The following is a 57,671-nucleotide window of genomic DNA, read 5'->3' on the forward strand; positions in this document are numbered from 1 at the left end:
AAGGGACGATTTGGAGAAAGTCGCTCAATTTACCATATTCCAAAAAAGAGCGGTTTTGTAAACTCAAATCGATGAGTCAGACCGTTTAAGAAGCGTTTTTCATTTGCCCCGAAAGGATTTGGAAAAATCATGAGCTTTTGCATTCTCCGCCATGCATCCGTTAAAACTGATTAAAAGAAACGTAAACCGAATCGCAAAGGCCTTCCTTTTGCTTTCGGTTGCCAGAACCCTTTGTTTGGGTTTTGCGGCGGCTATTTTGATCGGTTCGTTCGGAATTTACGTTTCCGAATCGGGTAAACTGACTTATACGAATTCTCTTTATCTCGCAACATCCTCGATTTGTGTTACGGGGCTTTCTCCGGTTCTTCTTTCCGAACTCCAAAGATCCACTCAGTTGATCATGATGTTTCTGATTCAGATCGGCGGTTTGGGAATCATCACGTTTACGGTGTTGATCGGAGTGTTGGTCGTACGCGGTTTATCTCGAAGCACTCGTCTTGCATCCTTCGTGTACGAAGCGACGGACGCTCATCTTGCAAAAAGATTGAGGGAGAAGAAGTCGCCTCCTCATTCCGGTGTCGTCGCACCGGGAAAAACGAAAAACGAGGCAGAAGCTTCGTACGTTCGAAGAATGTTGATTTCATTGTTTAACATTTCGCTTTCGATCGAAGCGGTGGGCGCGACTCTTCTGTATTTTTGTATGCCGGAGACGACGGATCGGCTTCCGGGAACTCCCAGCAAATTGTTTTTAAGTATTTTTACTTCGATCTCCGCGTTTAACAACGCCGGATTTTCCATCGTGGACGATTTGAGCTTTTTGGCGAAAGATCCTCTTTGTCTTTTGATCGTTCAGTTTTTGATCGTGATGGGCGGGATCGGATTTCCCGTGATCATCTTTATCGAGAAGTCGCTCCTCGAGATCGTTCAAAAGTTTATGGGAAAGGTGGAAGCCGTTACCGAAACGTTTATGATGCGGAGAACGGTTCTCCTCGGAGAAGATCCTCCGGGTTGGTATATCTTCGTCATCGCGACTTCGGTTCGATTGGAAGAACGTCTGGAAGTGTATCGTAAGGAATTGTTCGGCGACGCGAACCGGATGCAGATGGCGATCATCGTTTTAGGCTCTTTGATTTTGATTCATATCGGAGGAATTTCGATTCTTCTGATAGAGTATAACAACGTTGAGACGATCGGTAAGATGGGTTTTACGGAGAAGCTGTTCAACTCCTTCTTCCTGTCCGTTTCGTCTAGAACCGCCGGATTCAATACGTTCGACATCACCGAGATTCGAAGCGCGACATACGTGCTTCTTTGTTCCTTGATGTTTATCGGAGGCGGTCCTCAAGGAGCCGCGGGCGGGATCAAGATCACGACCTTCTTTATATTAATCTTATATTTGAAAAACGTAATCAGTCCGCAGGCGCGGGTTCAGGCCTGGGGAGAAGACGTTTCCAAAAACTCGGTCGCGATTTCCACTCGGATCTACTTTCTTGCTACGTTGTCTCTCGTAGTTTTCATGTTCATCATCACTCTCGCCAACGGAAACAAACACGGAATCGAAACGATCTTTTTCGAAGTCATGTCCGCGTTCGGAACCGTCGGTTTGAGTTTGGGAATGACTCCGTATACGAACGATCTCGAGAAGTTTCTTTATATCGCGTTGATGTTTATGGGAAGAGTGGGGACGTTCACTCTTTTGATCGCGTTCACCGGTCACTCCGGTCTCGGCGACTTGGGAAGCAAGGACGACGGTCTCAAGATTCAAGTGGGCTAAGCGTTCTCACTTGTTCGAGTTCGGTTGATGCCGAGTTTTTCCCGGTTCCTTTTCTTCTTTCCGTAACGTTGTCTCGTTTTTTCCTCCAAAAATTCTAGTTGCAGTTCCTTAAAAAAAACGGAATCTCTGGTCCGTGGAATACAGAACCAGGATTCAAAATCGTCATTATCAATTCGGAGATCTGAAGAATCTTCTCGCAAAGGCGAGTCCTCTGCGTTCGGGAGATATTCTCGCGGGGATCGCCGCCGCGAGTTACGAAGAGCGGGTCGCGGCACAGATGATTCTCGCCGATCTTCCTTTGTCCGTATTTTTGGAAGAACCTTTGATTCCATACGAAGAAGACGAAGTAACGCGTCTGATCCTGGATCGTCACGATCGGAATTCGTTTTCCAAGATCTCTTCGATGAGCGTGGGAGAATTCCGCGAATTTTTGTTAAGCGAAAAGACCGATTCCGAGGTTCTGAAAGGTTTAATCTTCGGTATCATTCCCGAAATGGCGGCGGCCGTTTCCAAACTTTGTTCGATTCAGGATCTCATTGCGATCTCAAAAAAGTGCAGGGTCGTTACGAAGTTTCGAAATACGATCGGTCTTCCGGGACGACTTTCCGCAAGACTCCAACCCAATCACCCCACGGACGATCTCAAAGGAATTTCCGCCGGAATTTTAGACGGACTTCTGTTAGGAAGCGGAGACGCGGTGATCGGAATCAATCCGGCGACGGACAATCTTCCATCGGTCCATTCTTTGCTGAATCTATTGGACGCACTCATTCAAAAATACGAAATCCCCACGCAGAGTTGCGTTCTCAGTCATGTGACGACTACTCTCGAATTGATTCGCAGAGGCGCACCGGTCGATCTCGTTTTTCAATCGGTGGGGGGAAGTCAAAAGCTCAATGAAAGTTTCGGAATCAATCTTCAATTGTTAAGCGAAGCGAGAGAAGCGGCGCTTTCCCTCAAACGCGGAACGGTCGGAGACAACGTGATGTATTTCGAAACCGGTCAAGGAGCCGGTCTTTCCGCGGATGCGCATTGGGGAGTCGATCAACAGACGTTGGAAACGCGCGCGTATGCGGTCGCGAGAGAATTCTCCCCTTTGCTCGTAAATACGGTCGTGGGTTTTATCGGACCGGAATACTTATACAACGGAAAACAAATTCTCAGAGCGGGAATGGAAGATCACTTCTGCGGAAAACTTTTGGGACTTCCTATGGGAGTCGACGTTTGTTACACGAACCACGCCGAAGCGGATGGGGACGACATGGACACGTTACTCACTCTTTTGGGAGTCGCGGGCTGCAATTACATCATGGGGGTTCCGGGAGCGGACGACGTTATGCTATCTTATCAGAGCACTTCCTTTCACGACGCGTTGTATCTTAGACAAGTCCTCGGTTTAAAACCCGCACCCGAGTTTGAAGAATGGCTTTTGAAAAAGGGAATCTTGGATTCCAATCTGATTCCTATGGACGAAAAATTACAAACCGGACTTTTATCCGATTTGGAAACGTTGGCGGGTTGAAGTATGAATTGGGAAGAATGGAAACGATGGACCTCCGCAAGAATCGGCTTGGGCCGTTCGGGAGTTTCGCTTCCTACAAAAGAAATTCTAAGATTTCGTTTGGATCACGCGCGCGCAAGAGACGCGGTCTGGGCCGAAGTGGACTTTGCCAATCTTTTCGATTTTTTATCGGCGTACGGTTTGCCGTATGTCGAGATCAAATCCAAAGCCGACTCGCGGGAAGAATATCTCGCTCGTCCCGACCTCGGAAAAAAAGTTTCTTCGCAAGGTTATAAAACTTTGGGAGCGCTAAAGGAAAGCGATTCCAAGTTCGAGGGAGAATTCGATCTGAGTTTGGTGATTTCGGACGGTCTTTCCGCGAGTGCGATTCGAGATTCTTTACTTCCTTTTTTGGAAACGTTTCTTCCCGCATTACAAACTCTGAAACTCAAGATAAGTCCGGTTACGATCGTAAAAAACGGAAGAGTGGCGATCGCGGACGAGATCGGAGAATTTTGGAACGCAAAGGCGGCCGTCATTCTGATCGGTGAACGTCCGGGATTATCGACAGAAAACAGTCTAGGTTTGTATCTAACGTATCAACCTTCGAGCGGTCTTACCGACGAACGAAGAAACTGCATCTCCAACATTCGTCCGGGGGGAATGTCCTTTGCGGACGCTTCTCGAAAGGCGGCGTATCTTCTTTCCTTGTCCCTGCAAAAACAAATCTCAGGCGTCCACCTCAAAGACGAAGAAGCGCTTCCGATTTCGGAAACGAAAAAGATCGATTCGTAAAAATCGCTCGAAACGATTTTGAAAGAAAGATTCTATCTTGATTTCGGATTCATTCGATCCGTTTTACCCTTTCCTTATCCGGTTTTTCCTTGCTGAATTGAGGGATTCTAAGGAATGTAACCGGGTATGCTCTTCCAGTATTTGAAATTGCTCCGAATCCATCAGTGGATCAAAAACGTAATCATTTTTGCGGGCATTATCTTTGCAAAGAAGCTGACCGATCCGGAATCCGTGCAGCGTGTGGTCGCGGCCTTTTTTCTTTTTTCCTTAGTCGCAAGTTGTCAGTATGTGGTGAACGATTATCTGGATCGTAAGGAAGACGCGCTCCATCCCGAAAAAAAACACAGACCTCTCGCTTCCGGAAAATTGGATCCATCGTTCGCACTTTTTATCACGGCGATCATTCTTCCTTTGTCCTTGATCCTTGCGTATTTATTGCATCCGGTCTTTTTCGGTCTCGTTGCGTTTTATCTCGTGTTCAACGTTCTTTACAGCAAGTTCTTAAAACACATGGTGATCTTGGACGTGATGAGCATCAGCATCGGTTTCGTGATTCGCGCGATCGCGGGTTCCGTGATCATCCACGTTTCGTTTTCATCCTGGCTTCTTTTGTGTACGTTCATGCTCGCTCTTTTCTGGGGATTTTCCAAACGCAGGGGAGAATTGATCATTCTCGAAGGAAACGCAAAAGGTCACCGCAAGATTCTGGACGAATATTCGACCGGGTTTCTGGACATGATGCTCGGGATCGTCGCTACGATGACTTTGATGAGTTACGTTTTATACGTCACGAGCCCCACTACCATCGCGAATCTCGGAACCGATCAGATGATTTACACAATTCCGATCGTAGTGTATGCGATCTTCCGTTCTTTATACATCATTTACATCAAGAACATGGGGCATAACCCGACCAAGGCGATTCTTTCCGATTGGGGCGTTTTACTCGCCGGTTTAATCTGGGTCGCTTTAGTAATCGCGATCATGTATTCCGGTTTTGGAAAGGGAATTCGTTTCGATCTTTAAATCGACTACGGATTCGTTTTCGGAATTTTTACGAACGAAACCTTTACCGGAAATCCGCGATCGAACGTAACAATCTCCGACGGTAAACGAATTCAAAACCGATGAAAGAATTTTTGAAAAAGAGCGGAACCGCCGCTCTTTGGATTTTGCTGTTCTTAACGATAACCGGTGCGTTATCGATTTTCAAAGCTTCCGATTTAAAACCCGGTGTTTCACTCAACGGGACCGATCTGTACGGGGGAGGCAAATACGACTCGGGACAAAAGGTGACGGTCGCGTATTTCTGGGCGACTTGGTGCGGAGTTTGTTCGACCAATCTTCCTTTAGTCCGATGGTATGCGGATCGACTCGAACAAAGTTCGAGATTCTCCTTTGTGAGTTTGGAAGAAGGGGAAAATCCGGCGGAACTGGAACGATATGTCCGAGAACGCGAAGTGAACTTCAAGGTCGTTCCCGCCAATCCTCTTCTATTAAAAGAATGGAAGGTGAACGCCTATCCTTCGTTCGTCGTTTTGGATCGTTCCGGCGTGATCCGTTTTGCCGATACGGGTATGATGAACCCGTTGAGTTTTTTCCTGAGAATCTGGATCGCATATTTCTTTTTTTGAACCGAAAATTTCCGTTTTCATTTTGGAAATATTTTTCCAAATTCGGGATTCAATTCTTCCGATAATGATTGTAAAATCGGTTTTTTTTACATCCATTGATACTGGGGACTTTCTTTCCGGAAACCGTCGAATTTAATGCGAACAAAAATGTCTTTTCGATTCTCACTTTTGTGCTTTATAACTTGCGCTTTTCTTCTTGCGAACTGCAAATCCAAACTCGAAGAAAACGTCTGCGATCCGAATTCCAAGGCCTATTTAGAATCGGCTTTCCTAAGTTCGGGTTCGGGCGGTTTGTATCCCTTCTGCGGTCCCGCTCCGACTTCTCTGAGTTATCCGACCGCCGCGTTTGCGAACGGAAGTCCGATCAGTCTGAGTCCGAATGCGGTTGGAAACGGATTGAGTTATTCCATTTCTCCGGCGTTGCCTACGGGCGTTTTTTTGGATCCGATCGGAGGAGGAATCTCGGGGTCTTACATCGGTTATGCGGGAATCGATTCCGTATATCAAATCAAAGCCGCGAATTCCGCGGGAAGCATTACGTATTCTTTGGAATTGATTTTGTACGGCCCTCCTCCGTTAAAAACCGGTCAGACCTCCTGTTGGGACGGTGCGGGAACCGCGATTTCCTGTAGCGGAACCGGACAAGACGGAGAACTGCAAAACGGATCGACTTCGAGTTTAACCGGACCGACGAACGTTACGGGAACGGATTACACGACCACGGACAATCTTTCGGGTTTAGTTTGGAAAAGCTGCGAAGAAGGGCAAACCGGGTCCACGTGTACGGGTGCGCCGAGCAGCTTAAGCTGGGCTGCGTCGCTGACCGCTTGCACCTCTTTGAATTCTCCGGGGTACGGAAATCGAACCGACTGGAGACTTGCGTCTTTGCGGGAATACGCGACCATGTTGAATTACAGCGGTTCCAGTCCTGCGACTTACACGTCTTTCTTTCCAAACGCGAACGGTGTGGGTCATTGGAGTTCCGATCGGGATCCGAACGCACCCGGAACACAAAGCGTATATGTTTCTTTCACCGATGGAATCGTAGGATTGACGATTCAGGGAAATACCAACGACGCGCGTTGCGTATCGGGAAGCGCCTTGCCTTCCTTGTCGTTTAAGAATAACGGAGATTCTACGATCACGGACATCAACACAGGGTTGATTTGGATGCAATGTACGGTGGGTCATTCGGGTTCCGCTTGCAACACGGGAGTCGCGACTTCATTGACTTGGTCGAACGCTTTGACCGCGTGCAATTCTTCTACGCAGGGAGGAAGACGTTGGAGACTTCCTTCCGTGAACGAGTTGAGAAGCATCTTGGATTTGAGCGTCGGAAATCCTTCGATCAGCGGAACCTATTTTCCGAACACGTTGGCTACGAACTATTGGACTTCTACGAGTTATACGAATCCGGCGGATGCGTGGGTGATTCATTTCGGAGCCTCCAACAACGTGATGAATCTTACGAAACCTTCGGTCGCGTATGTGCGTTGTGTTTCGACCGGACCTTGAGTTTTTCGAAAGGAACTCGATTCAGATTCGATTCTTCCCAAACCGATAAATAGATTATGGAGCCGTTCAAACCGAAACCCTTATTGAATAAGTCGGAATTACGGCAGATCAAAAAATCCAGAACGAGGGTTGAAGGGAAAAAAGTACTCACGGACGACGTTAAAAAGCTGAAGTCTCTCAGCGTAACGCCGGATCTTCCCAAAAAAGAACTCATCCATTATTACAAAGAACCGATTTGGATCGAATATTATATTCCGAGAGAATCCAGATTCGCATACGAAGTCAAATATCTATTCGTTAAACTGGTCGATCCGATTCCGAAACCGGCGCCCGCCGATGAAATACTGCGTGAGGCGATTTCCAAAGGAGAATTTGTAGACGTGATGGATGTGCTGTTTCGGTATCCCGAAAAGGAAACGCTGATTCGAAACAGTTATCTCAATACGTTTTCGTTTTTGGAATCGATTTCCGCCAATTACAAACATTATCTGCAAACGAAAGACGCATACGATTTGAGAATTCCCTTGTTTCACACGGAGGCGTTGATGAAACGAGAGCCAACGGTTGCAACCTTGGAATTTTTAGGACCGTATACGATCTACAATCTCAATTGGTTGATCCGCAAGTTAAACGAGGCCGGACAGGAATTCTCTCTGGAAGACGAAACGATTTCCGTTTTGATCAAACGAAGAAACGAATACTGGGAGGAAAACTCCTTGGCTACGGACGAAGACTTCGAGTTATTCGCGGCCCTTTTTTACGAACAGGCCTTTCCGCACCGCGGTTCGGATTTTGACGACTCGCTTTTGTTTAAGGAAACAGGCGAAAACAACTAAGGATTGTTAGCGGGAAGTCGGAAACGGACTCCGACTTTCCCGTTTTTGGAAAGTATGTATTTCTTTTAGCTGATCTTTTTTTGAATTCCGGTCAACTTATCTTTGAGCACTAAAAACGGATGTTCGATTACAAGAAAAAAGAACCAGGATATAAGAAACGTTACGAATACTAAATAAATACTCGTAAGTAGAAACATCCATACCGTCGGCGTTCCTAAAAGTAAGGGAAGAATTTTCTTTGCTGCAAGAGGAATCGCGAAGATGTGCCAAAGATAGGCTGTGTATCCAAGTCGAGCGAATGGTCTAAATAGAGCCATTCCGAAAAATCGATTTAATATCCCTGGATAAAAAGAAAAATACATGAGGACTCCAAATCCGAAAGAAAGGGCGAGCGGTCGGAGAACCAAGGGCCAGGACTCGCCCGGATCCACCTGATGCGCTCCGATGACCAAAAGCAAACCAAATATTAGGATTATCGAATTTAAGATTTTATTTTTTTTCGCCCTTTCGGGAGTCATCGGAAAATGATGAAAGACTTCATATACTATCATTCCGGCAAGTATAGAATCGAACCTTGCATAAAAGAGATAGACTGCATGTACGTCAGCCGGAAATGCTAATTTCATTCTCACGAGAAAAGCGGTTATGAAACCGAAAAGATAAAATACGAATCGTGTGCGTATGCTCACCTTAAAAAGAAAAAAGACGCAAATAAACGGAAGAATCATATAAAAATGTTCTTCGATTGATAGGGACCAGCCTCCGTTGTACAAAGAGGTTGGATAAAAATCGGAAAAATAGAATAAGTCGATCCATACGGTGGCCATTTTACTTTTTGTATCGGCTATCAGAGCGAGAACCTGAGGATTGGTAATTTGCAGTTTTTCTAATTTAGCCAACTGTTGATGTTTACTGTAATAAAGAACGGCCAATGCGACGTAGTAGGCAGGAAAAATTCGTAGAGACCGTTTGATAAAAAATTGTTTGATTTCTATTTTTCCGCTTTTTTCGTGTTCTCGGAACAAGCCGCCGTAGATCAAAAATCCGCTGAGTAAAAAGAAAAAATCCACTCCCGATGAAAGTGACCCTAAAAAAAGACGAAGAGGGTCAGGATCTCCGGGGATGATCGTTTTTGCCGTGACCCATCCGTGAAAGATTACGACGGAAAGGATCGATAAGGCTCGAATTCCATTTAAATTTTCATATTCGTTCGGTTTTTTATGAAAAATGGAAAGAAAATAACGTCGTATATTCATTTTTTTTAAAATACTCATTATTATTTTAAATTCTACAATATATCCTAACTTTAGGAGTGAAGTATTACAAAAACAGCCAAACCTTACCGCGCAGCTTTTGAAACGGAACCAAACCGTAGTTTCTGGAATCCGTAGAATTTTCCCGGTTGTCGCCTAAAACCAAAAAATAGCCAGGAGGAATTCTTCCCGCGTCTCCGATCGGAACGTTTCCTTTAACTGCACTCATCGGAATCATGGAAAGGGACGGCGCAATCGTTTTAAAGCCCGGCTTTAAAAAAGTTTCCTGCAACGGCCCGTCATTGATGAGAATTCGATCGTTTTCAAAACGGAAATAATCTCCCGGAAGTCCGACGACTCTTTTTAAACTCAACTCTTCTTCCAATCCGTCGAGAACGAGAACTTCGAAGCGATCGACTTTCCCTTCGATGAAGGAAATTTCCCATTTCCCGATTCTTGCGGGAAATCCCCATTTGGTGACTAAGATCAAATCGCCTTCCTTATAAGAAGGGGCCATGGAGTAGCCCGAAATGAAATAGATCTGAAATAAAAAAATCCTCATCAAAAGAATCGTGAACAAGGAAAGAAAAACGGGAAGAATACTCCGCATATACTTTCTTATCTTCGATTTTATTTCGAGGGCTTTCATCGGAGCGTAAGACAATGTCCTCGGGATGAGGGTGGGGAGAAAAGCCAAAAAATGCGTCGATAAATTCAAAAAAACGGAAGATTAAAAAAACGATTATCGTTTCAGGATTCCTGTCCAGATTTCATATTCCTTAATCTTTAAATTCTGAAAGTTCAAAAGTTCCGATCTTAATCGAGGAAGTAGCGACTGTTGATCCCACGATATCGGTTTGACAAACTCTATCCCGGCGGAATTCTTCTCAATCTTCTCTTTGGTCTTGAAATCGATCCTTTCAAGATTGTATTGAACGAATGCGATTTTTTTATCCGGCCAGGTGCGGGAAGCTTTCTGAATGATTTCGATAACCTTTTCCGAATTCTCAGCCTTTAAAACGATTCTATCTAAATAGTGTGTTCCGATGGTATAAAAAGATAAATAATCAGTGTAAACCCAGATGTCCGCGTTAACACTCGATAGAATCGATTCGAACCTTTTGACATGAAGACTTCTTTCTCTTTGAATAACTAGGCCGAGTATGCCGAGTAAAAATGAATAAACGAAACAAATAACGAAGATCCATTTAATTCTTGTTTTGCCTTTGCGAATCGAATAGAACCAATACTTACGGATTAGGATACAATAAGGTATAATCAAGGATGCGAAAAACCGCGGTCCCCAGTTGTTGAATCCGTCATTCGGTGTTGTCAATAATACTAATATCAAAAAAAGCAGGGATGAGCCGAGAAGCGTGAAATTCGTTTTCGAGAGTTTTTTAAAACGAAATAGCAAAATTCCAAATAACAAAATCGCCAACGGTAAATATCCGAAATATCCGATCTTCAGCGGGCCGAAAAAGAGAAGATTCTTAATCCAGTCGATTCTGACGTTCCAACTTACGGAAAAACCTTTGAGATTTGCTATATATCTTGTTCCGAGAATCTGACCATAATCAATCCAATTGAAGATCAGAAAGATTGCGACGGTTGATAGAAAAGCTAAAAAAGTAAAAGTCGGCTTTGTTAGAATTTTTAAATCCTTCGTTTGAAGGTATTTTTTCAAAAATCCTATGGAATAGAATAGAAGGAACGATCCTGCAAAAATCAATCCTTCCAATCGGAACCAAACATAAAGCCCTAAAAATAGTCCTGCGAAACAATACTTCGCAAACGTAGGTCTTCCTTTAAAAAGAAGAATCAAAGGAATCAAGGAAAGCAGGATGATCAACGTATTTTCGGAAAAATCCAAGGAAAGAGGCCAAGCGAAGGTGGCAAAGAAAGATAGAAATAAAAACAGAAAGTCGAAGCGCCAATATCTTCTCAGAAGTATCAAAGTTATAAACGATATGATAACGGAAAAGTAGGGAAGGTTCTTAATGCCGACGATCCAGTAAAAAGGACTTACCAAAATTGCAAAGGAAATCGGGAATGCGCTGATCAATCGATCTTTGTTGATAACATAAAGGTTGGAGGGCAGATAATAATATTCTAAGTTTGTATCGATTCTTTTTCCGGGATAAAACAATTCTTCCGATTGAAATTTGTTTTGAATCAGAGATTCGATTTGTATCGCTTTATCGTGACTATCTTGAAAAAGAGAATACTCCGGGAATGTAAGTCGCAACGAACCGAAGATTCCGATGAACAAGAGCGACCAGAGTAAGACTTCTTTAGAGCGGGAATGGGAAAGGATCTTTTTCATATAACTTCTAATTGTTGATCCAAAGAAAAAAATTTGTCTAATGAGAAGACACGCTTCTACAGAACTTTGTTAAAGTGTCGCAGAGGAGGAAAAGAGCAACTATAAATTTCGAATAAAACCAAAAGCCGAAGCTGGAAAAGGGAGAAATAATTCAGCCGTTGACTTCCGGTCCCTTTCAAGGCTGTGCAAATTGATTTACAGACTTCCTCGTATGTTTTTTTATGAAATATCTCCTGAAATAGGTATTTTCCGCGTTATGAAAGCTGCTTTCTTATCTCTTTTTGAAAAACGAACTTGGGAAAAGGATTCTCTCAATGGACTGAGGGCCATTTCAATGATGGCTATTTTTATCTTTCACCTATCAGATCCGATTCGTGATCAGCTTCCGCAAGATACCGCCATCCTCAATACGTTCATAAGCAATCTCACTTCCTCGGTTGATTTATTTTTTATTTTAAGCGGCTTTTTGATTTACGGAGTTCTTTATCGGACTTGGGAAAAAACGGGAACGCTCAGTTTTAAAGAATTTTATATCAATCGAAGTTTAAGAATTTTTCCGGCGTATTATTCGTTCATCTTTATAACGCTTCTCGTAAATAAGTTGCAATTGAAAATGATGGCCGCCTCGTCCGATCCGAAAATTCAAGCCTTATTACCTTCCTATTCCGAATCCGTGAGTCGATGGATCTATGATGCGCTTTACGTATCGAATTACGTAACCTCTTCTCACTTTCATACATGGTCTCTTTCTCTGGAAGAGCAATTTTATTTGATCTTTCCGTTCATTTGCTATTTTATACTTTTTAAGTTATCGACTAAACCTCGGATTGTGTTTCTTGTTCTTTTGTATTTCTCTGCGGCGCTCATCCGATCTTTAGTTCATCAAGCGAACAGCGGAGATCAACCTTATCAAGTCTTCGATTTATTATTTCATCGTCCGGCGCACACACGATTTGATTCGATCGTAGCCGGAATTATGGCTTTCGAACTTTATAAGAATTGGAATATCATTCCAAAAGAACATGATCGAATCAGGGAGTGGTATTTTCTTCTACCCGGTTTATTGTTTTTATCGATAGCAAGTTTCGTTCCTTATAAATTCTCCGTTTATTACAATGTATTTCGCTTTAATTTTTCTAATCTGGGTTATGCAATGGTGATGCTCGCCAGCATCCATAATGTATCTTTTATCGGTAAGTTTTTAGGTCTCCGGATTTTTACTCCTTTGGCAAGAATCAGTTATGGAACTTATTTGTGGCACATCGTCGCAATATTCATTGCCGGCACGCAGTTAAGAATAAACGTTCACAGTATTTCCTGGCTTGAGTTTTGCAAAGCTCTTGTGATCGGTTTTTCATACGCGCTCATTTTTGCCTTCGTATCGTACATGTTGATCGAATATCCGTTTCTCAGTTTGAAAAACAGACTTAAAAAAGATTAAACACAGTTCTGCAAAAGGTAGAACTGTGCGGATTCCGAAGTTACCTGTTGCGAAGATTTATTTTTTAAGTTTACGTAGATACTGAGTAGCAATCGCGCCTTTGTAAGTCAGAGGTCCTTATGCTCGAAAGTCGGAGTTCAGTTTAGTTTTTAAATCGCCCGTTGCTTCGGTAGAAAAGATGGGTGCCGCGTTCGATATTTTTTGGGAAAGCAAGTTTTCTGCCTTATCATTTTTCGAATTAATCGTATTCTATGAATATGATTGTAAGTATTCGCAAATTATCTTATATCGGCAAAATCTTAAGCATAAAATATTTACTTCGTTGATTAGAAGTAGTTATGGGACGTATTTCTGATATATCTTGACAATCTTTAGAGCGAATACTCAGTTAAAAATAAGTGCAGGAGATATGAGATATGGCGTCCTGGATAAAATCGTGTAGTAGCTTCTTGAAATCGATTTTCTTATGCTCTTCTTATTCGTTTTTGTTTCGAATATGATTATCGAATATCCGTTTTAAATCTGAAAAATCAGCTTAATAAGAATGAGATAGCATAGTAAAAAACCTTGAGTTCAATCTCTCGTTCTTTGAAACCTGGTCATTTTAACCCCTTTGAAATCTGATTGAGCTACTTCATGACCAAATTGTTTTAAAAAATCGAATTTCAATTTGATTCGTTCTTTTTGTAAAAGTGCCGTAGTTTCTGTACCTAAAAAATTTAATTCGGAATTCATTTCGAAAACAGCTACTGATTCGATGGATTTATCTTTTTTTACGTTTGAAATAATACGCTCCACATTCGTCTCGCGGTTAATACATAGTATCTTTCTAGACAAATGATCTATACCGGCCTGTCCGCAGAGCAGCGGATCTGTAAAAATCCAGAGCGAACTATCATCTTGGGAATAATAGTTGCGATATATTCTCTCCTGTTTGACCGAATGTTGCAAAATTTTTAAAATTACTCCAGATATTAAAAACGAAAGAACGATCAAAGAAATTGAAATAATTTTCCAAGTTTTTTGCGGCATCCAAAGTTCCCAAAGGGCTAATAATGGAATAATCGTAAGCACAACATATCGTCCAGTAATAGTGATTCCGTCATTAGGGGCAAGGGTTCCTACTAAAATGATGTTAAGCCCGATAACAAAAAGTAAAAAAGTAATTTTTTCATCCTTTGGATATTTACTGAAAATATAATATATTATTGGAACTAATAAAAAGGGAGAACAGAAGAAAAGGCCAAATTTCGGAATTCCACTTACGTAATTGAAGAAAGTGATGGAAAAAAAACGAGAAACCTTGCCTAAAAGATCTGAAGAATCATGTCCATAGTTGAACATAAATCGTACGCCTAATATATGACCGTAATCGTAAAAATTCCATATAAAGAACAGAATAAGAGGCGATATACCAAGCAAGATTCCGATTAAATTCAATTTTCTAAATATAGTTTGTCGATCCTTAAAGGAAAATAACCCCTCTGCGATAATCAGACTCGCTAAGAATATAATAGATTCCAAACGAAGCCAAACTGGAATTGAACAGAAAAACAATGCAAAATAAAGTTCTTTGATTTCTTTATTACTACGATAGTTAAGCCAATAAGAAAAACCAATCGAATTGAAAAGAAAGTAAATCGAGTATTCACTGAAATCTAAGCTAAGAGCGAAAAGTATGGTAGCCCAGAATCCTAATATTACAGTTCTTTGGCCGATTATTTTTTTCCGGGATAGAAAAAAAAGAGCAAAGACCATACATAAAGATGAACATAAGGGCATCCATTTCCAGGAAACACCCGTTAGGCGAAGAATAGATGATAAAAAAGTAAATCCTATAGGATACTGGCCTATAAATCGTCCTCGAATTTCTTTTGCAAACCCAGGAAGGAAGAATGCTTCTCGCATTGGATCAAGACTTTCGGCAGGGTATCTGATGACCTCGGATTGAAAACCGTTTTGAATTAAAGAATCGGTTTGCATGGCCTTTAGGGCCGAATCCGCAATATAAGAATTTTCTGTCCCAAAACTGATGTGAATTATTGGTATGATGCACACCAATACGAAAATAGCCCATTGTTCTTTTATTTTTTGTAACATTATATCTTTTGAATCCTTATTTGGACAATGATTATCTTTTATATATTCCATAAAGGATCTCGATGCTTCCGATCTTTTTCCTATCCAGAATTCGAATGGATTCTATCTTGGAAACCTCGTTTGAATCGAAAAGGCTCAGATAACCGATCATCCCTTCTTTCGTATTCGCGTCGTATTCCAAATTTTTCATTCCTTCCGTATATTCTTTTGAATAAGCGAAGTATTCGAACGGAACCGTTTTCTTGTTGTGGAACGCGGAAAACTTTTTCAAAAGATCGATGAGTTCCGGAACCCCTACTGCTTGATAGACCCGGCCTTGAAAATACAGACCTTCGCTCGCCATTCCGCCGATCAGCCCGTTTTGAAAGACGAGAAGATTCTCCTGCGGTTCTTTTAAAATAAATTCCTGAACGACCTTGGTATTCTTCGCAAAACCCTTCGTGGTTTTATAATAGATCCAAGTCGGAAATACGGAAACCGCAAGAAGCGCGTAAAATAAAATTCTCCATAAAATCTTTTGAGTTTTGAGAAATGTAAAGGTTCTGGAAGCAAGCAAAAACAATCCGGGAAGTCCGGGCGCGAGATAACGAGATCCGAATTCCGCGCCGCCGTCGTTCGGTGCGGCGGTTGCGGCGGCGAGTATCCCCAGAATCGAACTGAGAATCAAAGCGGTTTCTTTTTCGGAGAATTCGATTTTTCTTTTTATGAATAAAAACGCGGAAGTGAAAAGCCCGATGAATAAAAACGGAGAATATCCGAAAAGACCTAACTTTAGGTTTCCGTAAAATAAGAGATTTATGAAATTCTTAAATAGATTGGAGCCGCCGGCGGAGTCGTAATTCGCGTTGTATCTCGGTCCTAAGGGAGAATGAAAGAACGTCTGGTTGAATCCGCAATACGCCAAAAACAAAAGAACCAGAATCGCCGAAGTTAAAAAGAATCGCGTTTGATTTCCGTTTTTTTCTCGGAACGGAAAACGGAAAAACGCCTCGCAGGCCCAATAGATTCCGATAAAAATCAGATATTCCAAACGGAACCAATAACAAAGAGATAAGACGATTCCGGAGGACGCAGCAAATAAGATCGATTGTTTCTCTTTGGATCTTTGGTAAAGAACCGTTCCGCATACGAAAAGAAACAATCCGACACCTACGTCCATAAACAGATAACCGTTCATCACGACGGGTGTAAGAAAGGAAAACAAAAGAATCTGCCAGGAAGGAACGTCGTATTCTTTGCCGATCCAATACAACGCAAAACCGATCAACAACGCGGACAAAAAATAAATTCCGTATGCGCCTCCGAGCGGATACGCAAACGCATAAAGAATTCCTAATGAAACAGGAAACGCGATGATCGTATGCCCGTTTACGATCGACATCTTGAGAAGGCTGAACTTGAGTTCCGGATCGAACTTTAATCCGGGATAAAAAACGTCCAAGGATTGAAACCCGCTGAGAAAGATCGATTTTCCGAGGATGAACTTTTCGTAGTGATCCGCGGAAAGAAGATATTTCGGAGGAACGGTTAGGTATAAAAAAAAGGCAAAGAAAAAAGCGGCCGGTAGGAGCGAAGCCTTATGGGTAAAAACTCGGGTGATAAAATCTTTCGTTCGAGCGATCATGAATTTGTAAAAATCGTTATTTCAGGAGGAATCCCGTAAGGAGTCAACGTATCGATTTCCGTTCCGAGGTCAATCCGTTTCGTTTTTTCATTGATCCAATCAGAGAATCGTGTAAAACTTGAGGATTATGCAGCAGGAAACTTCTACAGGTCAAAATTTACTTGGTCAATTTCTTTCAACGTCGCCGGTAAAAACTCTGATTTCCCGTTATCATACGGAACGCGGGAAAATCCGAAGTTTTATGGAAAAGCTGCCTCTGTATTCGAGCGCTCTCAAGGATCATGAATTTCAGAACGCCGATTCTTTATTGAGAAAAGAGTTGGCTTCCAAGATTTCCCGTTTGAAAGAGCCCGTTCGAAGAATGGAAGAGGCTTTCGTTTCCGCAAGAAAGATGGATCTCATCGGTAGCAGCGAAATCGCGGTTTTGCTGATCGATAAACTCGTGAATACAATTCAATCGGCGGGTTATGGGGCGACCGGGTTGGGAACCGGTTTTAAAGCGACTTCGGAAGAATTGGAAAAACTCGCGGAATTCGATTTTTCCTTGTTTAAAGAAGTGGAAGGAATCGAATCCAAAATTCAATCTCTCAAAGTTACGGCCGATTCCTCCGTTCAGGAAATTAAGAATACGATCGGAGACATTCGTTTCGCTTTGGACGGATTGGAAAACGCGTTTCGATCCAGAAAGACGTTGTTCTCGAAACTCTCTTGATAGGAAAGCGGGTCTTATCTTTCGTATCTTTGAAAGAATGTCGAAAGAATCGGCGTCTATACGCTCGTGCAATCTTAAATAACGATAAAGGAAATAAACCATGGCATTGATTGATGTAATAAAATACGAGGGACAACCCGGAGAAATCGTTTGGAAATTTCCGAGAAACGATATCAGTCACTTCGGTCAACTCGTCGTAAACGAAAGTCAGGAAGCGGTCTTTTTCAAGGAAGGAAAGGCTCTCGACGTTTTCGGACCGGGAACGCACACGTTAAAAACCGGAAACATTCCGATTCTCGAAAAACTCGTAAACTTGCCGTTCGGCGGACAAACCCCTTTCACGGCGGAAATCGTCTATGTGAACAAATCCGTGATCAACATGACCTGGGGAACTCCGGCTCCGATTCAGATCGAAGATCCGAAATATCATATCACTCTCGGATTAAGAGCATTCGGAAATTATAATATTAAGGTCATCGATTCCAAATCCTTCGTAAACACCGTTGTAGGAACGCAGCAGAGATTCAACCACGACGGAGTGGACAAACTTCTCAAGCCGATGGTGGTCACGAGACTCAGCGATTTTATCTCCGAAGTCGTATTAAAAAACGGGGTTCCGATCACTCAGATCGCGCAACATCTCGAAGAGGCTTCCGCCGCCGGGAAAACGAAAACCCAGCCGGACTTCCAAAAATACGGACTCGAGGTCGTAGACTTCTTCATTCAATCGATCAACTTCGATCAGAACGATCCGAACTTCCAAAAGATTCAGAAAATTCTCACCGATAAATTCGAGATCGATACGATGGGCAACATGTATCAGCAAAAGAGAATGTTGGACATCGGCGAAGCGGCCGCGAGCAATCCGGGCGGTTCCGCAGGAGAGGGAATGAGCGCCGGGATGGGTCTTGGAATGGGAATGAACATGGCCGGGATGATGGCCAACATGATGGGTCAAAACCAAGGCGGAGCAAAACCGGCAGCGGAAGACGCGACGGCAAGGCTCGCCAAATTGAAAACCCTTCTGGATGGGGGACTCATCACTCAGGAAGAATTTGATACCAAAAAAAAGGACATTTTGAATTCTATCTAAAATATGGTCTCCACTCTTACCCGATACAAAGCAGAATTTGAATGTATTAACGACTCTTGCAAAACTCGATACGATCTGAACGAAATCGTTTACGAGTGTAAAAAATGCGGAAGTCTTCTCCAGGTCTCGCACGACTTGGACGCGCTCAAAACCGTATCGGGTCAGGAGTGGAAAAATCAATTCGACTCCAGATTCCGCTCCGTAAAGTTTCCGAATTCTTCCGGAATTTGGAACAAGAGAGAATGGGTTCTTCCTCATATCGAGGACAAGAACATCGTAACCTCCGGAGAAGGTCTTACCCATCTTTTCACTTCCGATCGATTGACCGAAAGTCTCGGGCTCGGAAGTTTTTATGTGAAACAGTGCGGAATTTCGCACACGGGTTCCTTCAAGGATCTCGGAATGACGGTCTTATTATCCCAAGTAAAACACATGATCGCATCGGGTGTTCCGATTCATGCGGTGGCTTGCGCGAGTTCGGGTGATACTTCCGCGGCGCTTGCGTCTTACGCCGCTAAGGCGGGAATTCCCGCGATCATCTTCTTACCAGCGGGGAAGGTTTCTCAAGCGCAGTTGATCCAACCGGTTTCCAACGGAGCCAAGGTGATCGCACTGGATACGGACTTTGACGGTTGTATGCAGATCGTCAAAGAAGTGACTCGCGAAGCGGGAATCTATCTCGCAAACTCGATGAATTCTTTGCGGATCGAAGGTCAAAAAACGATCTCCGTGGAAATCACGCAACAGCTTGAATGGAACGTTCCGGATTGGATCGTGATACCGGGAGGAAATCTCGGAAACGTTTCCGCTCTCGGAGCCGGATTCGAAATGATGCTTTCCCTCGGGTTGATTTCCAAATTACCGAGAATCGTTTTGGCGCAAGCGGAACACGCAAATCCGTTGTATCTTTCCTACTTAAAGAATTTTGAAAGTTTCGAACCGGTCGCGGCAAAAACGACGCTCGCTTCCGCGATCCAGATCGGAAATCCGGTTTCGATCCAAAAGGCGATCAAAACCCTCAAAAAATTCAACGGAGTCGTCGAACAAGCCAGCGAATCCGAGTTAGCCGATGCGGCCGCAAAAGCCGATCTCTTCGGTTTATACAACGATCCGCATACGGGAGTTGCGTTGGCGGCTTTGAACAAACTCGTCAAAAAAGGAACGATTGCAAAAGGGGAGAATGTGGTCGTAATTTCGACGGCGCACGGATTGAAATTCACCGAATTCAAACTTCAATTCCACGACGGTAAAATTCCGGGAACCGATTCTAAGATTGTGAACTCCATTCATCGGATCGAGCCTAATGCGACAAAGGTCGTCGGCCTGATTCGGCAATTGTTACATCTCGGATAAACTTTTTTCGTCCGAAATTTTGGAATTTTTTTAAGACTTTTTTTCCTAATTATTTTTTTTTCGTCGAAACTGGGAAGTTTTTCGTCATATCTCTAATCCATGAGGGATTTTGACGACGTATCAGCCGACTTTCAAATGGAAGTCGATTCTGCGATTTCGAAAGAAATTCCCATTTCCCTCATCACGTACGTCCTCACACCGAAGGGCGAGAAAAAACTCAAATACATCATTCAAGGAATTCTCACCCGATACGATCGTCTCGATCTTACCGAACTTTTATACACGTCTTCGAAGGAATTGATCGTAAATGCGACAAAGGCCGCGATCAAACGGATCTTATTCAAAGAATCGAAACTGAATATCGAATCGACCGAAGACTACGCTCGAGGGATGGAATCGTTTCACAGCAGTTTAAGCGACAAAAAGTTCCCATTTTATAGAGAGAAAATGAAAGAACATGATCTGACGATCAAAGTAACCTTTTATTTTAACGAACATAGAATCATTTTGAAGATATTAAACAACTTTCAGCTTACCGATCAGGAAGAAAAGAGGGTTCGGGAGAAGTTTCGCATTTCACGAGACTTCGACAATCTCTTCGAGTTCTTTATGAAGTTCGGCGATTCCACGGAAGGTGCGGGACTCGGAATTACGATGGTGGAAATTCTAGTTGCACAGAGCGGATTTGACAGGCACCTGTTTACGATTTACAGTAGAAAAGGGATTTCCCAGACTGTTGCCAGAGTCGAAATCCCGCTCAGAGAGGATTACATTCCGAGAAGATTGAAGTTCGCCCGAGGGCAGAATTTCGCTTCGAGTGTGTAGAATGAGGACGAATGGAACCGAGCAATCAAGTAAATAAATTACAGGAACAAGCGAATCTTATGAATCTTGCGCTTGAGTCCGTGTTAACGGAAGATCAAGCCGTTGAATTGATCCAAGGAAAGATCCGGGATGCTTTCTTATTAAAAATCAGAATCGATATCGAAAACAGAAGCGGCGCGGTAATCGCGATCGTCAGTAAATATAAAAACGACGTCATTGAAATCTTCTCCTTATTTTCGAACTCATCGTTGATCCGTAAAATCCGAAGCTTTGAAGACTCCGCTGCGTTCGCTCTCGACATGATCGAAGCGGCAAAGTCAGAACCTTTCGATCCCGGTCTTTCAGACAGCATCGGAAGAATCGTCTATTCCAAACTTACGAAAGCAGTATTAGAATCTTCTTATGCGAATTGGGAAAAGAACGACGCTTCCAGCTTTGTAAACATTCTTGAGAATCAGATCAAAACTTCTTTGAAGGTGAATCAGGTTCGGATTCAGGCGGACGTCGAATTCTTATCCAGTCCTAAGTTCAGAGCGAAGAACGTTTTTGCCGGAATTATTCCCGCAGTAAACAGACCTTCGGAAGAACCCGCCATCGGACAAGTTCCCGAAAGCCAGGAAAAAACTCCGGTTCAAAGACAGATCGAACAATTCCGGAAACCGTTCGGGAGAGTGATTCTTTCCAAAACCGTTCTTGCCCCCGTAGGAGGAGTGGACTTCGACGAATTAACCGAAGGTGATAAGTTGTATTTTCAATTGCCGACCGGATCCATGGATGAAAAAGCGATGGCGAAGACTCTCGGAGGTTTTGACGAAGCGGGAAATCCGAAAAACGTCATCGGAGAATTTATCGGAATCGCCGCAGGCAAAGGTGAATATCATATCTTCGCGAAAGGACCTTCCGGCGTTTTACTGCAAGCGTTTGAAGAGCGTCCCGTGCGACTTGCGAAAGTGAAAACCAAATCCGCTTCTTCCTCGCCGGCGCCCTCTAAGGTTGAATCCGGAGGCGGTGGTTCCTTGGGTATGATCATCGTGGCCGGTGTGGTGATCGTTGTGGGTCTGCTCGTTTTTTTAATTATGAAGTAGATTTATATGTCGTTGGTTCCTTAAAATGTAGGATCTACTACATTTTAAGGATCGTTGGTTCGGGCGAGGTTTGCAGCTCGCTTGTCGGCGCAAATTTGTAGGAACTACTACGAAATAATTTTCCGAAAAGTTTGCGGTTTGTTCCATTCTTCGTTTGTCGGAGAAAGTTTTGTAGGAACTACTACGCGACGATTTTTCGGAAAACGTATGAGTTCCTACATTCTCAAAAAAAATCAACTGATTACGATATTGACGAGTTTGCCGGGAACGTAGATTTCCTTTCGAATCGTTTTTCCTTCCAAGATCCCTTTGATCTTATCCAGATTTTTAGCCAATCCGATCGCGTCCGCTTGAGAAACGTCCTTCGGCGCTTTGAACTCGTCTCTGAGTTTTCCGTTCACTTGAACCACGATTAGAATCTCGGATTCAACGAGATATTGAGGATTAGCCTCGGGAAATTTTTCGTAGGTTAGCGATTCTTTTTTGCCTGCGCGTTTCCAGAGTTCTTCCGCTAAGTGAGGGGCGAACGGAGCCAAAAGAAGAATAAACGGTTCCAACGCTTCTTTCGGTCTGCGGTCGGTCGGAGTGAATTCGTTCACAAAGATCATCAGCTGCGAAATCGCGGTGTTAAACGAAAAGTTCGGAATGTCTTCGCTGACTTTTTGAATCGTCTTATGGAGTATTTTCAATTCTTCCGGTGTTGCGGGTGTTTCGTCCAAACGAAAGGATTCTCCCTCGCCTGTGTGAAAGAGTCTCCAGATCCGATTTAGGAAACGGAACACGCCTTCCACGCCTCTCGTGCTCCAAGGTTTGACCATTTCCAACGGTCCCATAAACATTTCGAAAAGTCGTAAGCTGTCTGCGCCGTATTCTTGAATGACGTCGTCCGGGTTGACTACGTTTCCAAGGGATTTGGACATCTTGCGTTTGTCTTCTCCGAGGATCAAACCTTGGTGAATCAATTTCGCAAACGGTTCCTGTGTGGAAACGACTCCGATATCGTATAAGAATTTATGCCAGAACCTAGAGTAAAGAAGGTGAAGCACCGCGTGTTCGGAACCGCCGACATACAAATCCACGGGCATCCATTTCTTTTCCAATTCCGGATCGCAGAAAAGTTTTCCGTTTTTCGGATCGATATAACGCAGATAATACCAGCAGGAACCCGCCCATTGAGGCATCGTGTTCGTTTCTCTGGTTCCGATTTCTCCCGTCGACGGATCCTTATATTTCAGCCAATCTTTCGCGAGCGCAAGAGGGGATTCTCCGGTTCCGGAAGGTTTAAATTCTTCTAAATTAGGAAGTTCTAATGGAAGTTCCGATTCCGGAATCGGTTTCGTCACTCCCGAAGGATAATGAACGAGTGGAATCGGTTCTCCCCAATATCTCTGTCTTGCAAAAAGCCAGTCCCTCAGTTTGAACTGGATCTTTTTCTTTCCGATCTTCTTGTTTTCCGCCCACGCGATGATTTTGGAAGAAGCGGACGGATAATCGAGTCCGTCGATGGAGATTTCGGAGGAGGATGAATGGATGCACTTGGAAGTTTTGGAATCGAAAGCCGCGTCTACGATTTCACCTTCGATGACGGGAAGAATTTTTAATCCGAACGTCTTTGCGAACTCATAGTCTCTTTGATCGTGTGCGGGAACGGCCATGATCGCTCCGGTCCCGTATCCGTATAACACGTAGTCGCTGATCCAAACCGGAATTTTCCGAGTCGGATCGGCCGGGTTGAGAACGTAAGAACCAGTGAACACACCGGACTTTTCCTTGGTGAGTTCCATACGATCCAAATCGCTCTTCAAGGAAGAAGCTTTTTGATATTCTTCCACCTTTTGTTTTTGTTCGGGTGTCGTGATCTCCGCAACGATCGGATGTTCGGGCGCTACGACCATATAAGTCACGCCGAAGATCGTATCGGGTCTTGTGGTAAAAATTCGAATTCCGTCCAATCCGCTCGCAAGAGGAGTAGGAAACGGAAACGTGATTTCGAGACCTTCGCTTTTACCGATCCAATTCTTCTGCATTTCCAAAGTGGAAGGAGGCCATTGAACCAGTTTGAGATCTTCGAGAAGACGATCCGCGTATGCGGTGATTCTCATCATATATTGGCGCATCGGTTTACGAATGACTTCGTAACCCTTGCCGACCCATTCTTCGACTTCTTCGTTTGCAAGGACCGTTCCCAGGGCTTCACACCAGTTTACGGGGATTTCTGCCTGATATACCAGTCTAAAGTCGGACAGGATCTTTTCCTGGTCCGCTACGGAGGATTGTTTCCATTCTTCGGCTGAGAATTCTCTATAATCCAGTCCTGCGGAGCCTTTTACGGAGAATCGTTGTATGAGTGCGTCTATGGATTCCGCCTTGTTTGACTCGGGATTGAACCAGGATTGATAGAGTCGAACGAAGATCCACTGCGTAAATTTGTAATAATCCGGATCGGTCGTGGACAATTCACGGGACCAATCGTAAGAAAGCCCGATCATCTGGATCTGGCGGCGAAAATTATCGATATTATTCTTTGTCGTGATCGCGGGATGGACGCCGGTCTGCATCGCATAACGTTCCGCGGGAAGTCCGAAGGCGTCCCAGCCCATCGGATGCAGAACTTCAAAACCCTTCATTCTTTTGAAGCGGGAAAGAATGTCCGTCGCCGTGTAACCTTCCGGGTGACCTACGTGAAGTCCGGCTCCGGAAGGATAAGGAAACATATCCAAGCAGTAGAATTTCGGTTTAGCAGACCGGATGTTTGTCTGAAAGCTTTTGTTATCTTCCCAGTATTTTTGCCAAAAGGATTCTACTTCCTGAAACGGATATTGCATTTGGATCCTTACTTTCTTACGGAGTCGATTACCTTGATCAATCTTTGAAACGTCTTACTCAAACAAGTTTTGCAAAGATCGTATTGGTAAAGTTGTGCGACTTTTGATCTGCATCCGGTGCAAGTCAAGAGATGGTTTTCCTTTGTATCGGTTTGTTTTTCTTCGAGTAATTGCATTTTGCTCCCAGACTTATCCATGCTGATTTGTTTATTTACAGAGTGTCAATAAATCCGGAAAGAAACGTGATCCAACAACATCCCTTCCCGGCAGATCGGAGATTACGTTATAAAAACCGGGTAGTTTAGAGTCAAAAAAAATTAGCCGACGGTGATCAGAAATAGATGGAATTTTTTTTAAAAAAAATAAGATCTTTTGTTTTATGTGGAATGCTTTTTAAAAAACGAGTTTCCAATGGTTGATAGCCGATCGATTGGAAATTTATTTCTTTTTTAAATCGTATAAGGAAAGGTGTTTCGTTTGCTACAAGTAAAAAATCTCAACAAGTCCTATTTAGTTTCCGGAAAGAAACTCGAAGTATTAAAAGACGTTTCTTTTCAGATAGAAGAGGGAGAATTCATCGCGATCATCGGTCCTTCCGGTTCGGGAAAGTCCACATTGCTCGCAATTTCAGCAGGTTTGGATCGTCCGGACGATGGAGAAGTCGTTCTAGACGGAATTCCGCTTCTACAAAAGGAAGAAGACGAGCTTGCAAAGTTGCGAGGAGAGAAAATCGGATTCATCTTTCAGAACTTTCAGCTCATAAAGTCTCTCAACGCGTTGGAAAATGTCTCTTTACCTCTCGTATTAAACTCGAAACTCTCTTCCGCTCAAATTAGGGATCAAGCGATGTTCTGGTTGGACAAGGTTTCCATGAAGGAAAGAGCTTCTAACTTTCCCGGTCAGCTTTCGGGAGGAGAAGAACAACGCATCGCGATCGCAAGATCGTTCATTCACAATCCGAAAATTCTTTTTGCGGACGAGCCTACCGCAAATTTGGATAAGAAGAACGGCGAGATGGTAATGAATCTTCTCGCGGAACTCAATCAAAGAACTTCCTCTACGTTGATCGTAGTAACGCACGATCGTTCCGTCGCCGATCTGGCCGATCGTGTATTAGGAATGAGTGATGGACGGATCATAAAAGAAGTTCGTAAGACAACGAAGACTTCTAAAACGAAATCGGCGGCAAAGAATCGGACTTCCAAAAGTCCGCAGCGTTCTTCCTCAAAGAAAAAGTCCGTTTCTAAAAAAAGATGAAATTCAATCTACTCATTCAATCCATTCTCCGCGACTTCCGATCCAGAAAAAGTTCCGCCTTGCAGATCGTTCTGGCGATCGCGATCGGAACCGGCTCCGTTACCGCGATTCACGCCTACAGGGAAGAATTGAGCCGTTCCATTTTAAAGGAAGCGCGCAACCTTATGGGCTCCGATCTTCTCGTTCAGACCTCTTCTCCGCTTACCAAAGAACAGAAAGAATTTATGTCCTCTCGTCTTCCAAAAGGCTCGGAAACGTCGGAACTCGTGCAGTTTGCTTCTATGCTGCGAAACAAGGAAAACGACGAAACGACGCTTTCCCTTATCAAAACGATGTCGGGCAGTTTTCCGTATTACGGTGAAATCGTCACCGAGCCTCCGGGCGCTTACCGCAAACTCAAAGAAGGGGAAATCCTTCTCGAAGAAAGCCTGATTAAGAATTTAAAACTGAAACTCGGATCTTCGGTTTCTCTGGGAGAACGGGACTTTATCTTAAAAGGTAAGGTTTTGAAGGAGCCGGGAATCGCAGGAAGTTTTCTTTCGATGGCGCCTACTTCGATCATCTCCGGTTCTTCTCTCGCTTCCACGGGTTTGGAACAAAGGGGTTCGAGGATCAGTTATCTCGTTCCGATAAAACTGAAAGATCCTTCGATCGCGGGAAAATACAAGGAAGCGAACTTCAAAGAGTATATTCAAAAAGACTTAACTCTTTACGATTCAACGGAAACGAATTCCGGTTCGCGCAAATTTTTGACGAACACCTTGGATTTTTTCAGTCTTCTCGGTTTGTCCGCGTTCTTTTTAGGAGGAATTTCGATTCTTCTTGCGAGTCGAGCCGGAATCCGCGAAAAGTCGGGTGCGCTTGCCGTGTTGAAGTGTTTGGGTGCGAGTCCTAGAACGGTGAGTTTGATCGTTTTGGGAGAATTGTTTTTCTTTTCTTTGATCGGTTCCGCTTTTGGACTTTTACTCGGAAACGTTCTGTTGAATTGGATTCCCGATCTCGCGGGAGAGGACATTCTTAGTTTTCATCCCGTGATCGGATGGTCTTCGTTGTTGTGGGGATTGCTGATCGGAATTCTGATTCCGTTTTTCTCTTCCGCGGAATCTCTGATTACGATCCGATCTCTCAAGCCGATTCTCGCGCTCAAACAGGAATTTCAGGAAGAAGCCAATCGGATTCCCAAGTTTAGAATCACGCAGATCGCGGGTTATCTGATTCTTTTTCTGATCTTCTTCGCGCTTGCGTGGTGGGAAACCGAAAGTCCGTGGAAGGGATTGATCCTTTGTTCGGTGCTTTTGATTCTTCCGTTGATCGTGTTTCTTGTATATTCCGGAATTCGAATATTTATTTCCCGTTTTCGGGACAAACGGGAGTTTACACCGTTTGCGAGATTTATCATCGGAAAATTCGACAGACCCGGAACGACATTGTCCCTTTCCGTCATCGGACTTACGAGTTCTTTGTTCATTCTTCTTTTGTCTTTGATCGTAAGCGAAAGTCTTTTGGAATACAGCGGAGCCAAGGATAAGGAAAGAAGACCGAATCTTTTCGTAATGGATATTCGCTCCGAACAAAAAGAACACTTCGAAGAAGTAGTCAAGGAATTCGGGGCCGAGAAGGTCATCGTCGCTCCGGTCATCGGAGCAAGGTTGTCCAAGATCAACGGCGAAACGATCAAAAAGGACGAAACCGAATCTTCCGCGTTAAAACGCGATTGGAGATCCACGGCAAGAACCAGAGAATACTTTCTCTCGTATCGAAACGAACCGTATCCCACCGAAAAAATCGTAAGCGGAGATTTTTGGAGAAAGGGAGAAGAGGATCAAATCTCCGTGGAAAAGGAATTCTCCACGCATTTGAAAGTGAACTTAGGAGACAGTTTGTCGTTCTTAGTCGGCGGTGTGGAAGTGACGGGCGTGATTCGAAACTTCAGAACGGTGAATTGGGCGGACATGAGACCGAACTTCGTCGTATTGTTTTCGAAGGGTATTTTGGAAAAGGCGCCGAGTTATTATCTGAGTTCGTTGCGTCTCGAATCCGAAGAGAAACGATACGATCTGCAGAAGAATCTCGTTTCGAAATATCCGAATCTTACGATCATCGATACGGATAAGGCAGTTCGCGCATTCCTGGGAATTTTGGAAAAAATTTCTTTCACGATTCGATTGATGACCTGGCTGATTTTAGGAGCTTCTTTACTTTTAGTTTTGACGGCTTTGAATTCGAGCCGCAAGGAAAGGATCGAAGAAACGACTTTGTTGCGGATCATCGGAGGAACTTCCTCCTTTTTGAAAAAGGTCTTTTTGTGGGAAGGAATTCTGCTCGGAACGTTTTCGTTTTTACTGGCTTTGCTGTTGGCTTGGATCGCGAACGAGATCATCAGCCAGAAAGTTCTCGAGATAGAACCTTCTCATCCTTGGGTCGAATATCTGCTCGCGTACTTGTTTACGATTTTTGCAACTACGGTCGTGTATTATCTGAACTTACGGGGAGAATGGAAAAAACCCCCCGTAAGTTTTATGAAATCGATTTGAAAATTTCTTATCGGCCGAACGCGAAAAGTTCGGAAGCGGTAAGGTTGTTCTTAGCGGAACAAACCTTGTAATTGGAAGCGGAAGGACAAGAAGCGGTGCCTCCGACCTTGCATCCCTTGTCCTGACATTTCTTTCTGTTGTCGAACGTATCCGAGCCGGTAAATCTGCAATAGTCTCTGCAGACATCGGCGGAACCGGAAGTGCAGATATAACATCCGTCCGCCGAAAGTTCTTGGATGAAGAATAAAGAAAGAAGAACGGTGAGAACAAAGAACGAAGTTTGGAATTTTTTCATCATATACCTCTCGGTTTTTTGATCCTAAAAATTCGAACTTCTTTGTAAAGGCGAAAAATCGGAATCGATTTGCAAGACGGCGTTCTTACGAACGCCATTTCTGTAATCAGTTCAACATCGGATCTTTCGTGTGTTCGACGAAGTATTTATAGATTCCGCCCTTGCTTTTAAGGGCTTCTTGCCAGGTCGTTTCCGGATCTTGATTTAAAACGAAATCCTTTGTCGCTTCGTGAACGACCCAAGACTTGCGGCTCATCTCCGTTTCCAACTGCCCCGCACCCCAACCGGAATAACCTTGATAGACGTGGAACTTGGACTTGGAATCCAATAACTCCAGCAACGTATCGAAACTTCTCGCGAGATACAAACCGGGAATCACTTCGATGCCCGGTTGAGAAATCGTGTTGTCTTCGTGCAGCACGGAGATGAACGTCGGGTCGACCGGACCGCCGGAATAAATCGGAAGGATACGGCTTACGTGATCGGGGATTCCCTGAATTACGTCTCCGATGGACGCTTCCTGTTTTTTATTCAGAACCAAACCGAAGGCGCCTTGACTGTCGTGTTCCACCATCAGGATTACCGTCTGGTTGAAATAATCCATGACAATCGAAGAATTGGAGATTAGAATTTTACCGTTGTAAGTTTCTTCCATACTTGAACCAATCTTAGACCGGGTTACTTTTTAGACGTTCCGTGGATTTCGGAAAGAATCTGATATGCGATTTCCAGAGTGGAAACGTCCGAACCGCGGGTTACGATCGGATCGGTTTCCTTTCTGATACAACGGATAAAATGTTCGTGTTCCTGTTTGAGCGGATTGTCTTTGTGAACGAAGATTTTTTCCACGATGGATTCTTGGCGGTATTTGATTTCTTCGGATAAAAGAAGAATGTCGGACGTAGCCTGTCTATGAAGTTCGATTTCCTGATCCGTAAAATCGAGCATGATATAAACGTCTTTTTGCGTGATGTTTAGCGTCCGTATTTTGGCCTGAGTCGCTCTCGAAGCGATGATGCTTGCGAGACATCCGTTTTCGAATTCGATCACCACGTTCGCGATGTCTTCGTGATTGGAAAGAACCTTGGTTCCGGATGCGGAAAGTTTTTTAACGGGAGAATTGACGAGATTCAACACGATGTCGATATCGTGGATCATCATGTCGAGAACGACGCCGACGTCTTTGATTCTCGGATTAAACGGAGCGAGTCTTCTGGATTCGATGAGCAAAGGATCTTTTACGATCTTGCCCAATTCCAAAACGGCGCCGTTGAATCGTTCCACGTGACCGACGAGAAGAACGAGATTCTTATCCGCGGCGAGTTTTACGAGTTCCTTGGCTTGTTCGGTGGTTTCCGCGATCGGCTTTTCCACTAACACGTGTTTGCCGGCGAGAAGCGCTTTTTTCGCGATTTCATGATGTAAAAACGTGGGAACGGCGATCACTAACGCGTCCACTTTAGAGATCAACTCGTCGATCGTAGGGAACGCGGAGGTTTTGTGTTTTTCCGCGATTTGTTTCGCTCTTTCCAGATCCGCGTCGTAGATTCCCACCAATGCGGCGTCGTTCAGAGTTTTTGCGACGTTCACATGATATTGGCCCATGTGTCCGGTTCCGATCACACCGAGTTTTACTCTTTCAGTCATTGTACTTCCTTTTTATTTTGCGCTTTGATGCGCCTTCGGTTTTCCCGATTTTCATAAAATGAAAAAACCGGTCTTCCTTTTCCTCTTACGAAGAATGGAAGACCGGATCTTTTTTTTATTTAGTAAAGATTTTTCCCTTCGAACCGGGAATGTTTTCTCCCGATTCTCTCGCGAACTCTTCGATCAATTCTTTCTGTCTTCTCGTGATCTTTTTCGGAATTTCGATCTTCACGACTACGTGCTGATCTCCTTTTCCATACGCTCCGAGATACGGCATTCCGTGACCTTTCAATCGGAATACTTGGCCCGACTCGGTTCCTTCCGGAATTTTCATCTTCGCCTTTTTACCGTCGATGGTCGGTACTTCTATCTCCGCTCCGAGGATCGCTTGCGCTAAGCTGATTTTGCGAACGAGAATGAGATCGTTTCCTTCGCGGCTGAACAATTCGTGTTTTTTAATATGTGTTACCACATACAAGTCGCCGTGAGGTCCGCCGTTCGGTCCCGCTTCACCTTCTCCCGAAACTTTCAATCGGGAACCGGTTTCGATTCCGGGCGGAATTTTGATATTGATCGTTCTGCGTTTTTCCTGCAGACCTTGTCCGCCGCAGGACTTGCATGGATTGGAAATCGTGGTTCCCTTTCCTCTACAAGTAGGGCAGGTGGTTGCTACGGAAAAGAAGCCTTGCGTTCTTCTGATTTGTCCCGAGCCTCCGCAATCCGCGCAGGTTACGGGAGTGCTTCCTTTGGCGGCGCCGGAGCCGTTGCATTCGGTGCAGGATTCCAATCTTGGAATTTCGATTTTGTATTCTCTTCCAAGAGCCGCGTCTTCCAAAGAAACTTCTAAGTTATAGCGTAAGTCGGAGCCGCGTTGCGGACCGGATCTTCTTCCGCCGCTGAAACCCCCTCGGCCGCCTCCGCCGAAGAAATCACCAAAGATATCGCCGAAGTCTCCGAAGATATCGGAGAAGTCCGTATATGCGCCTTGACCATATCCGGCCCCTCCGGCGCCAACGCCGGCCTTACCGAATTGATCGTAAGCCTGACGTTTTTTTGCGTCTCGGAGAACCTCGTAGGCTTCCGTGGCTTCTTTGAATTTTTCTTCGGATTCCTTATCACCCTTGTTCTTATCCGGATGATATTTGATCGCTAACTTACGATAGGCGGATTTAATTTCCTCGTCGCTCGCGGTCTTGGAAACTCCAAGAATATCATAGTAACTTCTTTCACTCATTGTTTCTTTCCAAGGTTGCATTGAAGCGGACTTTTAGATTCCGATCGATCTTCAACGCAATCGATGATTCCGATAATTGCCGCGCGCGAAACTTTCATTGGAAACTCCGCGCGCGACTAAAACTCAATGGTTCTTACAGCGTATTGAAAGCCTTGTTTTCCTTACGGAACAAGATCCGCTGCAAGGTTCCCTCCAATGCAAGAGCATCGGAAGGGTTCTTATTTTTTCTCATCATCCACTACGGTATAATCCGCGTCGACGACCTTTTCCCCGCTGTTCGCGGAATTGCCTTGATCGTTCGGTCCTTGACCTGCCGATCCCGGGCCTTGTTCTGCACCCGGAGCGCCGCCTTGCGAATAGATCTTCGTAGCGATGTCGGAAGCGATTTTAGAAATCGAAGCTTTTGCGGATTCGATTCTCGCTTTATCGTTGCTCTCGATCGCTTCGCGAGCGCGTTTGATTTCGTCGGTTGCGAGTTGTTTTTCGCTTTCTCCGATTTTATCTCCCGCTTCGTTTACGGTTTTTTCAAGAGAATACGCAAGCGTGTCTAACTCGTTCTTCGCTTCGATGACTTCTCTCTGAGCCTTGTCCGCAGCCGCGTGCGCTTCCGCATCTTTTACCATCTTCTGGATTTCGTCTTCGGACAATCCGGAAGAAGATTCGATACGGATCTTTTGTTCCTTACCGGTTCCAAGATCCTTCGCGGATACGTGAGCGATTCCGTTCGCATCGATATCGAAGGTTACTTCGATTTGAGGAACTCCTCTCGGTGCGGGCGGAATTCCGATCAGATCAAAACGGCCAAGCGTTCTGTTTGCGGAAGCCATTTCTCTTTCTCCCTGGAGAACGTGGATCGATACAGCGGATTGATTGTCAGCCGCAGTGGAGAACACTTGCGATTTCTTGGTAGGAATCGTAGTGTTTCTTTCGATCAACTTGGTCATCACTCCGCCGAGAGTTTCGATTCCGAGTGAAAGCGGAGTTACATCCAACAGAAGAACGTCGGATACTTCTCCCGCTAAAACCCCGCCTTGAATCGCAGCGCCGACCGCCACAACTTCGTCCGGGTTTACGGATTTGTTCGGCTCTTTTCCGAAGATCTGTTTTACCAGTTCTTGAACCGCAGGAATTCGGATCGAACCTCCGACCAAAATCACTTCATTGATATCGGAAGCTTTCAGTCCCGCGTCGCGAAGCGCATTCTCACAAGGAATACGCGTGCGATCTACGAGAGATTTCGTAAGTTGATCGAACTTCGCTCTTGTAAGAGTCATGTCCAAGTGTTTCGGACCGGATGCATCCGCGGTGATAAACGGAAGATTGATCTGAGTGGACATCGTTCCGGAAAGTTCGATCTTCGCTTTTTCAGCGGCTTCTTTCAATCTCTGAACGGTATTCTTATCAGCGGAGATGTCGATTCCGGTTTGATTTTTAAACTCGGAAATCATCCATTCCATGATCGCCATGTCGAAGTCGTCCCCTCCGAGGTGTGTGTCCCCGTTGGTTGACTTCACTTCGAATACTCCGTCCGCGAGTTCGAGGATGGAAATATCGAACGTTCCACCGCCTAAGTCGTAGACCGCGATTTTAGAATTGATATTCTTCTTATCAAAACCGTATGCAAGCGCCGCAGCGGTCGGCTCGTTGATGATCCGTTCCACTTCGAGACCCGCGATTCTTCCCGCGTCCTTGGTCGCCTGACGTTGTTCGTCGTTGAAGTAAGCGGGAACGGTGATCACCGCTTTGGTTACTTTTTGACCGAGGTAATCTTCCGCGGTTTGTTTCATCTTCATGAGAACGCGCGCCGAAATTTCCTGAGGAGTGAATTCTCCCGCGGAAGTTTCAAACTTAACGCCTTCGTTCCCCGAACGTACGACTTTGTAGGAAACGTGTTTCAGTTCGGATTCCACTTCGCCGTGTCTGCGTCCGATGAATCGTTTCGCGGAACGGATCGTGTTGGCCGCATTGGTGATCGCTTGGTTCTTCGCGAACTGGCCCACCAGGGTTTCTCCTTTTGCCGTAAATGCTACGATGGAAGGAGTTGTTCTCGCTCCTTCGGAGTTTTGAATAACGACTGGGTCCCCACCTTCCATAACGGAAACGACCGAGTTGGTTGTTCCTAAGTCGATTCCTATAATCTTTTCTTTGGACATTGTTTTCTCCTTTATACTTTCCCTGAGATTCTAATTATGACTTGGGTTTTCCGATCCGGACCCTTGCAGGACGGAGCGTAAACTTGTCTTCGTTTTCCTTGTAGTAATAGCCGGGTTGATACACGTCTATCACCGTCTCTTCCGAATACTGATCGCCTTCTTCCGAGGAAAGGGCTTCCATCGACATAGGGTCGAAGGATTCTCCCTTCGGATCGAAACGAACCACATTCGATTTTTCTAATACGGAATAGAATTCCTTGAGAATCATCGTGACTCCGTCCACGAAAGGTTTTAATTCTTCCGATGGATTTTGGGTCGCTCCGACTCTTTCAAGGTTGTCGATCGGGTTCAAGAAACCGCTCACGAGGGATTTTACCGCTTCTTTACGGATCGAGGTAAATTCCTGTGCGGAACGGCGTTTGAAGTTTTGAAATTCCGCTCTTTCTCTCGCCCAAGAATCCTTCAGCGATTCGACTTCTTTTTTTGCGGCTTCGAGTTCGGCTTGAAGCGCGTTGGCCGGATCCGGCGTCGAAGATTGTTCGGTTGTCTGTGTTGATTCTTCAGAATTCATGTTCTCTACTTTAGTTTCCTCTAATGTTACTGCTTGAGAATTTTTCTCGTTGGCCTTTTCTTCCTGCGAAGTTTTGTTTTCCGAATTCGAATTGTCGGCCATACATTCTTCTCCCTTATTTACTAATGCGGGTCACCATTTCGGAGACGAGCTTGGACGTGAAGTCCACCAGAGGCAACGCTCTGTTGTAATCCATTCTCTGCGGTCCGATGATTCCGAGCGCTCCGATCTTTTTCTCTCCCATCTTATAGTTGGAAGTGATGATGGAAACCCCGGACATCGATTGATCTCCGTCCTTTCCGATGATCGTATAAACTCCGTCCTGATCGATGTAATCGGAAAAGAATCCTCTCAAAAATCCCTGATCGTCCAGAAGCGAAAGAACCTGTGAAAGTTGTTCCTCTTCGTCCCGGAAGTTCGCGTAGAGATTTTTAAATCCGTCGATATACAGCGTGACTTCGGAATTGTCCGGAGTCATCGCGGAAGAAATCAGACCTGCGATTCCGCCGAAATCTTCGGGTCCGTCCCTGCGGACCATCAGCTTAGGAATGATAATATTCTGAATTTCGTATATATCATATCCTCTCAGGTTATCGTTCAGATACTTAGAAACCTGATAGAGCGCTTCCTGAGAATAATTCCGATCCACGAAAATATTTCTATGTTGAACGGTTCCCGATCTCATCACGAGGATCATCAGGATCTCGTCCCCGTGAACGTGGATGAGTTCGAGATGTTTCAGCGTGTCCAAATTCTTGGCCGGACCGATTACGATTCCCGCCGCGTTCGAAAGCGAAGAAAGCACCGAAGCGGTCGCTTTCAAAATCTGATCCAGCTTGAACTGCATCTTCAGATATTCTTCCTGAATGCGTTGTTTCTCTTTGAGGGTTAACTCGTAGAGAATCACAAGTGAATCCACGTAGAAACGATAGCCTCTCTCCGTTGGAATTCTTCCTCCCGAAGTGTGTCGGGATGCGAGATAGCCGTAATCTTCCAGATCCTTCAATACGGTCCGGATCGAAGCCGGTGAAAGTCCGATATCATGTTTGTCGTACAGAGTCTTGGAGCCTACGGGTCGGTTCTCCTGAATAAACTCGTCTACAAGGGCTTTCAGAATTCGTTTATGACGTTCTGTGAGATCCATACTATTTCTGGCACTCTGAATGTTAGAGTGCTAATCTATACAATTAGTTTCCGAATTCCGAATAAAAATGTCAAGGAAGAAAGTAATTCAGAGTGGAATCGGCTTTAAATTCCGATTTTTTTTGGCATCGAAGTGAGGAGAGTGCCGGAATGTTGCTTTAATAAGGGACAGAATTCAATCCAAAGCCGGATGGGGCGTGCGTGATTTGAGAAAGTTTCGGGTTGTTGAGGGAACTCCTCCGGAATCTGAGAGAGATTTTGCGTGGTTGAATTCTGTGGGAGATCCTACATTTTTCGGAAGGCCGTAGTTCCGACCTTCACCCAAAAGTTACGGGAGAAGTCTGGAATAAATCCGAAACCCTTCTTCCCAATCTCCCAAATTCGATTGGCTGTTGATATGACCTTTTTCCCCGATGTTCACGGCTTCGAGTCCCCAGAGCGCTGCGAGTTTTTGAGAGAATTCCGCGCTCGAATACGGATCATTTTCACTGTAGACCAGAATTCCTGGGATTCCCAAATTCGTTTGTGGGAACTCCTCAAATCCGTCCAGACCTTTGGGAAATACGGTCGATTTAGGATCGGGCGGGGCAACGAGCAAAAGAGCTCCAACTCGATCTTGAATCTTCGAATGGGAATTTGCAATCAGCAAACAGCCAAGGCTATGTCCTACAAGAATCGGATTCTTCCCGTTATCGGAAGCGTCGAGCTGTTCGAGAAGATTCTTTTCCCAGTCCGAATGAACCGGTTTTTCCCAATCTTTTTGCTGGACCCGAATAAAGCCGTGTTTCTGTTCCCAATGCGTTTGCCAGTGGTCCGGCCCTGAATTGGAGATTCCTGGAATTAGGTAGGTTTTCATTTAGATTTCGCCTTCGTGAGAATTGTGGGAACTCTTACGTTTTCCGAGAATCACGCCGTAGTTCCGACCTTCGCCGAAAGAATCTGCCTTTTACAGTCTTCCTTGTCAATGTAAATTCGTTAAAACGGAATAAAATCTTTTATAACAGACTTAATTTCTGATCCTAATTCCGTCCTTTCTCCAGAATCCTTCTTTAAAACCGCGAACGGTTTTGGATCGAAAACAAGACTTTCCGAATTTCAGCCATCCGACGATCTTATAAATACAGGATGAATTCTCGCAAAACCAGACTCACGATTCTATTTTCTTTTCTCTGTATTCTTTTCTGCATTCTCATCGGACGGGTTGTATTTCTCACCTTTTTCAACGAAAGAGAAGTCATTCTGAAAACGGGAGATCGCATCATGCGCGGCGCGATTTATGATCGAAGAGGAATCGAACTCGCGATGACCGTCGACGCGGCGACGATCGGAATTTATCCGGCAAACATATACGATCCGAATTTTACCGCGGTTCAACTCGCGCCGTATCTGGAGATGTCGCCTGACAAGATCGAGGCGATGATCCGTGAAAAGAGCCGTTACTTTCTGTTAAAACGCGAGATCGACGAAACCCTCGGAAATAAGATCATGGATCTTTCCTTGCCCGGCGTACGAAGGGAAAAAGAATACAAACGCGTTTATCCGCACGGAAATCTCGCCTCCAGTCTCGTGGGTTTTACGGGAATGGACGACGATCGCGCACTTTCCGGATTGGAAGTTCAATACAATCAGGATCTGATGACTCCGACCGAAGCCGATTCTTCCCGCGGAAGCAATCTTCATCTAACGATCGACGGATTGATTCAATACAAATTGGAAAAGGCGCTTGCCAAACGATTTGAAGAAACGGGATCGAAGAAGGCGATCGGAATTCTGATGGAGATCAACACGGGAAAAATTTTGGCCTCGGCTTCTTTTCCCGCGTTTGATCCGAATCAATACAACGAATCGGGGGAGGATTCCCACACGAACTGGGCGATCCGTCACGTCTACGAACCCGGTTCAACGATGAAGATCTTTCTCGCATCCGTATTGTATAATGAAAATCTAATACGTCCCGATGAGAAGTTTCATTGCCCCGGTTACGTCGAACTCGGAAAAACGAAGATCAAATGTACGGACGCGCACGGACATTTGAACTTGGAGGAGATTCTTCAGTATTCCTGCAACGTGGGAATCATCAAAGCCTCTCAAAGAATTCCGGAAACATTATTGTACGATTATATGAAAAAGTTTCAATTCGGAGAAAAGACCGGATTCCTTCCGAACGAATCCGTGGGATATTTTCCTCCGTTGAAAAAATGGACTCCCGCGACTTCCATGTTTATGGCGATCGGACAAGGGATTTCCGTGACTCCGATCCAACTCGTCGCTTCGGCCGCTTCGGTCGTGAACGGAGGGAGAATGCTCACGCCCCGTGTGGTTTCTCATTTCAGCGATTCCTACGGAGAAATTCTTCACGAGTTTAAAACGCAGGAAACTCCGATCGGAATCCGCGAATACACGACGGAACGAATTCTCAGAGCGATGACGAGAGTCGTTCAATCGGGAACGGGAAAGAACGCATACATCCAGGAATATTCGATCGCCGGGAAAACGGGAACGGGACAAAAGGCCGTATCGGGAAAAGGATATGTGGAAGGTTTGTGGTCCGCTTCGTTTCTCGGGTTCTTTCCGGCGGAGCGACCGAAGATCGTGGGTTTGATTCTTTTCGACGAACCCAAAGGCGGAACACATTCGGGAGGAGGACTTGCCGCTCCCGTTTTTAGGGAAGTTGTAGAGAACATCATTCCGATCATAGAACAAGGGGAACGAACTCTCAACGTTTCTCTCAAACGCTTTCAACGAAAGAATGTAAAACCCGCAGACGTCGGAACGATCCCCGATTTGATCGGCAAAAGCAAACGGGAATCCTTGGAAATCGTAAGACCTCTCGGAATTCCGGTGAAGTTTCACGGAAGCGGATTCTGTTACGATCAGGAACCGGCTCCGGGAAAAAAGATCGGCGACGGAAGATTGAATCTGTATTTTAAGTAAATCGTATATTCTAAAAATAAAATGTATTCTCCCGTGGACGAATCGGTTCTTCAAAAAAATTTAAGCGCATTGTCCGCGATTTCTCCTTCGATTGCGGAAAAGGTTGCGCGGATCGGCGCGTCTTCGATGGAAATCAAAACTTCCAAAACGGGACTTCCGGTATTGATCGCGGACGGAATCGCGCTGCACAGTTTGATGGATCCGATCACCGAATCCAAACGGCTTCTGGACGGACTTAAAAAAGAGGACGAAGAAAGGGTGTTTCTTTTTTTCGGCGCCGGAATCGGTTACGTCGTTCGGGAAAGTCTTCAATGGAAGAATGTAACTTCCGTTTGGATGGAAGCCGAGCCGGACGTTCTGCGTTATGCGCTTTCTTGTTTTGATTATTCTCCGTTTTTGGAATCGGGAAAACTTAGAATCCTTTTGACTCCGATTTTAGAACAGGATTTGTATGCGGCCTTTCGGGGAATTTCCGGTTTTCCGATCAGTTTTATTCCGCATCGCGGAAGCAATCAGTGGAAAAAAGATTCGTACGAAGAACTTCGTTTTATCTCGGAAGGTTTTTTTCACAAGAAGGACGTGAATATTTCCACGCTGACCCGGTTCGAAAGAATCTGGACTCGGAATTTTATTTCCAATCTTCCCGAGCTTTCGCGAATGCAGCCCGTTCGTTCTTTGTTCGGAATCTGCAAGGGAAAAACGGATATACTCGTTTGCGGAGCGGGGCCTTCCCTTATTCTTTCGTTGAACGAAATACGAACGTACAGAAATAATTTCCTATTGATCGCCGTGGATACGGCGCTGATGGTTCTTTGGAACGCGGGCATCGATCCCGATCTCGTTTTTTCGGTCGATCCTCAGGCGCTCAACGCGAAATATCTGGAAGGTTACGAAGGAAACGCAAAGATCGTTTTCGATCCGACTTCTTCGTATCATACTTTGCGTCTTCCCGGAACATTCAAAAAAGGTTATTTTACTTCTTCTCCCTTTCCTTTGATTAAAATTCTTTCCTCCAAGCCGGAAGATGAAATCGGCGCGATCGATTTCGGAGGTTCCGTCTCTACGAACGCGGTCAGTCTTGCGGAAAAGATGGAAGCGAGAAACATTCTGTTGATCGGTCAAGATCTTTCGTTTCCCGATCGGCTTGCGCATTGCAAAGGCGCGGTCTTGGAGGAACGGCTCAATCACATCGAATCCAGAAAGCTAAGAAGGGAATTTCACAATCACAAACAGATGACCGCTCTTCCCGTAAAACGCGCCAAGTCGATTCGAGGCGGAGAAATTCGAACCAACGAAAAACTTCTTATCTTCAAAAAATGGTTCGAAGAACATCCGAAACGAAATCCCTGGTTCAACTTCGGAAAGGACGGAGTCGTGTTGGAAGGGATTCCGAACGAGGATCTTTCCAAATACATGCAAGAAACGGAATGTGATTTATCGTTCGTTCGAGCGGTTCGCGGTTCGATAGGTCGAATCGCGGAAGGGAACGATGAAACGAATACGACCGCGGCCGGTGCCGATTCGACCGTAACCCGCATCGATCTGCAAAAGAGAATTCTTACCGAGCTAAAAGTATTGTTCGGCCAGCTCCAAGGTTTTTCCGAAAAAGTCACCCGCGGAAGAATTCTCTCCGACCGTTTGTATTCTCAGATCCGCGCCGAAGACAAGTTTAAGGATCAGATTCTCAAAAACCTCAAAGAAATGGATCAGATCGACGAAGAGGTTTCTTCCCGAAAGGGTCTGACCGAAATTTTGGGAATGAGCATTCAGAGAACGGTTCTGATGATCACCGAAGGTTATGAAGGCGGTCTGACTTTGGAAGAAAAGAAAAACGAAAGACTCGGCGTAGCGAAGAAAAGTCTTTTGTTGTATCAGGGTTTGGAAGAAGCATGTAAACTGCATTCAAAGCAGATCGGAAAGTCGATCGCCCGGATTTCGAGTTGATCGCCTTTCCAATCGTAATATTGTAATAGTTTCTGTTTATGTATAAACCGGTTTTCTGTAACGTTAGTCTATTATTTCTTACAATTTAAAGACTCGGGTCAGCTTGACATATCGTATTCCATTGCGCTTCGATACAAACATACGTTTGTTTTTTGTTGCAGCCCTTGACTTCAAAAGCCCCGCCACCTAATTTCCGAACCGTTACATTTTCTTCCGCACATTGTGTTTCGTTTACGAATCGATCCCGTGCAACTCCGGCCGAACATTGGATGACCGTTACAAAAAGAACAACTGCGATGAACGTTTTAAAGAATACTAAAGTATGGTTTTTTGAAAGTTTCATTCAAATCCTTCACAAATAATTTGAATCCGATGACGGATATCATTTGAATATATATGAACGATTTCCTTTTTTCCTTGCAGGTTATATACTGATCAAATTTTGGATGACGATTGTAAGAAAAGGAATGCGCGAGATCTTAGAAGCGCTTCTTTGTGAGAAAGCAATTTTCTGATCCCGCGTTTGAAACGTTACGAATTAATCGACTTTATACACGTATTCAAGAACGAATCCATCTCCTCCGTATAGAAGATAGTTGTTCCTTCTCCAAGCGGCTCTTTCCTGCGGATTATTACCCATCGTGTTGCTTCCGACCGGATAATAAAGGATGTTGGATTCATGCGAGTTTCCGTTTACGAATAATCCGATCTTCTGTTCCGTTACGTAAAAGTTTACTGTATTGATATCGGCCGCCGTAAACGGAACGACCAAACCCAATCCGTCGATCTCGGTGTTGTTGATTCCATCGATAAAAAATTCAAGATAGGCCATGTATCGTTTACCGCTGACTGTGATAAATCTAGGGACTTCGTTTTCGATGACGACCGGAACGACTGTGTTGGTGACCGTATTGTTCGCATCCATTTCTCTTACATAAACGAGTAATCCCCCACCCGCCATTTGTGCGTCGCCTTTCAGAATAATCGCCGTATGCCCGTTGGACGTCTCCGTTTCGTTCGTTGTAGATTTCGGATTCCCGGTTGCGTCGCATTCACGAAACGTAGTTCCATGAGTTTTTAAGATATTTACTACCTGTGTGGTACCCGTAAGCGCGAGAAGTGATTGATTGTTATCCGATTCCTTATGATTACACTGAAGCAAGCTGAAAAGCGCAATCAGTAGCAGCGAAAGAAAACCGGTCAGCGTACGGAGTTGATCATCCTTTTTTCGTATTAAGCGTATCATTCTTATCCACCTTTTCACTTATCTTAAACTCCGAAGGGTTTAAGTTTTTCGGTTTTTATTTGAAAAACATTCTGAATTTATAATAGTGTGCTCCTGTTTTCGCGTTTGGAAAAAGCGAGAATTCTTTTCAAAGACTTCTCCATTGAAATTTCGATACAAACGTCAGTCTGTTTGTCCCGACAATCTTCCGCTTCAGACAAGCTGTCGTAGAATTTAGGAAATAAAATGACCGCTTCTCAAAAAACGCCGGAACATCGGCGTTTAGCCGATTTTGCAAGTGCGGCAGAAAAAATATTTTTTCGCGTAATTTTTTCTTTTTTAGGTTGACTGAAATTGTGCAGTGCAATACAAAAGGATTGTGCATTGCACAAAGAATCTCAAGGAGAAAAATCGAATGGAAAAGCAAATTCTAGATGTTCTGAATGCGGGTCTGGGACTCATCAAAGCTGGTCAAGAAGGTCTGGGTAAAGCGAAAGCTGATCTCGAAAAAACCTATTTGGAGCTTGTTACAAAAGGCGCTGCCGACAATTCCGAAGCGACTGTAAAAATCCGCGAAACCGTTGATAAAGTTATCAACGACATCAAAGAAGTTACTTCCGTTGCTGGAAAGAACTACGAAGAGACCAGAGCTAAGATCATCGAGAACTACAACAAAATCACCGAAGAGATCAAAAACAAAATCCCTGAAGGCCAAATCGAAGCTGTAAAAGCAAAAATTAACGAAGTGGCTGAAGCGATCAAAACAACCACTTCCGGTAAAGCTCCGGCTTCTAAATAATTAGAATCCTATCTTTCCCTCTCGGGCGGGGAACAACCCGCCTGAACCCTTTCTTTTTCCTTTCTCTTGACAACCGACTTCCTTCCGATACACTTTTTGTCCTATGCAAAGAGCCGATTACCGATTTCACGTTCTCATTTTTGCGCTATTACTAATATTCGCTTCGGACGTATTTTCGCAAAACATCGTTCCGGTTCCGCAAAACGATCCGCACGAACAAGACCAAGGGAAGAATTCCGATTTACGCTCCAATCCGAATGCGTCCGAACAACCGCAAGGTCTTACGCAAAAAGAAATCCGAATGAAACGAAAATTCTTCTTAGGAGGAATTTATTTTCCGGGATACGCATCGACGATTCTCGGTTGGAACGCTTGGAAGAACGTTACGATCGGAGTTCAATACTATCAGAACTTGCACAAAACGAACGGGGATTACGATTCCAGATATTCATATATCGTAAACTACGGAATTGCGAGACAATCCGATCGAGAATGGAAATCGGCGGGCGGCGGAATTTTCGTGAACTACTTCATCGCGGATTCTTCCGTTTATATTCCGATCGCGATCGGAGGAGAATACTTTAGAAATACTCGATACGATCAGTTTATCGATACGACCGGAGTTCAATCCTATCGTTCGGAAAGGATCAATCTGGACTACGGTCCCCGTTATTACGCGGGAACCGGTTTGGGAATCCGTCATCAACTTGAATCGGGTTTCTTTTTCGGATTCGAAGTTCTTATGAGAGCGTTCGGACCGTATCATAAAAACGTAACGATCGAAACTCTGGATATTATCAATCGGCCGGTTTCCATTACGGATTATTGGATTCGAAAAGAAGAAATAAAACGAGATCACGCGGGAAGAGCGTATGACGCAGGCGTCGATTTTTCGGTGGGATTCGCGTTCTGAACGTATGATAGAAACCATAAACGACAAAAACGATCTCAAACGCCCGCTCGTATTCGCACATCGCGGCTATAGCGGAGAATTTCCCGAAAACACGATGATCGCTTTTAAAAAGGCGATCGATGTGAAAGCCGATCTCATCGAGTTGGACGTAACCCTTTCGGAGGATCGGGAAGTCGTGGTCATTCACGACGACGATCTGGATCGAACGACAAAACTCGTGGGAAGCGTTCGCAACTTCGAAGCGGAGATTCTGACGGACTTGGACGCGGGTTCCTGGTTTTCGCGGAAGTATAAGAAGGAAACGATTCCTTTGTTAAGCGACGTTCTTCGTTTGATCCGGAAATCGAAGACGGATCTGAACGTCGAAATCAAATCGACTGCGATGGATTCTTCCGTAAACGAAAACTCGATCGAAACGAAGGTCTTGCATTTGATTCGAACGTTTCAAGTTTCGGATCGAATCGTTATCTCTTCTTTTTCCTGGGAATGTTTGGAAAGAATCCGCAATCTCGATCCGCGGATCAAGTTAGGCGTCCTTGTCGGAGACGAAAGCGGCAACGTGGAAGAGGCGATCGCGTTTGCGGAAACGATTCGCGCTTGGAGCATTCACCCTTCCACCGAGGAAGCGACCGAAGAGAATCTCCGCCGCATCTCGGAAAAAAATTTCCTGAGCGTCGTTTATACGGTCAACGAGGTTTCGGAAATGAAACGGTTTTTGGGAAGAGGCGCGAACGGGCTTTTTACGAATTTCCCGAAGCAGATGCGGCGGCTCGTCAAAAAAGGTTTTTGAAACAATGTGGTAGTTCCTACATTGTTTTACTGAGAAACATTGAAGTTGTAAGAGTTCCCACATTGTTTTTACTGTAAACTTTTGAAAGTGAAGGAGTTCCCACAAACTTTTACGGTAAAACAATCTAAGAAACGAAGGAGTTCCCACATTCTAATCGTACTACGGCCCCCTTGGTCCCCGACGGCGGGTCAAATCATCGCAAGAACCGTAAAGCTCCGGGATTTACGAAACGCTAAATTCTCCGCTCAAAGCTGAATTGTAATTTTTCCGTAATCGCAAACCAATACAAACCCGTCATATTTTACATTTAAGGAACAAAGTCTTCGGTATGAAAAATTTTTTCTCCGCGATCAAATTCGCACTCAACACACGCAATCATGCAACGAAAGGAATTCTCGAAGAAGAACTGCAGCTGACCATCGGAAACGAAACCGTGGGAATTCTAAAATTCTTTCCCGAAAACAAAACGAAGACCAGAGGTACGATCCTTGCCGTAAACGGAATGGCGTATCTTGGAAATCAAGATCCGCGGTTTAAAGCCGTTTGTCGAGGAATGGCTTCCTGCGGATTTCTCGTGTTTTCTCCGCAGATGCAGGAGATCAGCGAATTCAAGATCAAACTCGAAAGCATCGAAAAGATCAAGGGATTGATTCTTACCTTATCCTCCGATCCTGCGTTTTGTCCGGACGGAAGAATCTCTTTGTTCGCGCCTTCCTTTTCCGCGAGTATGGGTTTGATCGCAGCGGCGGAACCGGACGTGGGGCAAAGGGTAAAATCCATCTGCACGATCGGGGCGTACGGAAACGTAAAAACGACTCTCGATTATCTGATGTCCGCGGACGATTCGGACGAGTATGGAAGAATGATCCTTCTGTGGAACTTCGTTCATTTCGGAATCGGTGAAAACGAAGAAGTCCGCAAAGCGTTGCACGCGAGCATCCTGGACGGAAGTATTCTCCGGGATTCCCCGGAACTACCCAAGGTTCTCGAAACCATGAAACCGGATAACAGAGAAATCTTTATCAAACTCAAAGAGGATCGGGAATATCGCTCCGAGATTTGGGATCGTATCGTTCGTAACGCGGGACCGTTCCGTTCGTTTCTTCAGGATCTTCAGGTTTACAATAAACTCGAGGACTTAAGAGCGCATGTCGCGCTGATTCACGGGGTGAGGGATAACGTGGTTCCCGCTTCGGAGTCTTCTTTGATTTTGGAACGATTGTTGGAAAGGGATCTTCCTCAAAATCGATCTAAGCTGGTTTTAACGCCTTTGATCTCTCACGGAGATATCGGCATTACTTTAAGAACATTGCCTGCGCTGTGGAGTCTTTTGGGAGGATTTGCGTTTTTCTTCAAACACGCGGCGTCCAAGACCGCCGCTTCCGTTTAAAGGGAGAATTCAGTTTCTTTCCACCGGATCGATGTCCGTATTGATCCAGTATTCGTCTCCGTAATCGAAGAATAATTCTTCACCCGCTTTGATTTTGCGGATCGCTTCGAATCTTGCGGTCTTCCAGCGAACCGATACGACTAACTTAACGTTCGGTTTGGAGCTGTGATTCATAAAGCGGGTATAATTGCTTTCCTTACCTTCTCCATAGATCCAATGGTCCTTACAGATCCAGAGTAAATACTTCGATTCGCAGTATTTGGATGAGTTCGCGATTTTATCCGAAAGAATTCTTCCGGTATAATAACCGATCGTATCGCCTTTGTTGACGTTCTCTTTGGGGAAGAGTCCCATGCCGATTCCGGGAATCGAAGACGCTTTGATATCGAAGTCCTTTTCTTTAAAGATACGGGAACGAGAAGACTTTTTACGTAACTGCATTGTTGAGACTCAAACTCCTAAGAAGACAAGGATGTTATGTGTATGATTCCCAAGAGAGTATAAAATTTGCAACTGAATTCCAAACATAAAACTTCTTGTCTTTTCAAAGCCGGACCTGAAGCCTATTCGTATGGAAAAGCCCTACAGAAAGAACGTCGGGATGGTCGTGTTCAATTCTCGCGGAGAGGTTTTGGTCGGTGAGAGGCTGAATTTTTTAGGCTCTTGGCAGTTTCCTCAAGGCGGAATCGACGAAGAGGAAGATCCCACAACGGCCGCTCTGAGGGAATTGTATGAAGAAGTCGGCATCAACACCGGTGCGATCGTATCCGAATATCCGGAATGGATTCCGTATGACTTTCCCGAAAACCTTCCTCTCAACCGTCATCTTCAGAAATACAGGGGACAACTTCAGAAATGGTTCCTCATTCATTGGGATGGAGAAGCCGATCAATGCGATCTCGACGTTCATGAAAGGGAATTCGAAACGGTCCGGTTTATACCGATCGAAAAGACTCTAGAGACGGTCGTTCCGTTTAAAAAAGACGTATATTATAAAATTGTAAACGACTTCGGACCTAAGATCCGAACCTTTCTCGGGAAAGCCGGAACCGACTCATGATGGAAGAACGTCCTCTTTTTATTCCGCCGAGCGGACCGCCCGGTCCGATTCCCGGTCTGCAAACGGTCTTCGCTTCCGCAGGGGAGAATGGTCTACGCAGACTCGTTTCCGATTTTTACGATCAAATTCCGTCGAGCCCGATCGCTTTTATGTTTCCCGAAGATCTGGAAGAGAGTAAAATCAAATCCGCCGATTTTTTGATTCAAGTAACGGGCGGTCCTCCGTTGTATTCCCAGAACTACGGACCGCCGAGAATGCGCGCGAGACATCTTCCGTTTCCGATCGATGAAAAGGCGAGAAGGGTCTGGCTTGCCTGTTATCGCAAGGCCTTGGAAGATTGGGAAGCGGAAGAATCCGTGAAGGAAATTCTTTGGAATTTTTTTAGGGACTTTTCGGCGTGGATGGTGAACTTGGAAAGCAAAACGGAGGAATGATCGATGGGATCCAAAAATAATTCAAGAGCGAAGATTCTCGTGCGCGGTAAAGTGCAAGGCGTCGGGTTCCGTTATTACATTCTTCAGAGAGCGCAGGAATGCAGGCTCAGCGGTTTTACGCAGAATCTTCCCGGCGGCGAAGTCGAAACCGTCGTCGAAGGCGATAAGATGTTTATCGAAGATTTATACAAGGCCATTCAAAGAGGACCGAAAGGTTCCGAGGTGAAAGAAGCGCTCATCACTTGGGAAGATCCGAAAGGCAATTTTAGAACTTTTGAAATTAAGAAGTAAGATCCATTCAAATGGAAAGGTTCGAACTTTTCATTTCAAGCGCGCTTTGATTTCAGATTCGGTTTTTCTTCCGTGACCGAATCGAATTCGGCTTGGGTTTCGCTCAGCCATTCGGCTCGGATTTTTTCCAGTTGTTTTCTGCGGTTTTCCTTATAAGCGATTTCACGGCTGAGTTGTTCGAATTGAGTGATCGATTCTTCGTGTTCGAGCGAACTTTCCAACAATCCGTACACTCCTAAAAAGTTCAGCACTTTGGAAAACCAGGAAAGGTTTTCCTTGTAACAGGAATATTTCAGTCTGACGAGCGCGGATTTGAAATCCGGATTCGCATAGAGTTGTCCCAAAGCGCTTTTTTCCTTTTTCAAAAGATATAAGAAATTCTTAATGAGTTCCGTTTTGAACGCGTATTTTTCCGTCATCAGTTGAATCAAAGAAAGAATCGTATCCTCCTTTTTATTACAAAGGCACGCGATCCTTTTTCCTTTTTCGTACCAATCGCAGGAGATACAATCCGGGTCCCGTTTGAGATTGTCCACGATGGAATAGGAAAATTCGCGATCCTCGTCGAGATTGATCGTGACGAATTGCGATAAGGTCTGATTCTTCATCGACATCATCGTTTTGAGCATCTTGATCGACTTGAGTTCCTCGGCGGAGGCGCGCAGATTTCTTTCCCGATCGTGTTTTTGCGCGATGTAATTCGCCAATATTAGAAAATCTTTAAACGATTCGGGAATCAGATCGTTTAGGTTTTCGCCGATGATTTTCAGTTCGTCCGAAACGAATTTTTCCTCGATTCCCGAAATCGGTCCGCTGTGGTTCACGTCGATCACGATTCCCTTTCTATATTCGAGGACCAAACTCCAAGCCGCAGGGAAACGTTCTTTCAGACGTTTGGAAAATTGGTTGAGATAATACCCTTTCAGGATTTCGAACGCTTTGGCGGAAAGTTCGTCGCTAACGTGGAACAATCCCGTCGTTTTTGTGACGGCGATATATTCGCCTTCTTGAATGTTTTCCAGAATGAATTGGATCGAATCTTCGATCGTTTCCTCTTTCAGAAGTTCGCTGAACGTGAACATTTGAATCCATTTTTTGATGCTGAAGGATTCCTTTACGAACGTTCCCGCCGCGGTTCCGGAAATCAGATATTCGAAGATGGAAATGAGTTCGCTGATTTGAAACGGCTCGCAGCCGAGAATGTAGTTTTGAATCGCGAACGCGGATTTGCTCAGACTGTTGAGATAAATTTCTTTGAGGTTTTCGCGGTTCGAATTTTTGAATTCCTTTTCGGAGACGAGACAAAGACATACGGTGAGCTGGCTCGTTTCCGGTAAGAATTTGAATTCCGGAAATACGAAGATGAGATTTTCATCCGAGAGTTTTTTCAGCGTGTTGACGTAGATCGGTTTCGAGCCTTCGTCCCTCCATATCTTCAGAATCTTTCCGCTGAAGAAACCTTCCAACGTGGTATGATTTCGGATCTGATAGAGGATCTCCACTTCTTTCGGACTCAAGAAGATGGCTTCCTGATCGGTCGCGTCCGCTTCGTTTTTCAAATACAGATACGAAGGCATGAGGTTTTCGTATTTCTCATGATCGTAAAGAGATTCCTTATCCAAACGCCGCACCTCGCACGAGTCGAATTTTAGAATAAAGGTCTAACGAGGATTCTACACTACATCGAATTCCAAAATAGCAAAAAACCCGTTCGGGGACTTGATATTTTCATCGGATAAAAAGAAATCAATTCTTTAATCCGAAGTCTAATCGGAAACGTATGCGAAAGTTCTGAAGGACTTCGCGTTCGAAATTAGTAATTTTTAAAGGTCGTTTCCGATTGCGTTTCGACGCAAAAGCCCGATTCTTGGCCTTTGTATAGAGGGGGAACAATTTGAAAAAAAGAAGACTTGGTAAATCGGGAATGGTGGTTTCGGAAATCTGCATGGGCACGATGACCTTCGGTTCCACTTGCGACGAAGCGGAAGCCTTCCGGATTTTAGACAGGGCCTTTGACGCCGGGATCGATTTTTACGATACGGCCGAAATTTATCCGGTTCCGCCTGATGCGAGTTATGTGCACGAGACGGAAAAGATCTTCGGCAAATGGCTCAAGACCAAACGAAGAGACTCGGTCCTGATCGCAACGAAAGTCTGCGGGCCGGGACACGGCTGGTTTGTTCCTCCGGTTCGCGAAGGGAAGACGGCGCTCGATCGCAGAAATATCAGGGTTGCGATCGAAGGAAGTCTTCATCGTCTCGGAACGGATTATGTGGATTTGTATCAGACTCACTGGCCTGACTCCGACTTCGGCTACGAAGAAACGCTCGACGTTCTCACCGAACTTGTCCGCGAAGGAAAGGTTCGTTATATCGGGAACAGCAACGAAACCGCGTGGGGAATGATGAAGAGTCTCGCGGTTTCCGAAAAATTCGGCTTTGCGCGGTATGATTCCATTCAAAATAATTTCAGCATATTAAACCGAAGATTCGAGGACGCGTTAGCCGACATCTGTCGAAGGGAAGGCGTAAGTCTTCTTCCGTATTCTCCTCTTGCGGGCGGGGTTCTTACCGGAAAATACAATTCTCCCAATCCTCCGGAGAACGCGAGATTCAGCCGTTACATCGCCGCGGGCGAAAGACAAAGAAAGATGGCGAACCGTTTTTTAAACGAGGGCACCTTGGCTTCCACGGCTAAACTCGCGAAGATCGCGGAAGAAGCCGGGATGTCCGCTACGGTTCTTGCGGTCGCGTGGTCCAAACAACACGACTACGTCGCGTCCACGATCATCGGTGCGAACACGGTCGAGCAGCTCGAGGAAAGTCTGAAGGCTCAGAATGTCGTATTAACGGAAGACGTTTTAAAAAAGATAGACGAGGTTTCCAAAGAGATTCCTTATCCGATGGGATAAGCGCTCGTAAACCGTTTGATGCTTTCGGAGGTTCCGAAAAGAATCAACACTTCCTTTTCCTGAAATACGGTTTGCGAATCGGGAAGAAACACGACGCCTTCCCGGTCCGCGGAATCCTCTCCGTTCGTTTCTGCTTTTCGTACCGCGACGAGATTGAGTTGAAACTTTTCCCGAAGATTCAGATCCTTCAGTTTTTTTCCGTATAAAAGCGAGGAAATCTCCACTTCAAAAAGACTGTATTCTTCGCTTAACAAAGTCGCCTTTTTTACGCCCTGATAGCTGAGTTGTTCGGCCATCGACGCGGCCGCTCTTTCTTCCGGGTTGAACAGATTTTCGATTCCGATCATCTGAAGAATTTTTCGGTTCACCTCGGAGTGATAGCGTACGTGAAGCGATTCCAATTTCATCTCTTTGAGATGGTACGCGGTCGTAATCAAGGCTTCGAAATTCTCCGCAAGCGCGACGACGATTTCGTCCATGTCTTCCAGATCCAATTCTTCCAAAGAGGATTTGCTGCTTGTGTCGACGCAAACCGCGAGAGCGCAGTGGTCTTTGATTTCTTCTATGACCTTGATGTCCTTGTCGATCGCCGTGACTTCGTGACCGTTCTCGTTTAGATACACGACGAGGGCCTTACCGAATTCTCCCAAGCCGATGACTGCGATTCTTTTTTTATGAGTTTTCTTTTTGGTCGCCACAAACGCCTCCCGTTATCCAACGATAATCGATTCTTCCGGATAGCGAAGACCGGATTTTTTTTCTTTCGGAACGAACGCGATCAAGATGGTCAGCATTCCGACTCTTCCGCCGAACATCATCAAACAGATCAGAATTTTTCCCGGAGAAGTCAATGAAGGAGTGATTCCTCTCGAAAGCCCCGCGGTTCCGAACGCGGATACGACTTCGTAACAAAGATCGATGAACTCGAAATTTTCGGTCAAAGTCAAAAAGAAGATTCCGAAAAAGATCAGAAACAGGGAAACTAAAATCCCAGCGGACGCTCTCGCGATCGAACCGGAAGAGATTCTTCTTCCGAAAACTTCCAGTTCTTCCTTTCCTCGGATGTGATTGAACAGATGCAAAGTGGAAACGGCCAGCGTCGTCGTTTTGATTCCGCCTCCGGTTCCGTTGGGCGATGCGCCGACCCACATCAGAAAGAGAGAAACGAAAACCATCGGAATTCCCATTTTAGAAATACTTAATGTATTGAAGCCGGCCGTTCTCGTGCTGATCGAATAAAAAAGGGAATGAAACCATTGGTCTGCGGGATTCAATCCGGCGAGTGTGAGTTTCGATTCCAGGATGAAATAGGAAACCGTCCCTAAAACGATCAACGCCGCTGAAACGGTCAGGATCAGCTTGGCGCCGAGTTCCATTCTTTGCGGATAATTCTCCCGTTGGAACGACCAGTAAATCAAATGATGCACCGTCGGAAAGCCGAGTCCGCCTAACACGATCAAGATCATCACTACGGAAAGAAACATTTTCTGATGCAGCATCCATTCCGTTTCGAAACCGGATGGAAAGATCGAAAATCCCGCGTTGCAAAACGAACTCACGGAATGAAACAAGGAAGAGAAGATTCTGTTTTTTAAATTCGTTTCGTTTGCATCCGGGTACCATAGAAAGATCAACAAGGCTCCGAACGCTTCGATGAGAAACGTCTGGACCGCCACTTGTTTTAATACGAACGAAGCTCGTCCCACGGTTTCCTGGCTGAACAAATCCTTGATGAGAAGTTTGTTCGTAACGCTGACCTGTCCCGCTAAAAAGATCGCAAAGAAAACCGTAAGAGTCATCAAACCCAAGCCGCCGATCTGAATCAAAACCATGAGGATCGTTTGTCCCGTTCCCGTAAGTTGGGAAGCGACCGCGATCGTGCTGAGACCCGTCACACAAACCGCGCTGACGACCGTAAAGAAAACGTCTACGAGAGCGATCGGAGTTACTTGCGCTCTCGGCGCTGACAACGCAAGCGTTCCGAGTAAAATCAAAATTCCGAAACTGCCGGTGATGACGAGCGAAGGACTGATTTGTCTGTAATTCAACAAATCCGTTTTTCGGATCAAACGGGAGAAGTTGCTGAACAGCAGAAAAATTTGACTCAGGGATAAGAAGGCCAAACTCGCGTCTTCTCCGCTCAACGAATTCAAAGTAAGAAGTTCGTAGATTTCCTTGCTGATGATCTCCTGAAAGACGAGCAGAAACACGACGACCGCTTCGGTGATATGCGTTTTCAAATAGTCGATAAGATTTCCGATCACGAAAAGAAACGAAAGAGCTTCGTAGACGACGAGGGAAATTACGATTCCGTTTACGAGCAGACGAATCCAATGCGTCCACTCGTGCGGATAATAAAATCCGTAGATTAAAATCAAAAGACAAAGGGAAAGAAAACCGCAGATCGAATAATAGATTCTTAAAATCGGATGAATCTTGGATTGATAAAAGAGTGCGGCCTCGCGTCGTATATTCCAGAAACTGAATTTAGTTTCCTGGGGAGAAGACATTAGAAGCTGAGGTTGAACAAGGAAACGTCGATTTTGTATTCTCTTCCCGGAAACGGAGAGGCGCCCGCGATCGGAATCGGAGCTGCGTTTCCGAAACCGAGAGAATCCGCGGAAGTCGGTTCAACCGGAGGAGATTCGGGTTGATTCTCCTTTTTCATGGATTCGTATTCTTTCATATCGTGCCAAGCGTTTGCGAACGCGAGGCTCGTTCCGAAAACTCCGATAAATACGGAACCGCCGAACGTTTTTTGAAACTTGCTCACACCGTCGACTTTTGCGGCGGATGCGATCGCATAACCGAGTCCTAATGTGATCGGAAGGGTCATGAAGAAGATGATCGAAAAACGGCGGAAAGTGGTCTCGGTGTATTTCTCTTCTTCGTGGATTTGATTCTGTCTTTTTTTACGATCGGCTTGCTGCGCTTGCCTTTGAAGAATCGCCTCTACGTTGATTTCTCCCGTTAAGGGATTGATGAGATTTTCCTGACCTCGTTCCACGTTCGGATTGGTCGTTCTTCGTAAACCGCCCGTCGCGGAAAACGGAGGTTCGAACGGAACCTGCGCGTTCTTCGGAGAAACTAAAACCGGTTTTTTGAATTTAGGAGGAACAGCATATTCCTGATAACCGTCCCTGCTCGGGGAAGAATCCTTATAATTTCTCAAATTGAAATCATAAGGGTCCGCAAAGTCGGTTTGGCTCTGGGAAAACAAAGAATGCGGATTCGCGAACGAAAGTATAAGAAGAGCCGCCGCAAAATTTCGAAACTTTACGAATAAATTCAGCTTCTTGGCGATTTCCTGCAAACTGTGCATGGCCTTTCTTCTACAATCTCTCGTGCGCAGGTCGATGCAAGAATTTTTAATGCGGATTAAGGCGCCGATTTTCTTCCGCTTAGAATTTCGGATGTATAAAGAAACGAATTCTGTCTCACTGCCTCCAGAGTTTCCGGGTCGAGACCGATCTTTGCAGCCTTGGAATATTCCTCTTCGATCGTGGTTCCGAAGATTCCGGGATCGTCCGTGGAGATCGTGAATCTCATTTGATTCTTTGCAAAGCGGAGAATCGGATGTGATTCCGGATTAGAAACCATTCCGATGTATTCGTTCGAACTCGGACAGGATTCGATGACCGCGTTCGTCGCCTTAATTTTCGACATACAATAATTTTGAAAGCCGAGACATTCTTCCGAATAGGAAGAATCGAATTGTAAGGAAACCGTTTCCTTATGTTTGAGCGAGTCGATCTCGTTTCCGATCTTTTCTCTCGAAGGAAGTTCCAAGAAAGAATCCAGTTCTTCCTTTCGATCGTAATAGAATCGGAGTTGATCGAGTCTTTCCTCTTTCGATTCGAGAATCGGAACGTTCTTTTTTTCGGAAGGGTGAAGTCCGAGCGCGATCGCGTGACCGAGACGATGCGCTCCCCATTCCGCGGATTCCAAAACCCAACGGCACGCTGAAAGAATGGACTTATCCTGAAAACTTTCTCCCACGTGATATAGAATCGCGAGCGCCTTGTCCGTTTCGGTTCGATTGTCTTTGTTGACTTCCTCGAAAAACTTTCGTTTGTCCTTGGGAGGAAAACCTTCTTCAATATAACAAAAATCTAATGCGGTTAGATATTCCGCGACGAGGGAATTCTTTTCCATGAACCCTTTTAAGAGAGAATATTCCCGAAAGACGTCTCCTTCCCTGTGAAGGGAAACGGCGAGCCGTCCGATCGCTCGGCCGTTCGTTTCCTGTTCGGCGCGGGCCAAACCTTCGCAGGCCGCGACGGTTTTGTCGTAGATTCCCTGTTCCGTATCCAAAGGAGAATACATGATTCTATATTCTCCGTAGGCGACTCCCTGGGAAAATTGATCTTGAACGACTCGGGTGGCGACTAACGCGACTTCTTCCGGATTGAATTTGGAAAGCGCGATGATGAGATTGAACTTGGCTTGAAATTCGGGAAACGGTCCTCTGTGATTGAATTGATAGAGTTTGCGGAAATCTTCCGGGTTTTTGTAATCCTCGAAGAAGGTTTCCGCGGAAATTTTTTTACCGAAACATTGTTGATAGGAATTCGTAAAAATTTCCCACCGCGGGGAAGGGTTAGACTTTCCCATTTCGTAAAGAAATTCGGAAGTGATCGAACCGTAGAGATGATTGTGAAGATCCGCGTATCGTTTCATGACGTTATAAAAATCGTTGCGTTCGTATCGTTTTTCATTCTTCGTTTTCCGAAATTCTCGCCGCGACAAAATGACGATTCGGTTTCATCCGAGTTTGAAGATCTCTAACGTGGAAGAAAGTTTTTTTTGAAAATGGATGGTCAACTTGTTTCGGAATAAAATTCTGGGAGAACCGTGAGAACTCTTCATCATTTAGCTCATACTTTTTATAGAAACATTCGTCCGAGTCTTTTGAACTCGATGATCTTAAAACTCGCGGTTCCCGTCGTGTTCGGGATGCTCAGTCAAACCGTGGTTTGGGTGACCGATACGATGATGGTCGGAAGGCTCGGAAAGAATTCGATCGCCGCGATCGGGATCGGAGGAATCGCGCACTTTACGGTTCTCGCTTTTTTAATGGGATTTGCGATGGGGATTCAGGTCATCATCGCGAGACGATTCGGAGAAAAGAACGATTCCGAAATCGGTAGGATCGGAGTTACGACCTTATATATCGTTCTCGTATTCGGAGGACTTTTGTCGATCGGCGGTGCATACGCCAGCGATTGGTTGATGACCTTGCTCAATAAGGACGAGATTGTCAGAGGTTTGTCGAGCGATTACCTCTATTTTCGTTTTATAGGAACCGTATTCTTCTTTTTGCTGTTCACGACAAGAGCGTTTACGGACGGGTTGGGGATTACGACCGCCGGACTTGCGTCCATGATCATAACCTGTTTTGCGAATATATTCTTAAACTGGGTGTTGATCTACGGGAATCTCGGGTTCGAAGCGATGGGAGTCAAAGGTGCGGCGATCGCTTCTTCCTTGGCGGGAGGCGCAGGTTTGATCGCGTTTCCGTTTTACTTCTACTCGAAAGGTCTCGGAAAATATTTTACGCACGTATCTTGGAGTTTTAGTTGGGATCATTTCCGCGAGATTTTAAAAGCGAGCACCGCGCCCGCCCTTGCGGAACTTCTCAACAACGTTTCCTTTATGATCTTTACCGAGTTTGCGACCGTGGTGGGGACCACTGCATTAGCGGTTACGAATATGCTTTTCAGCACGTTGAGTTTATCGTTTCTTCCGGGATATGCGTTCGGAATTGCCGCGACTACGATTTTGGGTCAGGCCTTAGGAGCGGGAAAACCGAAACTCGCGTATCACGGAGCGTTTCGTTCCGCGTTCTTTGCCGCTTGTGTTATGGGAAGTATGGGATTGATTTTTATTCTCTGGGGAAAAGAGATGTTATCCTTTTATACGAAGGATGAGGAACTGATTCAGGAAGCCTATTCGCCGCTGGTGATCTTGGGAGTCATTCAGATCGTGGACGCGTATCATATGGTGATTGCCTGTGCGCTTCGAGGTGCGGGATTGCAGGACTTTGTGTTTCGCGCTTATACGGCCGCTTCTTATCTTGTGTTTTTACCTTCCGCGTACTTTATGGGAATTTATCTCAAAATGGGATCGACCGGATTGTGGTCCGGAATCGTGGCTTGGGTTGTGGTTCTTGCGCTCGTGTTCGTGGTTCGGTTTCGCAGAAAGGATTGGGTCCACAGCCGGGTTTAAACGGGTTTTCGCGTGAGAATCGGGCGTTAAACTTTCTTGCCAGATCCGGTTTTTGGGTTTTTCTGGTCTGAAGATGAAAAAAGCACTCATAACCGGGATCACCGGACAGGACGGATCCTATCTTACGGAGTTTCTCCTGGAGAAGGGGTATCAAGTTCACGGGATCGTCAGAAGATCCAGCATGTTCAATCGTGCGAGAATCGAACATCTCCGTGGAAACTCCAATCTCGTTCTGCATTATGGTGACTTAACCGACTCAAGTAACTTAAATCGGATTCTGGAAAAAGTGAATCCGGACGAAATCTACAATCTCGCGGCGCAATCGCACGTGGGTGTTTCCTTTGAAGTTCCAGAATATACGGCGGAAGCCGACGCGGTCGGAACACTGCGAATTTTAGACGCGATCAAGCAGATCGGAGTCAAAAGCCGTTTTTATCAAGCATCCACCTCCGAGCTGTATGGAAAGGTGCAAGCGATTCCGCAAACCGAAACGACCCCGTTCTATCCAAGATCACCGTATGCAGTGGCAAAACTCTATGCGTATTGGGCTGTCGTAAATTACAGAGAAGCGTTCGGAATCCACGCATCCAATGGAATTTTATTCAACCACGAATCACCGCGCCGCGGAGAAGGATTCGTAACGAGAAAGATCACGATCGGAGTCGCCAACCTTCTCGCGAAAAAAGGCGGACCGATCCAACTCGGGAACATGGACGCAAAGAGAGACTGGGGATACGCACCGGACTACGTCGAAATGATGTGGATGATGTTGCAACAACCCGACGCGGACGATTACGTCGTCGCGACGAACGAAACTCACACGGTAAGAGAATTCGTGGAGAAGTCTTTCGGATGTGCGGGAGTTCAGGTTCGTTGGGACGGAAAAGGCGATTCCGAAAAGGGATTCGACGCGAAGTCCGGTCAGCTTCTCGTGGAAGTGAACCCGAAATTTTACAGACCGACCGAAGTGGATATTCTCATCGGAGATCCGGCGAAAGCGAAGAAAAAGCTGGGCTGGGAACCGAAAGTGAAATTCGAACAACTCGTTCAGATCATGACCAAAGCCGATTGCGAATTGGTCGGAATCAAACTCTAAAAAATCGATTCAAGTTTTTGAATACTACGGCGGGCGTCTCCTCACTGCGTGAGGACCGAGCTTGCTCCGCGCTCTCGGTCGTCTCCTTCGGAGACGACTGCTGCGCACGCTTCGCATCTCTGACGCGGGA

At 45.1% G+C, this 57,671-nt stretch carries 50 protein-coding genes; 27 read left to right on the forward strand and 23 right to left on the reverse strand.

Annotated elements, in window-relative coordinates:
* The first annotated feature begins 151 nt into the window (after positions 1–151).
* From DLM76_RS07775 to DLM76_RS07805, 7 genes are all read left to right on the forward strand, one after another.
* Positions 152–1,774, forward strand: a complete 1,623-nt coding sequence (locus DLM76_RS07775) for a TrkH family potassium uptake protein (RefSeq protein WP_118964839.1) — start codon at positions 152–154, stop codon at positions 1,772–1,774.
* A gap of 133 nt (positions 1,775–1,907) precedes the next feature.
* The gene (locus DLM76_RS07780; protein ID WP_118964840.1) at positions 1,908–3,296 is read left to right on the forward strand and encodes an ethanolamine ammonia-lyase subunit EutB; all 1,389 of its coding nucleotides are present in this window, start codon (positions 1,908–1,910) and stop codon (positions 3,294–3,296) included.
* 3 nt (positions 3,297–3,299) lie between these two features.
* Entirely contained in the window at positions 3,300–4,070 is a 771-nt protein-coding gene (eutC, locus tag DLM76_RS07785; RefSeq protein WP_118964841.1) for an ethanolamine ammonia-lyase subunit EutC, read from the forward strand.
* Positions 4,071–4,196: 126 nt separating this feature from the next.
* The gene (locus DLM76_RS07790; RefSeq protein ID WP_118954136.1) at positions 4,197–5,096 is read left to right on the forward strand and encodes a decaprenyl-phosphate phosphoribosyltransferase; all 900 of its coding nucleotides are present in this window, start codon (positions 4,197–4,199) and stop codon (positions 5,094–5,096) included.
* 101 nt (positions 5,097–5,197) lie between these two features.
* The gene (locus DLM76_RS07795) at positions 5,198–5,704 is read left to right on the forward strand and encodes a TlpA family protein disulfide reductase (RefSeq protein ID WP_118964842.1); all 507 of its coding nucleotides are present in this window, start codon (positions 5,198–5,200) and stop codon (positions 5,702–5,704) included.
* 147 nt (positions 5,705–5,851) lie between these two features.
* A complete protein-coding gene (locus DLM76_RS07800) occupies positions 5,852–7,219 on the forward strand; it encodes an Lcl C-terminal domain-containing protein (protein WP_158586373.1) in 1,368 nt (455 codons plus the stop codon).
* Between the two features lie 56 nt (positions 7,220–7,275).
* The gene (locus DLM76_RS07805; protein WP_118954133.1) at positions 7,276–8,055 is read left to right on the forward strand and encodes a hypothetical protein; all 780 of its coding nucleotides are present in this window, start codon (positions 7,276–7,278) and stop codon (positions 8,053–8,055) included.
* A gap of 65 nt (positions 8,056–8,120) precedes the next feature.
* Here DLM76_RS07805 and DLM76_RS07810 read toward each other — a convergent pair whose 3' ends face one another.
* From DLM76_RS07810 to DLM76_RS07820, 3 genes are all read right to left on the reverse strand, one after another.
* Complete coding sequence (locus DLM76_RS07810) at positions 8,121–9,329, reverse strand: acyltransferase family protein (protein WP_118964844.1); 1,209 nt, start codon at positions 9,327–9,329, stop codon at positions 8,121–8,123.
* A gap of 46 nt (positions 9,330–9,375) precedes the next feature.
* Positions 9,376–9,957 carry a signal peptidase I gene (gene lepB / locus DLM76_RS07815; protein ID WP_135581703.1) on the reverse strand — a complete coding sequence of 194 codons (582 nt, stop codon included), beginning with the start codon at positions 9,955–9,957 and terminating at the stop codon, positions 9,376–9,378.
* A gap of 93 nt (positions 9,958–10,050) precedes the next feature.
* Entirely contained in the window at positions 10,051–11,634 is a 1,584-nt protein-coding gene (locus DLM76_RS07820) for an LA_3751/LA_3752 family putative glycosyltransferase (RefSeq protein WP_118964846.1), read from the reverse strand.
* Positions 11,635–11,890: 256 nt separating this feature from the next.
* On the opposite strand from DLM76_RS07820, the gene DLM76_RS07825 reads away from it, so the two are divergent.
* Positions 11,891–13,075, forward strand: a complete 1,185-nt coding sequence (locus tag DLM76_RS07825; protein ID WP_158586374.1) for an acyltransferase family protein — start codon at positions 11,891–11,893, stop codon at positions 13,073–13,075.
* A gap of 573 nt (positions 13,076–13,648) precedes the next feature.
* Here DLM76_RS07825 and DLM76_RS07830 read toward each other — a convergent pair.
* Together DLM76_RS07830 and DLM76_RS07835 are read right to left on the reverse strand one after the other, a co-directional pair.
* Positions 13,649–15,175, reverse strand: coding sequence for an LA_3751/LA_3752 family putative glycosyltransferase (locus DLM76_RS07830; RefSeq protein ID WP_241548207.1), 1,527 nt, complete (start codon positions 15,173–15,175; stop codon positions 13,649–13,651).
* 31 nt (positions 15,176–15,206) lie between these two features.
* Positions 15,207–16,799, reverse strand: coding sequence for an LA_3751/LA_3752 family putative glycosyltransferase (locus DLM76_RS07835; RefSeq protein WP_118964848.1), 1,593 nt, complete (start codon positions 16,797–16,799; stop codon positions 15,207–15,209).
* 127 nt (positions 16,800–16,926) lie between these two features.
* On the opposite strand from DLM76_RS07835, the gene DLM76_RS07840 reads away from it, so the two are divergent.
* The 5 genes from DLM76_RS07840 (at position 16,927) to DLM76_RS07860 (ending at position 21,867) form a co-directional block, all read left to right on the forward strand.
* Complete coding sequence (locus DLM76_RS07840; RefSeq protein ID WP_118954129.1) at positions 16,927–17,511, forward strand: LIMLP_15305 family protein; 585 nt, start codon at positions 16,927–16,929, stop codon at positions 17,509–17,511.
* A gap of 100 nt (positions 17,512–17,611) precedes the next feature.
* Positions 17,612–18,604, forward strand: a complete 993-nt coding sequence (locus DLM76_RS07845; protein WP_118954128.1) for an SPFH domain-containing protein — start codon at positions 17,612–17,614, stop codon at positions 18,602–18,604.
* 3 nt (positions 18,605–18,607) lie between these two features.
* The gene (gene thrC / locus DLM76_RS07850; RefSeq protein WP_118964849.1) at positions 18,608–19,957 is read left to right on the forward strand and encodes a threonine synthase; all 1,350 of its coding nucleotides are present in this window, start codon (positions 18,608–18,610) and stop codon (positions 19,955–19,957) included.
* A gap of 99 nt (positions 19,958–20,056) precedes the next feature.
* Positions 20,057–20,782, forward strand: a complete 726-nt coding sequence (locus DLM76_RS07855; protein ID WP_118954126.1) for a hypothetical protein — start codon at positions 20,057–20,059, stop codon at positions 20,780–20,782.
* A gap of 11 nt (positions 20,783–20,793) precedes the next feature.
* Positions 20,794–21,867 carry an LIC10486 family protein gene (locus DLM76_RS07860; protein ID WP_118954125.1) on the forward strand — a complete coding sequence of 358 codons (1,074 nt, stop codon included), beginning with the start codon at positions 20,794–20,796 and terminating at the stop codon, positions 21,865–21,867.
* 233 nt (positions 21,868–22,100) lie between these two features.
* Here the strand turns inward: DLM76_RS07860 and leuS are convergent, their stop codons facing one another.
* Both leuS and DLM76_RS21690 read right to left on the reverse strand, forming a co-directional pair.
* Complete coding sequence (gene leuS, locus DLM76_RS07865; RefSeq protein WP_118964850.1) at positions 22,101–24,692, reverse strand: leucine--tRNA ligase; 2,592 nt, start codon at positions 24,690–24,692, stop codon at positions 22,101–22,103.
* A gap of 8 nt (positions 24,693–24,700) precedes the next feature.
* The gene (locus tag DLM76_RS21690; RefSeq protein WP_167450739.1) at positions 24,701–24,868 is read right to left on the reverse strand and encodes a hypothetical protein; all 168 of its coding nucleotides are present in this window, start codon (positions 24,866–24,868) and stop codon (positions 24,701–24,703) included.
* A gap of 301 nt (positions 24,869–25,169) precedes the next feature.
* Between DLM76_RS21690 and DLM76_RS07870 the strand changes: the two genes are divergently transcribed.
* Complete coding sequence (locus tag DLM76_RS07870) at positions 25,170–25,949, forward strand: ABC transporter ATP-binding protein (RefSeq protein ID WP_118964851.1); 780 nt, start codon at positions 25,170–25,172, stop codon at positions 25,947–25,949.
* Positions 25,946–28,483: an ABC transporter permease gene (locus tag DLM76_RS07875; RefSeq protein WP_118964852.1), complete on the forward strand. Its 2,538-nt coding sequence runs from the start codon at positions 25,946–25,948 to the stop codon at positions 28,481–28,483. The genes DLM76_RS07870 and DLM76_RS07875 overlap by 4 nt, the downstream gene beginning before the upstream one ends.
* 7 nt (positions 28,484–28,490) lie before the next feature.
* Here the strand turns inward: DLM76_RS07875 and DLM76_RS07880 are convergent, their stop codons facing one another.
* The 8 genes from DLM76_RS07880 to DLM76_RS07915 form a co-directional block, all read right to left on the reverse strand.
* Complete coding sequence (locus DLM76_RS07880) at positions 28,491–28,778, reverse strand: hypothetical protein (RefSeq protein ID WP_118954597.1); 288 nt, start codon at positions 28,776–28,778, stop codon at positions 28,491–28,493.
* Positions 28,779–28,884: 106 nt separating this feature from the next.
* The gene (locus DLM76_RS07885; protein WP_118954121.1) at positions 28,885–29,433 is read right to left on the reverse strand and encodes a YqgE/AlgH family protein; all 549 of its coding nucleotides are present in this window, start codon (positions 29,431–29,433) and stop codon (positions 28,885–28,887) included.
* A 23-nt stretch (positions 29,434–29,456) separates the two neighbouring features.
* The gene (locus DLM76_RS07890) at positions 29,457–30,425 is read right to left on the reverse strand and encodes a Gfo/Idh/MocA family protein (protein WP_118954120.1); all 969 of its coding nucleotides are present in this window, start codon (positions 30,423–30,425) and stop codon (positions 29,457–29,459) included.
* A 115-nt stretch (positions 30,426–30,540) separates the two neighbouring features.
* A complete protein-coding gene (dnaJ, locus tag DLM76_RS07895; protein ID WP_118954119.1) occupies positions 30,541–31,659 on the reverse strand; it encodes a molecular chaperone DnaJ in 1,119 nt (372 codons plus the stop codon).
* A gap of 218 nt (positions 31,660–31,877) precedes the next feature.
* Positions 31,878–33,812 carry a molecular chaperone DnaK gene (gene dnaK, locus DLM76_RS07900; protein ID WP_118954118.1) on the reverse strand — a complete coding sequence of 645 codons (1,935 nt, stop codon included), beginning with the start codon at positions 33,810–33,812 and terminating at the stop codon, positions 31,878–31,880.
* A gap of 34 nt (positions 33,813–33,846) precedes the next feature.
* Complete coding sequence (gene grpE / locus DLM76_RS07905; protein ID WP_118954117.1) at positions 33,847–34,485, reverse strand: nucleotide exchange factor GrpE; 639 nt, start codon at positions 34,483–34,485, stop codon at positions 33,847–33,849.
* A 13-nt stretch (positions 34,486–34,498) separates the two neighbouring features.
* Positions 34,499–35,527 (reverse strand): heat-inducible transcriptional repressor HrcA, encoded by a 1,029-nt coding sequence (hrcA, locus tag DLM76_RS07910; RefSeq protein ID WP_118954116.1) that lies wholly within the window; start codon positions 35,525–35,527, stop codon positions 34,499–34,501.
* Between the two features lie 327 nt (positions 35,528–35,854).
* Positions 35,855–36,382 (reverse strand): RBBP9/YdeN family alpha/beta hydrolase, encoded by a 528-nt coding sequence (locus DLM76_RS07915; protein WP_118964853.1) that lies wholly within the window; start codon positions 36,380–36,382, stop codon positions 35,855–35,857.
* Positions 36,383–36,651: 269 nt separating this feature from the next.
* On the opposite strand from DLM76_RS07915, the gene DLM76_RS07920 reads away from it, so the two are divergent.
* Entirely contained in the window at positions 36,652–38,460 is a 1,809-nt protein-coding gene (locus DLM76_RS07920; protein ID WP_118954114.1) for a PASTA domain-containing penicillin-binding protein, read from the forward strand.
* A gap of 21 nt (positions 38,461–38,481) precedes the next feature.
* On the forward strand, positions 38,482–40,404 hold the full coding sequence (locus DLM76_RS07925; RefSeq protein ID WP_118964854.1) for a motility associated factor glycosyltransferase family protein: 1,923 nt from the start codon (positions 38,482–38,484) through the stop codon (positions 40,402–40,404).
* 85 nt (positions 40,405–40,489) lie between these two features.
* Here the strand turns inward: DLM76_RS07925 and DLM76_RS07930 are convergent, their stop codons facing one another.
* Together DLM76_RS07930 and DLM76_RS07935 are read right to left on the reverse strand one after the other, a co-directional pair.
* On the reverse strand, positions 40,490–40,747 hold the full coding sequence (locus DLM76_RS07930) for a hypothetical protein (protein ID WP_118964855.1): 258 nt from the start codon (positions 40,745–40,747) through the stop codon (positions 40,490–40,492).
* A 195-nt stretch (positions 40,748–40,942) separates the two neighbouring features.
* Positions 40,943–41,650 (reverse strand): hypothetical protein, encoded by a 708-nt coding sequence (locus DLM76_RS07935; RefSeq protein ID WP_118954111.1) that lies wholly within the window; start codon positions 41,648–41,650, stop codon positions 40,943–40,945.
* Between the two features lie 394 nt (positions 41,651–42,044).
* Here DLM76_RS07935 and DLM76_RS07940 point away from each other — a divergent pair, with 394 nt between their 5' ends.
* The 4 genes from DLM76_RS07940 to DLM76_RS07955 all read left to right on the forward strand — a co-directional run bounded on the left by DLM76_RS07940 (position 42,045) and on the right by DLM76_RS07955 (position 45,521).
* Complete coding sequence (locus DLM76_RS07940; RefSeq protein WP_118954110.1) at positions 42,045–42,428, forward strand: phasin-related domain-containing protein; 384 nt, start codon at positions 42,045–42,047, stop codon at positions 42,426–42,428.
* Positions 42,429–42,531: 103 nt separating this feature from the next.
* Entirely contained in the window at positions 42,532–43,341 is an 810-nt protein-coding gene (locus tag DLM76_RS07945; RefSeq protein ID WP_118964856.1) for a hypothetical protein, read from the forward strand.
* A 4-nt stretch (positions 43,342–43,345) separates the two neighbouring features.
* Positions 43,346–44,131, forward strand: coding sequence for a glycerophosphodiester phosphodiesterase (locus DLM76_RS07950; RefSeq protein WP_118964960.1), 786 nt, complete (start codon positions 43,346–43,348; stop codon positions 44,129–44,131).
* Positions 44,132–44,459: 328 nt separating this feature from the next.
* Positions 44,460–45,521 carry an alpha/beta hydrolase gene (locus DLM76_RS07955; RefSeq protein WP_118964857.1) on the forward strand — a complete coding sequence of 354 codons (1,062 nt, stop codon included), beginning with the start codon at positions 44,460–44,462 and terminating at the stop codon, positions 45,519–45,521.
* 9 nt (positions 45,522–45,530) lie between these two features.
* Here DLM76_RS07955 and DLM76_RS07960 read toward each other — a convergent pair whose 3' ends face one another.
* A complete protein-coding gene (locus DLM76_RS07960) occupies positions 45,531–45,962 on the reverse strand; it encodes an SET domain-containing protein (protein ID WP_118954106.1) in 432 nt (143 codons plus the stop codon).
* A 130-nt stretch (positions 45,963–46,092) separates the two neighbouring features.
* Between DLM76_RS07960 and DLM76_RS07965 the strand changes: the two genes are divergently transcribed.
* From DLM76_RS07965 to DLM76_RS07975, 3 genes are read left to right on the forward strand one after another with little or no spacing between them, the layout of a single operon-like run.
* On the forward strand, positions 46,093–46,581 hold the full coding sequence (locus DLM76_RS07965) for an RNA pyrophosphohydrolase (protein ID WP_118954105.1): 489 nt from the start codon (positions 46,093–46,095) through the stop codon (positions 46,579–46,581).
* Entirely contained in the window at positions 46,581–47,015 is a 435-nt protein-coding gene (locus tag DLM76_RS07970; RefSeq protein WP_425528934.1) for a globin domain-containing protein, read from the forward strand. The genes DLM76_RS07965 and DLM76_RS07970 overlap by 1 nt, the downstream gene beginning before the upstream one ends.
* 3 nt (positions 47,016–47,018) lie before the next feature.
* Complete coding sequence (locus tag DLM76_RS07975) at positions 47,019–47,306, forward strand: acylphosphatase (protein WP_118954103.1); 288 nt, start codon at positions 47,019–47,021, stop codon at positions 47,304–47,306.
* A 35-nt stretch (positions 47,307–47,341) separates the two neighbouring features.
* Here the strand turns inward: DLM76_RS07975 and DLM76_RS07980 are convergent, their stop codons facing one another.
* A complete protein-coding gene (locus DLM76_RS07980; RefSeq protein ID WP_118954102.1) occupies positions 47,342–48,928 on the reverse strand; it encodes an exonuclease in 1,587 nt (528 codons plus the stop codon).
* A gap of 302 nt (positions 48,929–49,230) precedes the next feature.
* Here DLM76_RS07980 and DLM76_RS07985 point away from each other — a divergent pair, with 302 nt between their 5' ends.
* Positions 49,231–50,217, forward strand: a complete 987-nt coding sequence (locus DLM76_RS07985; RefSeq protein WP_241548208.1) for an aldo/keto reductase — start codon at positions 49,231–49,233, stop codon at positions 50,215–50,217.
* On the opposite strand, the gene DLM76_RS07990 is transcribed toward DLM76_RS07985, so the two are convergent.
* Genes DLM76_RS07990 through DLM76_RS08005 form a run of 4 tightly spaced genes read right to left on the reverse strand, consistent with a single transcriptional unit; the run spans position 50,202 to position 54,897 of the window.
* Positions 50,202–50,915: a potassium channel family protein gene (locus tag DLM76_RS07990; RefSeq protein WP_118964859.1), complete on the reverse strand. Its 714-nt coding sequence runs from the start codon at positions 50,913–50,915 to the stop codon at positions 50,202–50,204. The two genes, DLM76_RS07985 and DLM76_RS07990, sit on opposite strands and share 16 nt — an antisense overlap.
* 12 nt (positions 50,916–50,927) lie before the next feature.
* A complete protein-coding gene (locus tag DLM76_RS07995) occupies positions 50,928–52,727 on the reverse strand; it encodes a TrkH family potassium uptake protein (protein ID WP_118964860.1) in 1,800 nt (599 codons plus the stop codon).
* Positions 52,727–53,539: a hypothetical protein gene (locus DLM76_RS08000; RefSeq protein ID WP_118964861.1), complete on the reverse strand. Its 813-nt coding sequence runs from the start codon at positions 53,537–53,539 to the stop codon at positions 52,727–52,729. The genes DLM76_RS07995 and DLM76_RS08000 overlap by 1 nt, the downstream gene beginning before the upstream one ends.
* Before the next feature lie 56 nt (positions 53,540–53,595).
* Positions 53,596–54,897 carry an amidohydrolase family protein gene (locus DLM76_RS08005; RefSeq protein WP_118964961.1) on the reverse strand — a complete coding sequence of 434 codons (1,302 nt, stop codon included), beginning with the start codon at positions 54,895–54,897 and terminating at the stop codon, positions 53,596–53,598.
* A 174-nt stretch (positions 54,898–55,071) separates the two neighbouring features.
* Between DLM76_RS08005 and DLM76_RS08010 the strand changes: the two genes are divergently transcribed.
* A complete protein-coding gene (locus DLM76_RS08010) occupies positions 55,072–56,445 on the forward strand; it encodes an MATE family efflux transporter (protein ID WP_118964862.1) in 1,374 nt (457 codons plus the stop codon).
* Between the two features lie 73 nt (positions 56,446–56,518).
* The gene (gene gmd, locus DLM76_RS08015; RefSeq protein ID WP_118964863.1) at positions 56,519–57,541 is read left to right on the forward strand and encodes a GDP-mannose 4,6-dehydratase; all 1,023 of its coding nucleotides are present in this window, start codon (positions 56,519–56,521) and stop codon (positions 57,539–57,541) included.
* The last annotated feature ends 130 nt before the right edge of the window (positions 57,542–57,671 follow it).

Origin of the sequence: Leptospira yasudae (genome assembly GCF_003545925.1) — a bacterium.
GTDB classification, from domain to species: domain Bacteria; phylum Spirochaetota; class Leptospiria; order Leptospirales; family Leptospiraceae; genus Leptospira; species Leptospira yasudae.

Excerpts from the sequence above, each read along its gene's own strand:
- DLM76_RS07775 (WP_118964839.1), top strand. The coding sequence starts at position 152 with ATGCATCCGTTAAAACTGATTAAAAGAAACGTAAACCGAATCGCAAAG.
- eutC (WP_118964841.1), top strand. The coding sequence starts at position 3,300 with ATGAATTGGGAAGAATGGAAACGATGGACCTCCGCAAGAATCGGCTTG.
- DLM76_RS07790 (WP_118954136.1), top strand. The coding sequence starts at position 4,197 with ATGCTCTTCCAGTATTTGAAATTGCTCCGAATCCATCAGTGGATCAAA.
- DLM76_RS07795 (WP_118964842.1), top strand. The coding sequence starts at position 5,198 with ATGAAAGAATTTTTGAAAAAGAGCGGAACCGCCGCTCTTTGGATTTTG.
- DLM76_RS07800 (WP_158586373.1), top strand. The coding sequence starts at position 5,852 with ATGTCTTTTCGATTCTCACTTTTGTGCTTTATAACTTGCGCTTTTCTT.
- DLM76_RS07805 (WP_118954133.1), top strand. The coding sequence starts at position 7,276 with ATGGAGCCGTTCAAACCGAAACCCTTATTGAATAAGTCGGAATTACGG.
- DLM76_RS07810 (WP_118964844.1), bottom strand. The coding sequence starts at position 9,329 with ATGAGTATTTTAAAAAAAATGAATATACGACGTTATTTTCTTTCCATT.
- lepB (WP_135581703.1), bottom strand. The coding sequence starts at position 9,957 with ATGAAAGCCCTCGAAATAAAATCGAAGATAAGAAAGTATATGCGGAGT.
- DLM76_RS07820 (WP_118964846.1), bottom strand. The coding sequence starts at position 11,634 with ATGAAAAAGATCCTTTCCCATTCCCGCTCTAAAGAAGTCTTACTCTGG.
- DLM76_RS07825 (WP_158586374.1), top strand. The coding sequence starts at position 11,891 with ATGAAAGCTGCTTTCTTATCTCTTTTTGAAAAACGAACTTGGGAAAAG.
- DLM76_RS07830 (WP_241548207.1), bottom strand. The coding sequence starts at position 15,175 with ATGTTACAAAAAATAAAAGAACAATGGGCTATTTTCGTATTGGTGTGC.
- DLM76_RS07835 (WP_118964848.1), bottom strand. The coding sequence starts at position 16,799 with ATGATCGCTCGAACGAAAGATTTTATCACCCGAGTTTTTACCCATAAG.
- DLM76_RS07840 (WP_118954129.1), top strand. The coding sequence starts at position 16,927 with ATGCAGCAGGAAACTTCTACAGGTCAAAATTTACTTGGTCAATTTCTT.
- DLM76_RS07845 (WP_118954128.1), top strand. The coding sequence starts at position 17,612 with ATGGCATTGATTGATGTAATAAAATACGAGGGACAACCCGGAGAAATC.
- thrC (WP_118964849.1), top strand. The coding sequence starts at position 18,608 with ATGGTCTCCACTCTTACCCGATACAAAGCAGAATTTGAATGTATTAAC.
- DLM76_RS07855 (WP_118954126.1), top strand. The coding sequence starts at position 20,057 with ATGAGGGATTTTGACGACGTATCAGCCGACTTTCAAATGGAAGTCGAT.
- DLM76_RS07860 (WP_118954125.1), top strand. The coding sequence starts at position 20,794 with ATGGAACCGAGCAATCAAGTAAATAAATTACAGGAACAAGCGAATCTT.
- leuS (WP_118964850.1), bottom strand. The coding sequence starts at position 24,692 with ATGCAATATCCGTTTCAGGAAGTAGAATCCTTTTGGCAAAAATACTGG.
- DLM76_RS21690 (WP_167450739.1), bottom strand. The coding sequence starts at position 24,868 with ATGCAATTACTCGAAGAAAAACAAACCGATACAAAGGAAAACCATCTC.
- DLM76_RS07875 (WP_118964852.1), top strand. The coding sequence starts at position 25,946 with ATGAAATTCAATCTACTCATTCAATCCATTCTCCGCGACTTCCGATCC.
- DLM76_RS07880 (WP_118954597.1), bottom strand. The coding sequence starts at position 28,778 with ATGAAAAAATTCCAAACTTCGTTCTTTGTTCTCACCGTTCTTCTTTCT.
- DLM76_RS07885 (WP_118954121.1), bottom strand. The coding sequence starts at position 29,433 with ATGGAAGAAACTTACAACGGTAAAATTCTAATCTCCAATTCTTCGATT.
- DLM76_RS07890 (WP_118954120.1), bottom strand. The coding sequence starts at position 30,425 with ATGACTGAAAGAGTAAAACTCGGTGTGATCGGAACCGGACACATGGGC.
- dnaJ (WP_118954119.1), bottom strand. The coding sequence starts at position 31,659 with ATGAGTGAAAGAAGTTACTATGATATTCTTGGAGTTTCCAAGACCGCG.
- dnaK (WP_118954118.1), bottom strand. The coding sequence starts at position 33,812 with ATGTCCAAAGAAAAGATTATAGGAATCGACTTAGGAACAACCAACTCG.
- grpE (WP_118954117.1), bottom strand. The coding sequence starts at position 34,485 with ATGGCCGACAATTCGAATTCGGAAAACAAAACTTCGCAGGAAGAAAAG.
- hrcA (WP_118954116.1), bottom strand. The coding sequence starts at position 35,527 with ATGGATCTCACAGAACGTCATAAACGAATTCTGAAAGCCCTTGTAGAC.
- DLM76_RS07915 (WP_118964853.1), bottom strand. The coding sequence starts at position 36,382 with ATGAAAACCTACCTAATTCCAGGAATCTCCAATTCAGGGCCGGACCAC.
- DLM76_RS07920 (WP_118954114.1), top strand. The coding sequence starts at position 36,652 with ATGAATTCTCGCAAAACCAGACTCACGATTCTATTTTCTTTTCTCTGT.
- DLM76_RS07925 (WP_118964854.1), top strand. The coding sequence starts at position 38,482 with ATGTATTCTCCCGTGGACGAATCGGTTCTTCAAAAAAATTTAAGCGCA.
- DLM76_RS07930 (WP_118964855.1), bottom strand. The coding sequence starts at position 40,747 with ATGAAACTTTCAAAAAACCATACTTTAGTATTCTTTAAAACGTTCATC.
- DLM76_RS07935 (WP_118954111.1), bottom strand. The coding sequence starts at position 41,650 with ATGATACGCTTAATACGAAAAAAGGATGATCAACTCCGTACGCTGACC.
- DLM76_RS07940 (WP_118954110.1), top strand. The coding sequence starts at position 42,045 with ATGGAAAAGCAAATTCTAGATGTTCTGAATGCGGGTCTGGGACTCATC.
- DLM76_RS07945 (WP_118964856.1), top strand. The coding sequence starts at position 42,532 with ATGCAAAGAGCCGATTACCGATTTCACGTTCTCATTTTTGCGCTATTA.
- DLM76_RS07950 (WP_118964960.1), top strand. The coding sequence starts at position 43,346 with ATGATAGAAACCATAAACGACAAAAACGATCTCAAACGCCCGCTCGTA.
- DLM76_RS07955 (WP_118964857.1), top strand. The coding sequence starts at position 44,460 with ATGAAAAATTTTTTCTCCGCGATCAAATTCGCACTCAACACACGCAAT.
- DLM76_RS07960 (WP_118954106.1), bottom strand. The coding sequence starts at position 45,962 with ATGCAGTTACGTAAAAAGTCTTCTCGTTCCCGTATCTTTAAAGAAAAG.
- DLM76_RS07965 (WP_118954105.1), top strand. The coding sequence starts at position 46,093 with ATGGAAAAGCCCTACAGAAAGAACGTCGGGATGGTCGTGTTCAATTCT.
- DLM76_RS07970 (WP_425528934.1), top strand. The coding sequence starts at position 46,581 with ATGGAAGAACGTCCTCTTTTTATTCCGCCGAGCGGACCGCCCGGTCCG.
- DLM76_RS07975 (WP_118954103.1), top strand. The coding sequence starts at position 47,019 with ATGGGATCCAAAAATAATTCAAGAGCGAAGATTCTCGTGCGCGGTAAA.
- DLM76_RS07985 (WP_241548208.1), top strand. The coding sequence starts at position 49,231 with ATGGTGGTTTCGGAAATCTGCATGGGCACGATGACCTTCGGTTCCACT.
- DLM76_RS07995 (WP_118964860.1), bottom strand. The coding sequence starts at position 52,727 with ATGTCTTCTCCCCAGGAAACTAAATTCAGTTTCTGGAATATACGACGC.
- DLM76_RS08000 (WP_118964861.1), bottom strand. The coding sequence starts at position 53,539 with ATGCACAGTTTGCAGGAAATCGCCAAGAAGCTGAATTTATTCGTAAAG.
- DLM76_RS08005 (WP_118964961.1), bottom strand. The coding sequence starts at position 54,897 with ATGAAACGATACGCGGATCTTCACAATCATCTCTACGGTTCGATCACT.
- gmd (WP_118964863.1), top strand. The coding sequence starts at position 56,519 with ATGAAAAAAGCACTCATAACCGGGATCACCGGACAGGACGGATCCTAT.